Annotated in this window: 52 protein-coding genes (1 of these 52 running past the window's edge); 31 read left to right on the forward strand and 21 right to left on the reverse strand. The window is 46.2% G+C overall.

The window, feature by feature from the left end; all coding sequences use genetic code 11:
- Nucleotides 1–317: hypothetical protein (locus tag QUB77_RS07505; protein WP_333170883.1), on the forward strand; the 317-nt coding region annotated here is incomplete at its 5' end.
- A gap of 110 nt (nucleotides 318–427) precedes the next feature.
- Here the strand turns inward: QUB77_RS07505 and QUB77_RS07510 are convergent.
- The gene (locus QUB77_RS07510) at nucleotides 428–4,243 is read right to left on the reverse strand and encodes an alpha-mannosidase (protein ID WP_333170885.1); all 3,816 of its coding nucleotides are present in this window, start codon (nucleotides 4,241–4,243) and stop codon (nucleotides 428–430) included.
- Between the two features lie 182 nt (nucleotides 4,244–4,425).
- On the opposite strand from QUB77_RS07510, the gene QUB77_RS07515 reads away from it, so the two are divergent.
- The 4 genes from QUB77_RS07515 (at nucleotide 4,426) to QUB77_RS07530 (ending at nucleotide 10,232) form a co-directional block, all read left to right on the forward strand.
- Nucleotides 4,426–6,393, forward strand: coding sequence for a hypothetical protein (locus QUB77_RS07515; protein ID WP_333170888.1), 1,968 nt, complete (start codon nucleotides 4,426–4,428; stop codon nucleotides 6,391–6,393).
- A gap of 78 nt (nucleotides 6,394–6,471) precedes the next feature.
- The gene (locus tag QUB77_RS07520) at nucleotides 6,472–6,588 is read left to right on the forward strand and encodes a photosystem II reaction center protein I (protein ID WP_039887172.1); all 117 of its coding nucleotides are present in this window, start codon (nucleotides 6,472–6,474) and stop codon (nucleotides 6,586–6,588) included.
- Nucleotides 6,589–6,889: 301 nt separating this feature from the next.
- Nucleotides 6,890–9,421: a DUF3769 domain-containing protein gene (locus QUB77_RS07525; RefSeq protein WP_333170890.1), complete on the forward strand. Its 2,532-nt coding sequence runs from the start codon at nucleotides 6,890–6,892 to the stop codon at nucleotides 9,419–9,421.
- Between the two features lie 139 nt (nucleotides 9,422–9,560).
- Nucleotides 9,561–10,232 (forward strand): hypothetical protein, encoded by a 672-nt coding sequence (locus tag QUB77_RS07530; protein ID WP_333170893.1) that lies wholly within the window; start codon nucleotides 9,561–9,563, stop codon nucleotides 10,230–10,232.
- 151 nt (nucleotides 10,233–10,383) lie between these two features.
- Here QUB77_RS07530 and QUB77_RS07535 read toward each other — a convergent pair whose 3' ends face one another.
- Entirely contained in the window at nucleotides 10,384–10,896 is a 513-nt protein-coding gene (locus QUB77_RS07535; RefSeq protein ID WP_333170896.1) for a phycobiliprotein lyase, read from the reverse strand.
- Nucleotides 10,897–11,594: 698 nt separating this feature from the next.
- Between QUB77_RS07535 and QUB77_RS07540 the strand changes: the two genes are divergently transcribed.
- Nucleotides 11,595–13,838 carry a beta-propeller domain-containing protein gene (locus QUB77_RS07540; protein ID WP_333171307.1) on the forward strand — a complete coding sequence of 748 codons (2,244 nt, stop codon included), beginning with the start codon at nucleotides 11,595–11,597 and terminating at the stop codon, nucleotides 13,836–13,838.
- A 118-nt stretch (nucleotides 13,839–13,956) separates the two neighbouring features.
- Here the strand turns inward: QUB77_RS07540 and QUB77_RS07545 are convergent, their stop codons facing one another.
- The 3 genes from QUB77_RS07545 to QUB77_RS07555 all read right to left on the reverse strand — a co-directional run bounded on the left by QUB77_RS07545 (nucleotide 13,957) and on the right by QUB77_RS07555 (nucleotide 17,287).
- On the reverse strand, nucleotides 13,957–14,088 hold the full coding sequence (locus QUB77_RS07545; RefSeq protein ID WP_333170898.1) for a hypothetical protein: 132 nt from the start codon (nucleotides 14,086–14,088) through the stop codon (nucleotides 13,957–13,959).
- A gap of 131 nt (nucleotides 14,089–14,219) precedes the next feature.
- The gene (locus tag QUB77_RS07550; protein ID WP_333170901.1) at nucleotides 14,220–15,629 is read right to left on the reverse strand and encodes a heterodisulfide reductase-related iron-sulfur binding cluster; all 1,410 of its coding nucleotides are present in this window, start codon (nucleotides 15,627–15,629) and stop codon (nucleotides 14,220–14,222) included.
- Between the two features lie 278 nt (nucleotides 15,630–15,907).
- A complete protein-coding gene (locus tag QUB77_RS07555) occupies nucleotides 15,908–17,287 on the reverse strand; it encodes an FAD-binding oxidoreductase (protein ID WP_333170904.1) in 1,380 nt (459 codons plus the stop codon).
- Nucleotides 17,288–17,384: 97 nt separating this feature from the next.
- Between QUB77_RS07555 and QUB77_RS07560 the strand changes: the two genes are divergently transcribed.
- From QUB77_RS07560 to QUB77_RS07570, 3 genes are all read left to right on the forward strand, one after another.
- Entirely contained in the window at nucleotides 17,385–18,848 is a 1,464-nt protein-coding gene (locus QUB77_RS07560; protein WP_333170907.1) for an ATPase domain-containing protein, read from the forward strand.
- Between the two features lie 567 nt (nucleotides 18,849–19,415).
- Entirely contained in the window at nucleotides 19,416–19,787 is a 372-nt protein-coding gene (locus QUB77_RS07565; protein WP_333041151.1) for a response regulator, read from the forward strand.
- Nucleotides 19,784–20,941, forward strand: a complete 1,158-nt coding sequence (locus QUB77_RS07570; protein WP_333170911.1) for a HAMP domain-containing sensor histidine kinase — start codon at nucleotides 19,784–19,786, stop codon at nucleotides 20,939–20,941. The genes QUB77_RS07565 and QUB77_RS07570 overlap by 4 nt, the downstream gene beginning before the upstream one ends.
- Nucleotides 20,942–21,060: 119 nt before the next feature.
- Here QUB77_RS07570 and QUB77_RS07575 read toward each other — a convergent pair whose 3' ends face one another.
- Nucleotides 21,061–21,495 carry a hypothetical protein gene (locus QUB77_RS07575; RefSeq protein ID WP_333295785.1) on the reverse strand — a complete coding sequence of 145 codons (435 nt, stop codon included), beginning with the start codon at nucleotides 21,493–21,495 and terminating at the stop codon, nucleotides 21,061–21,063.
- A 101-nt stretch (nucleotides 21,496–21,596) separates the two neighbouring features.
- A complete protein-coding gene (locus QUB77_RS07580) occupies nucleotides 21,597–22,577 on the reverse strand; it encodes a DALR anticodon-binding domain-containing protein (RefSeq protein WP_333170913.1) in 981 nt (326 codons plus the stop codon).
- A 355-nt stretch (nucleotides 22,578–22,932) separates the two neighbouring features.
- On the opposite strand from QUB77_RS07580, the gene QUB77_RS07585 reads away from it, so the two are divergent.
- The 5 genes from QUB77_RS07585 to QUB77_RS07605 all read left to right on the forward strand — a co-directional run bounded on the left by QUB77_RS07585 (nucleotide 22,933) and on the right by QUB77_RS07605 (nucleotide 27,783).
- Nucleotides 22,933–23,754 carry a Crp/Fnr family transcriptional regulator gene (locus QUB77_RS07585; protein WP_333170916.1) on the forward strand — a complete coding sequence of 274 codons (822 nt, stop codon included), beginning with the start codon at nucleotides 22,933–22,935 and terminating at the stop codon, nucleotides 23,752–23,754.
- Nucleotides 23,708–24,547 (forward strand): HAD-IB family phosphatase, encoded by an 840-nt coding sequence (locus tag QUB77_RS07590; RefSeq protein WP_333322895.1) that lies wholly within the window; start codon nucleotides 23,708–23,710, stop codon nucleotides 24,545–24,547. Before QUB77_RS07585 ends, QUB77_RS07590 begins: the two co-directional genes overlap by 47 nt.
- A gap of 449 nt (nucleotides 24,548–24,996) precedes the next feature.
- Nucleotides 24,997–25,617: a methylthioribulose 1-phosphate dehydratase gene (mtnB, locus tag QUB77_RS07595; RefSeq protein WP_333170920.1), complete on the forward strand. Its 621-nt coding sequence runs from the start codon at nucleotides 24,997–24,999 to the stop codon at nucleotides 25,615–25,617.
- Between the two features lie 93 nt (nucleotides 25,618–25,710).
- On the forward strand, nucleotides 25,711–26,745 hold the full coding sequence (locus tag QUB77_RS07600) for a patatin-like phospholipase family protein (protein WP_333170922.1): 1,035 nt from the start codon (nucleotides 25,711–25,713) through the stop codon (nucleotides 26,743–26,745).
- A 225-nt stretch (nucleotides 26,746–26,970) separates the two neighbouring features.
- A complete protein-coding gene (locus tag QUB77_RS07605; RefSeq protein WP_333170924.1) occupies nucleotides 26,971–27,783 on the forward strand; it encodes an MlaE family lipid ABC transporter permease subunit in 813 nt (270 codons plus the stop codon).
- Between the two features lie 308 nt (nucleotides 27,784–28,091).
- Here QUB77_RS07605 and QUB77_RS07610 read toward each other — a convergent pair whose 3' ends face one another.
- Nucleotides 28,092–29,597 carry an SGNH/GDSL hydrolase family protein gene (locus tag QUB77_RS07610; protein WP_333170927.1) on the reverse strand — a complete coding sequence of 502 codons (1,506 nt, stop codon included), beginning with the start codon at nucleotides 29,595–29,597 and terminating at the stop codon, nucleotides 28,092–28,094.
- Between the two features lie 247 nt (nucleotides 29,598–29,844).
- Between QUB77_RS07610 and QUB77_RS07615 the strand changes: the two genes are divergently transcribed.
- On the forward strand, nucleotides 29,845–30,189 hold the full coding sequence (locus QUB77_RS07615; protein WP_333170930.1) for a Dethiobiotin synthetase: 345 nt from the start codon (nucleotides 29,845–29,847) through the stop codon (nucleotides 30,187–30,189).
- A gap of 177 nt (nucleotides 30,190–30,366) precedes the next feature.
- Complete coding sequence (locus tag QUB77_RS07620; protein WP_333159746.1) at nucleotides 30,367–30,615, forward strand: hypothetical protein; 249 nt, start codon at nucleotides 30,367–30,369, stop codon at nucleotides 30,613–30,615.
- 254 nt (nucleotides 30,616–30,869) lie between these two features.
- On the opposite strand, the gene QUB77_RS07625 is transcribed toward QUB77_RS07620, so the two are convergent.
- Complete coding sequence (locus QUB77_RS07625) at nucleotides 30,870–31,070, reverse strand: hypothetical protein (protein ID WP_333170933.1); 201 nt, start codon at nucleotides 31,068–31,070, stop codon at nucleotides 30,870–30,872.
- Nucleotides 31,071–31,339: 269 nt separating this feature from the next.
- On the opposite strand from QUB77_RS07625, the gene QUB77_RS07630 reads away from it, so the two are divergent.
- Entirely contained in the window at nucleotides 31,340–31,732 is a 393-nt protein-coding gene (locus QUB77_RS07630; RefSeq protein WP_333170936.1) for a hypothetical protein, read from the forward strand.
- A 216-nt stretch (nucleotides 31,733–31,948) separates the two neighbouring features.
- On the opposite strand, the gene QUB77_RS07635 is transcribed toward QUB77_RS07630, so the two are convergent.
- Both QUB77_RS07635 and QUB77_RS07640 read right to left on the reverse strand, forming a co-directional pair.
- Entirely contained in the window at nucleotides 31,949–33,235 is a 1,287-nt protein-coding gene (locus QUB77_RS07635) for a glycoside hydrolase family protein (RefSeq protein WP_333170938.1), read from the reverse strand.
- Between the two features lie 288 nt (nucleotides 33,236–33,523).
- Nucleotides 33,524–34,183 (reverse strand): NAD(P)H-binding protein, encoded by a 660-nt coding sequence (locus QUB77_RS07640; RefSeq protein ID WP_333170940.1) that lies wholly within the window; start codon nucleotides 34,181–34,183, stop codon nucleotides 33,524–33,526.
- A gap of 121 nt (nucleotides 34,184–34,304) precedes the next feature.
- Here QUB77_RS07640 and QUB77_RS07645 point away from each other — a divergent pair, with 121 nt between their 5' ends.
- The 3 genes from QUB77_RS07645 (at nucleotide 34,305) to QUB77_RS07655 (ending at nucleotide 39,796) form a co-directional block, all read left to right on the forward strand.
- A complete protein-coding gene (locus tag QUB77_RS07645; RefSeq protein ID WP_333170943.1) occupies nucleotides 34,305–35,018 on the forward strand; it encodes a DUF1997 domain-containing protein in 714 nt (237 codons plus the stop codon).
- An 871-nt stretch (nucleotides 35,019–35,889) separates the two neighbouring features.
- Nucleotides 35,890–38,103, forward strand: a complete 2,214-nt coding sequence (locus QUB77_RS07650; RefSeq protein ID WP_333170946.1) for an ATP-binding protein — start codon at nucleotides 35,890–35,892, stop codon at nucleotides 38,101–38,103.
- A gap of 226 nt (nucleotides 38,104–38,329) precedes the next feature.
- The gene (locus QUB77_RS07655) at nucleotides 38,330–39,796 is read left to right on the forward strand and encodes a response regulator (RefSeq protein WP_333170949.1); all 1,467 of its coding nucleotides are present in this window, start codon (nucleotides 38,330–38,332) and stop codon (nucleotides 39,794–39,796) included.
- Between the two features lie 488 nt (nucleotides 39,797–40,284).
- On the opposite strand, the gene hisG is transcribed toward QUB77_RS07655, so the two are convergent.
- Nucleotides 40,285–40,929 (reverse strand): ATP phosphoribosyltransferase, encoded by a 645-nt coding sequence (hisG, locus tag QUB77_RS07660; RefSeq protein WP_333076539.1) that lies wholly within the window; start codon nucleotides 40,927–40,929, stop codon nucleotides 40,285–40,287.
- A gap of 198 nt (nucleotides 40,930–41,127) precedes the next feature.
- Here hisG and QUB77_RS07665 point away from each other — a divergent pair, with 198 nt between their 5' ends.
- From QUB77_RS07665 to rppA, 3 genes are all read left to right on the forward strand, one after another.
- Nucleotides 41,128–41,397: a hypothetical protein gene (locus QUB77_RS07665; RefSeq protein WP_333170951.1), complete on the forward strand. Its 270-nt coding sequence runs from the start codon at nucleotides 41,128–41,130 to the stop codon at nucleotides 41,395–41,397.
- Nucleotides 41,398–41,521: 124 nt separating this feature from the next.
- The gene (locus tag QUB77_RS07670) at nucleotides 41,522–42,172 is read left to right on the forward strand and encodes a glutathione S-transferase family protein (RefSeq protein WP_333170954.1); all 651 of its coding nucleotides are present in this window, start codon (nucleotides 41,522–41,524) and stop codon (nucleotides 42,170–42,172) included.
- 59 nt (nucleotides 42,173–42,231) lie between these two features.
- Nucleotides 42,232–42,918 (forward strand): two-component system response regulator RppA, encoded by a 687-nt coding sequence (gene rppA, locus QUB77_RS07675; RefSeq protein WP_333170957.1) that lies wholly within the window; start codon nucleotides 42,232–42,234, stop codon nucleotides 42,916–42,918.
- Here the strand turns inward: rppA and QUB77_RS07680 are convergent.
- The 5 genes from QUB77_RS07680 to tmk form a co-directional block, all read right to left on the reverse strand.
- On the reverse strand, nucleotides 42,915–43,136 hold the full coding sequence (locus QUB77_RS07680) for a hypothetical protein (protein WP_333170960.1): 222 nt from the start codon (nucleotides 43,134–43,136) through the stop codon (nucleotides 42,915–42,917). The genes rppA and QUB77_RS07680 overlap by 4 nt on opposite strands.
- Before the next feature lie 13 nt (nucleotides 43,137–43,149).
- Nucleotides 43,150–43,986 (reverse strand): metallophosphoesterase, encoded by an 837-nt coding sequence (locus tag QUB77_RS07685; RefSeq protein WP_333170963.1) that lies wholly within the window; start codon nucleotides 43,984–43,986, stop codon nucleotides 43,150–43,152.
- Nucleotides 43,987–44,092: 106 nt separating this feature from the next.
- Entirely contained in the window at nucleotides 44,093–44,566 is a 474-nt protein-coding gene (msrA, locus tag QUB77_RS07690; RefSeq protein ID WP_333170966.1) for a peptide-methionine (S)-S-oxide reductase MsrA, read from the reverse strand.
- Nucleotides 44,567–44,605: 39 nt separating this feature from the next.
- Nucleotides 44,606–45,568, reverse strand: a complete 963-nt coding sequence (locus QUB77_RS07695; protein ID WP_333170968.1) for a DNA polymerase III subunit delta' — start codon at nucleotides 45,566–45,568, stop codon at nucleotides 44,606–44,608.
- Between the two features lie 250 nt (nucleotides 45,569–45,818).
- Nucleotides 45,819–46,487 (reverse strand): dTMP kinase, encoded by a 669-nt coding sequence (gene tmk / locus QUB77_RS07700; RefSeq protein WP_333170970.1) that lies wholly within the window; start codon nucleotides 46,485–46,487, stop codon nucleotides 45,819–45,821.
- Nucleotides 46,488–46,592: 105 nt separating this feature from the next.
- Here tmk and QUB77_RS07705 point away from each other — a divergent pair, with 105 nt between their 5' ends.
- Nucleotides 46,593–46,940 carry a hypothetical protein gene (locus tag QUB77_RS07705; protein WP_333170972.1) on the forward strand — a complete coding sequence of 116 codons (348 nt, stop codon included), beginning with the start codon at nucleotides 46,593–46,595 and terminating at the stop codon, nucleotides 46,938–46,940.
- 297 nt (nucleotides 46,941–47,237) lie between these two features.
- On the opposite strand, the gene QUB77_RS07710 is transcribed toward QUB77_RS07705, so the two are convergent.
- Nucleotides 47,238–49,724, reverse strand: coding sequence for a heavy metal translocating P-type ATPase (locus tag QUB77_RS07710; RefSeq protein WP_333170974.1), 2,487 nt, complete (start codon nucleotides 49,722–49,724; stop codon nucleotides 47,238–47,240).
- Between the two features lie 301 nt (nucleotides 49,725–50,025).
- Between QUB77_RS07710 and QUB77_RS07715 the strand changes: the two genes are divergently transcribed.
- Nucleotides 50,026–50,223: a DDE transposase family protein gene (locus QUB77_RS07715; protein ID WP_333170977.1), complete on the forward strand. Its 198-nt coding sequence runs from the start codon at nucleotides 50,026–50,028 to the stop codon at nucleotides 50,221–50,223.
- 106 nt (nucleotides 50,224–50,329) lie between these two features.
- On the opposite strand, the gene ctpC is transcribed toward QUB77_RS07715, so the two are convergent.
- Both ctpC and ispG read right to left on the reverse strand, forming a co-directional pair.
- The gene (gene ctpC, locus QUB77_RS07720) at nucleotides 50,330–51,688 is read right to left on the reverse strand and encodes a carboxyl-terminal processing protease CtpC (protein WP_333170980.1); all 1,359 of its coding nucleotides are present in this window, start codon (nucleotides 51,686–51,688) and stop codon (nucleotides 50,330–50,332) included.
- Nucleotides 51,689–52,024: 336 nt separating this feature from the next.
- Nucleotides 52,025–53,245 (reverse strand): (E)-4-hydroxy-3-methylbut-2-enyl-diphosphate synthase, encoded by a 1,221-nt coding sequence (ispG, locus tag QUB77_RS07725; RefSeq protein ID WP_333170983.1) that lies wholly within the window; start codon nucleotides 53,243–53,245, stop codon nucleotides 52,025–52,027.
- A gap of 294 nt (nucleotides 53,246–53,539) precedes the next feature.
- On the opposite strand from ispG, the gene QUB77_RS07730 reads away from it, so the two are divergent.
- The 6 genes from QUB77_RS07730 (at nucleotide 53,540) to QUB77_RS07750 (ending at nucleotide 56,916) form a co-directional block, all read left to right on the forward strand.
- Complete coding sequence (locus QUB77_RS07730) at nucleotides 53,540–54,442, forward strand: serine/threonine-protein kinase (RefSeq protein ID WP_333170986.1); 903 nt, start codon at nucleotides 53,540–53,542, stop codon at nucleotides 54,440–54,442.
- A gap of 400 nt (nucleotides 54,443–54,842) precedes the next feature.
- Nucleotides 54,843–55,067 (forward strand): DUF4258 domain-containing protein, encoded by a 225-nt coding sequence (locus tag QUB77_RS31700; protein ID WP_445251705.1) that lies wholly within the window; start codon nucleotides 54,843–54,845, stop codon nucleotides 55,065–55,067.
- Nucleotides 55,055–55,297, forward strand: a complete 243-nt coding sequence (locus tag QUB77_RS07735) for a YgiT-type zinc finger protein (protein WP_333107999.1) — start codon at nucleotides 55,055–55,057, stop codon at nucleotides 55,295–55,297. Before QUB77_RS31700 ends, QUB77_RS07735 begins: the two co-directional genes overlap by 13 nt.
- Nucleotides 55,298–55,376: 79 nt before the next feature.
- Nucleotides 55,377–55,670 carry a hypothetical protein gene (locus QUB77_RS07740; protein WP_333170988.1) on the forward strand — a complete coding sequence of 98 codons (294 nt, stop codon included), beginning with the start codon at nucleotides 55,377–55,379 and terminating at the stop codon, nucleotides 55,668–55,670.
- On the forward strand, nucleotides 55,660–55,881 hold the full coding sequence (locus QUB77_RS07745; protein ID WP_333170990.1) for a hypothetical protein: 222 nt from the start codon (nucleotides 55,660–55,662) through the stop codon (nucleotides 55,879–55,881). Before QUB77_RS07740 ends, QUB77_RS07745 begins: the two co-directional genes overlap by 11 nt.
- 531 nt (nucleotides 55,882–56,412) lie before the next feature.
- Entirely contained in the window at nucleotides 56,413–56,916 is a 504-nt protein-coding gene (locus tag QUB77_RS07750) for a DUF2243 domain-containing protein (RefSeq protein WP_333170993.1), read from the forward strand.
- A gap of 222 nt (nucleotides 56,917–57,138) precedes the next feature.
- Here the strand turns inward: QUB77_RS07750 and QUB77_RS07755 are convergent, their stop codons facing one another.
- Nucleotides 57,139–57,671, reverse strand: the 3' portion of a protein-coding gene (locus QUB77_RS07755) for an Rpn family recombination-promoting nuclease/putative transposase (RefSeq protein ID WP_333170996.1). 442 nt of this gene lie beyond the right edge of the window; only the last 533 of its 975 coding nucleotides appear in the window; its start codon lies off the right edge, out of view — the gene reads right to left on this strand; the stop codon is at nucleotides 57,139–57,141.

Below are 57,671 nucleotides of genomic sequence, written 5' to 3' on the forward strand. Positions count from 1 at the left end.
ACTGGGAAATTGAGGAAAAAGAAAAAATTTGCAGGGATGCAGAAGAGTCTCACTTTTGTATTTGTCAAGAAGCTGAAGACATACAAAAACAAATAAAAAATGAGGTAGAGTATGCTCGCGATGCTATAGACTACTGGGAAATTGAGGAAAAAGAAAAAATTTGCAGGGATGCAGAAGAGTCTCACTTTTGTATTTGTCAAGAAGCTGAACACCTACGAAAACAAATAAAAGATGAGGTAGAGTATGCTCGCGATCAAATACAAAGAGGTGCACATTATAGTCACCTCGAATTATGTTTTATACTAAATCCGGGTTAGATATCCCTGTTATGACTCGGCGGTTGAAACCGCGTCCACACGAACAAAATCTGCAGTAAGGGCGACTAAGAGATAAAGGGGGTAAGAAACCCGGATTTGGTATAAAGTCTTTAGGTGTCTGTTTGGCGCACAACTGCAAAACTCGCGATTTTCCAAGGCTCTATCTTAAATCCTCGCCCTTCGGGCAGCTTTTGAGACAAATTGGCACGCCTTTCTAACAAATCTACTGGCTCTACAATTTCTAATCCCAAATCACTGTTGAATTCTAGCACAGCCTCCTTACCCTCGGATTCGCAACACCGCAAAATCCACACGTTAGAATCGTCTTCCGACTGTTTAAACGCCATCAAAACTAAATTGTCTGCAGACAAATCCAAGAATTTACCAACTGCGGGTAAACTCTTGTTTCGATTTTCTCCCAACTGCGGCAACACCTTTACTAGCAGCGGTAAATTCAACTCGTAGCCCTGTCGAACTGTGCCGGCTTCTTGCCAATTTCCAGCATGGGGATAGACTGCACAAGTAAATTCGGAAACTCCTACATCTGCTTGTTCATCCGGCCAAGTCGAACCCCGAAGCAAAGTCAGCCGAATGCGACTTGGTTGAAGGTCGCAACCGTATTTGCAATCATTGAGCAAACTGACTCCAAAACCGTCATTGCTGATATCAGTCCAGCGCAAAATCGGCACTTCCCATTTGGCTTTTTCGGCTGGTGTTTGCGGCTTAGTTGTGCGATCGATCGCACCGCCGGGAATTTCGCAAGTTGCGAAATCTGCTTCTACATTTAACCCAAAGGCTGCTTTTACTAAAACGTGCTTTTCTTGCCAATCTGCAACTGTCTTGATTTTCAGCAGCGGCGAACCTATTTCTACTATATAATCTTGGCAAAAGTCCGATTGACCAATTTGTCGGACTACGCGCAAACTCTGCCGTATTTCTCCCTGTGCTATCCAGGAAATATCTTTGAGTGTCGGCGCGGGTAGTGGATGTTGTTCATAATTTGGGTCTATGTTCCAAGCATCCCAATATTGGTCGCTGTCTTGAAATGCTTGCAGTTGATTTCCGCCTGCTGCATTCAGGACTTCTCGGTTATTTACTTTATCCCAAATGCTGGATAAATCCCCGGTTTGTCCGTCTATTGTTGCCCGAATAAATTCATTTTCTAAAACCATTTGTGCGGGGGCAAAAGGCGTTTCTTGACTAAGTGTGTTTTTTTGTGCTATACCGTATGTAAGTTTTGATAACTCTGTCTTTTTTTCCGTTTCTGGACTCGCGGACGTATTATCCACAGTTTGAGCGTCTTCGCGACACAGCCAAAACACCTGGTAGCCAACGGCGGGGAGATTATTTGCCCAGAATAATAGTTTAGATTGCGATTCGGGTCGATCGCCCCTGAAAATCTGCGAAGCCAATCGCAGTCGGGAAAAATCGTATATTTGCCAAGCTGAATCAGCGGCATCGGGAAGCGGTACGGCGACAACCTCAGAGCGCGACCAATTGAGAGTATTGAAAATCAAAATCGGTTGAGCGTCGGGCTGCGGAGGATGCGGCAGAGCAATTTTAGCCGAGATTGCATCCAAAGATTTTAACAGGATTTCGCGACAAGTGCGATCGACCTCAGCAAAGGCTAGATTAGCATCCGCGTAGACTGGGGCGATCGCAGAACCGGGCAAAATATCGTGAAACTGGTTAAACAAAATCTGTTTCCAAGCAGATTCTAACTCGGATTTCGGATAAACCGCACCAGTACAAATCGTTGCCAGCGAAGACAGCAACTCCGCTTGGTAGAGCAATTCTTCGCAGCGGCGGTTTTGGCGTTTTTGGTCGGCGCGAGTCGTGTAGCAACCCCGGTGGAATTCTAAATAAAGTTCGTCTTTCCAAATGGGAAGAGTTTTGAGTTGTGAGATGGGATGATTTGCATCCGAAATTGCCGAGAAGTTTGACAATTCTCGCGCCCGCAAATTCCCGACGGTTTCGACAACGAGCAAATTTTCCTGATTGTCCGATTCTGAAACATCGCTTTCGGACTTAGTTGCGGAAATTGCCGACAAGTTTGAAAATTCTCGCGCCCGCAAAATCTCCTGATTATCCAGTTTTGCAACATCGCTTTCCTGCGAACTTTCCGCAACTTCAGGCAAAAACTGACTCTCAATCAAAGACAAATAATCAACCGCTTTCGCAAACTCCAACTTCGGGAAAAAAGGCGACATTTTCCAGCGTTTCGCTACCTCCAACATATCACGAGTCGGGCCGCCGCCGTGGTCGCCAACTCCAGGCAACCAAAGAGCATCTAGCAAACCAGTCTTAACTTGCCAGTCAAAAGCATAACTTGCCATTTTCACAGATTCTATACTTTCGCCAATTGGAGCAGACATCATGCTAAATATTTTCGTACCGTCCAACCCTTCCCACCAAAACGCACCGTGGAGAAATTCCGTTGTATCGTTCCAACGCAACTTTTGCGTCACAAAATAGTCAACTCCGCCTTGCCGCAAAATCTGAGGTAATTGCCAACCAAAACCGAAAGTATCCGGTAGCCAAGCTACCCGCATCAATTCACCAAATTTTTCTTTTGCGTAACGCTGTCCGTAAAAAACTTGCCGCACCATTGATTCAGCAGAAATCAAGTTTAAATCCGGTTCTACCCACATCCCGCCGACAACTTCCCAGCAACCCGCCGCCACCTGTTTTTTAATCGCAGCAAATAAGTCCGGCCGATGTTCTTCCATCCAAGCATAAAGGGCAGGAGTTGAATGGCAGAAAATCAAATCGGGAAACTCCGATTGCAATTTCAATACCGACTCAAAAGTTCGCTGTGCCGCTTGCCAAGTTTCCGGGACAGGCCACAGCCAAGCTAAGTCTAAATGAGCGTGACCCACCAAATAGATTTTACCTGTATATATAGATGTCCGATCGCCAATTTCTCCTATATATATAGATGTAGCCTTGCCGTTTTCTCCAACCTCCGAAACTTCCTCTCTTCTTCCTCCCTCTGCGCCCTCTGCGCCCTCTGCGGTTCCCTCATCTAAATCCCCAGAAAAAGATGTCTGTTCACCACTTTCTCCTATATATATAGATGTAGAATTGCTATTTTCTCCAACATCCGAAACTTCCTCTCTTCTTCCTCCCTCTGCGCCCTCTGTGTCCTCTGCGGTTCCCTCATCTACATCCCCAGAAAAAGCCCGCAGATATCCCAGTAAATTGTGCCGCAAAACCGACAACGAGCGATCGAACTTTTCGCGATCGCCCACCGCCGACCAATCAATCAAATCCATCGCCAAATCAATCTCAGATTTCAGCGTTTTTCCCTTGACAAACCTGGGGCGACTTGCTATTGTTTCAGTGGAGAGGTATTGGGAATTTACATTTTCTAAATTTCGACTTAGCGAATTTTGCAAAATCTCTAATTCGGCAGCCACAAAACCCGGATCGAAACAAGAAGAGTCAGCAGCTTCGTACAAACAAATCGATCGCACTAAAGCACCTTTATCGTGACCCGGACTTACCAACCGCAAAATAACTAAAAATTCATCTCCGGGATTTGCCGACGAACTCAACAAAACTCGATCGGCAAAATCAAATAAATCTCCCTGTCCGACTAACTCGCCGTTGACAAAAATTTGAGCATCTTCTGCCCACCAAGTCAAACCCAGCAGCAACCGCAAACCAACCACAGGATAGCCGTGCAAATTGTCAGGAACTACAATTTTCTGCCCCAAATACAAAACTTGCTTCCCAGACGGCCAAGCAATATGTCCTTTGCCGTTAAGTTCAGCAACAGGGCTGTTACAAATATTTACCGAAGAGACAGCCGAGTCAGAATCGCAGTACCTCCAACCAGACTGAACCTCCACTTGGCTGAGGCGGCGCAACTTCTCGACAGTGGCAGAAATATTGTTGCTAGCAGGTGACACAGAAGCGCTCATATTTCGCTAAAATAGAATTTGTGTATTAATCAAAAATCGGATTGAACCGCCCCGACGCAAAAGACGCGAAGAAATAAAGGTTTCAGAGGGTTTGAAGCTGCGATTAAGATCTCGCTTTGATTTTACAGCAATATTCAGCAATTCCGGCGCGAATCAAAAATCTGAATTCAATAATTAAACTTATGTCCAACGGTTACTACGGCCCCTACCAAAGCCGACTATTAAATTTTATATCGAAACAGTCCCGCCAAGTCGCCGACAATTGCGATCGAACTTGGCGTCAAATTAAAGAAGCAACTCTCACCGCAACCCAAATTATGCTTTATCCAGCTTATTTGCTGGTGCAAAGTTCCCGACTGCTGGGCCGACAGTTGCGGGAATCAAGTCAAAAAGTAGATTTACCGGAACTGCAAGAATTTGGCGGGGCCGAAAATGCCGATGAGCAACAAAATTGGTATCAGGGGGGAACTTCCGACGAAAGTTCGATCGCCGAAATTTTACACCTAGCCGAAAATTTACTAAACTCGTCGCAAACTGCGAAAACTGTAGCCAGCTTCCCGCTGTTAATTAATCAGGGAAATAGTGCTAGCGATTTACATCCGGCAATCAATTTTAGCGGACAAATCACAAAGCATCAAACAACTTCCGTCTTAGAACACCCGCTGGCTAAAACTGAATTAAAACCCCAACCGAAAGTTGAGGGAATTGCCAGTTTTATCCCAGCCCGCACTTTAGTATTGGTCGGAAAAGAAAATCAGATATTAGATATTTTGACACCCCAACAGCAGGAACTGCTCGAAGGTCGCATAACTTGGGAAGTAGCAAACTGCGGGCCCGAACGGCGGGAAATTACCCAAAAAGAATTAAAATTTAATCTCGGTTTGGAGTCGGCGGCCAAAAAAGCGAAGTCGCCACCGATGCGTCGTTTTTGGGAATTGATGGCATGGCTTCAGACGAGCCCGGTTGCTCTGAAGAGAAATCAGTTTGGAGAATCAATCCTCGCAGTTAAAAAATCGATCGACCGCAATGCCATCCTAGTTCAAAAAGCCCGCGCCCAGATTGAAGCAAAAACCGCACAGCAGTCAATTGCGGCATCAAATTCGATCGACCACCATACCCCAAAATTAGAAACTAATTTTAACAGCAAGTTCGATCGACCCCCTAGTCCTCTCTCCTTTGTTACATTACTCGATCGCGCCGCCGTCAACATCGAGGAATTAACCCTACCGCCCTCGGCAAAAACAACCCCCGCACCCACAGAAAACATCGGAGTAAAAATTGATACATCCAGCACCGAAACCAATTTAGATTTTTCCGCCCGCGACATCCTCGAAAAATACGCTCGCAACATCGAACAAATGATTTGGTCGTCAGTAGACCACCTGTTGGGAAAAGAAACGGCCGCAAGTGATAATACGGAGAAATCAGTTGCAATTCAGTATTATTTAAAACAGCGACAAGAACAAGAAAACACCGAAAGAAGCCCAGAAGTCGATCGACCGTGGCTGAACTGGCAAGACTTATTCGGCGAAGCAGCACCTCCGCATTTAATCGACGACAGTTCCGAACCCCAGGCAGCAGCACAAAGCAGCGCCAAAGTCAAGGATAAAATAGCAGAATTAGGAGAAGTGGCAGAAGGTCGATCGACCGCAGTCTCAATATCCCCTTACCCCGAAGCACTTCACAGCCTGCTGGGGCAGCTAAAACAGAGCTTGCTGACAAAAAGCTCAAAAAGTCAACCCCAAGCATCTGATTTATCTGATTTAGCCGTTACTCAAAAAAATAGCCCTGCACTCGCAGCAGAATCAACCCCAGGGCGCGCGCCGGAAACCCAAGTGCCAAAAAACACAAACCCGAACACCGCACAAAACAACCAATCCCCAGCAGCAATCACCGCGCAAACTAGCAGATACACCGCCGCAACCCGCGCTGCTGCTGAACCAAAAAATCACAGCGCAGGCGTCCAACCCGAGGGCGAATACTTAGAAACAAAAGCAGAATCGATGGGATACATTAAGCACCCGCTAGAACAAGTGCTCGAATGGCTCGATCGAGTTATGCTGCGGCTAGAAAACATCGCCGAGCAACTATGGAATTGGGCAAAAATCAACTTGCCAAAAATCCTCAAAAGCAAAGATAAAATTGACTAATCTTTAGCTTATGATAAAAAAGTTGCTGCAACAGCAGTAAATCAGCTCAGTATTATGCCATCTTTGGAGACTCCCACAGTGCTAACCCTCAAAATCGTAGTTAATGTAGTTGTTTTATTTTTTGTTTCCCTGTTCATATTTGGATTTTTGTCCAATGACCCAGCCCGGAACCCCAACCGCAGAGACATGGAATAAACAAGTTATCCCGCCCGCTGGCTGGGGGGTACGCTACCGCAGCCCCGCAGCCAGCCCGCAAACTCGCAAAAATTAGTCAAACAAAACTTGACCTCGCACCAGCAGCGAGGTTATCTTGTGGCGAAAGCAAGTTCTGAAAGCAGCCATATTTCGGCCCGCCAAAGCCAGTGCAAATTTTAGATATCAGATTAATGTCTAAACAGTTGCCTTTTAGATGCAAAAATTTTCAATAATTTGCACCCTATAAAATCTAAAATCTAAAATCTAAAATCTAAAATCGGATGACTTACCTGTTGTAACTATGCCCTATCCGGTACCGCCGCCAGAACCCCCTGGCATCATCTACATCGCAAAGCCAAAAAAAGTCGCCCTCACTGTCGCGGCCGGCGATGGAGACACCCGCAGCAACCCCGCAGAAATACCGGAACCAAGCCCAGATATCGTTCAGCCACAACCCACACCAGCCCCAGCAGAAGCCGCAGCCACACTCCTCGGCACTACCCCAGCCACCGACCAGCCTCCACCAATCGCCGACCCCCTAGCAGCAGTGGAAAGCGGCGAGGCAGTGGTGGGATTTCAGCGTCGGCCTCCTGTGGGAGAACCCGAAACTGTGGAAACTCCGAAAGATTCCTCGTTTACTGCTTACCAATTGGGCTCGGTAGAAAATGCCATTGCGATTCGGAATCGAAAACGAACCGCAGAGGCGCAGAAACAACAGGAGAGGAATGTTGTCGGAAAGCAGGAAAGTTGGTATCAGGCCCAAGGCCGGCAGTTAGAAGATAACCCTCCCGAACCTGCGGAGATTCCCGTTCCAGAACCCGCCCCGGAACCAGCACCCAGCGGGCAACAGCAGTTCGACATTCCCACACCCGGAACTGCCCCCGCACCCAGAACACCCGCTGCGCCGACACAGAAGCCTAAACCAGCCGCGCCGCCGGGAGTCCGCACCGCACCTTCTGGGCGGACGGTGCCTTTTCCGGTGACTCCGGCCGATACTATTGAAGTTAAGGCCGATAGCCAAGAATTCGACGACAAGCAGCAAATTGTGACGGCGGTTGGTAATGTCGTTGTGCGGTTCCGGCAAACTGTGATTGATGCCGATCGAGCGATCGTCAACTTAGTCACCCGCCAAGTGGTAGCATCCGGCAATGTCGCCTATACCCGCGGCCAACAAGTAGTGCGCGGTCAGCGGATGGAGTTCAATCTCGGCCTCAACGCCGGCGCAGTCGAACAAGCCAGCGGCGAAATATTCCTGCCCGCAGCAGGTAGCGAATTGACCCCCACACTGCCGACAGATATCAGTGCCGGGACGATTCTCGAACAGCCGCTGAGCGATCGAATTACCAGCCAGCAGCCCGTGCGCGGAGTCAAATCCCCCGGCGCTGCTACAGTGACTATCGGTGGCGGCGGACAGCTAGCAGCCCCCCAAGTGGTCGGTGCGGTCAACCGCATCCGCTTTGAAGCAGAACGCATCGAACTGCTGCCAGACGGCGCGAGAGTAGCAACCAACATTCGTCTTACTAACGACCCGTTTTCCCCGCCGGAATTTGAATACAGGGCCCGGAGGGCGACGATTAGAAGGATTTCGCCCACGGCAGAGGAATTGGTCACAACTCAGCCCCGCTTGGTGTTCGACAACCGGGTGAAAATACCCGTGTATCCCCGCAGGCAAGTGTTTGACAGCCGGCAGCAAAACGGCCCGTGTTTGACCTTTGGTTACGACGGGGGCGAAAGAGGCGGTTTGTATGCCGAGTGCGGTTTTGAGGTGTTGCAAAACGGGCCGGTGCGGCTGACTCTGACTCCCCAAATTTACCTTCAGCAGATTGTGGCAGAGAACGGCGGCAATCCGTTTTCTCCCGATAGCTACGGGCTCAAAGCAAGGTTAGGCGCTACTCTGGGCCCGCGCACCAGGCTGGACGGATCGGCCATATTTCTGAGTTTTGAGAATTTCCCGAATTTGCCGGAAGACAGCTTTCGGGGCAATTTGCGCCTGCGACAGTTGATCGGCACTCACACTCTGGCAGCAGAATACAGTTATCGCGATCGGCTGTTCAACGGTTCTCTCGGCTATCAAACCGTGCAGAGCAGTCTCGGGGCAGTCCTCACTTCTCCAGTCATCCAACTCGGAAGCACGGGCATCAATCTCAGCTACCAAGCTGGGTATCAATTTATCAATGCTGACACCGATCGAGCAGACTTGCTCGAAGCAGTGCGGGAAAACAACCGCATCGATCTGAGCCGTTCCCAACTCAGCTTCGCCTTAAGCCGCGGCTTCAACCTGTGGGAGGGCGAACCGCTGCCCCGCACTCCCACCCAGGGTTTGAGGTATACGCGGACGCCGGTGGTTCCTTTCTTGCAACTAGCCTTGGGACTCCGGGGAGTTGGCACTTATTACAGCAGTGGCGACAGACAAAATTCCCTCGCCCCCAGCGTCGGCATTCAAGGACAGTTCGGTCATTTCTCCCGCCCTTTCCTCGATTACACTGGGTTTAACGTGACTTATACCCAGGTGGGACGGGACGGTATATCGCCGTTTTTATTCGATCGCTTAGTAGATTTGAGAGTCCTGTCTTTTGGGCTTGTCCAGCAAGTTTACGGAGGCTTTCGAGTTGGATTTCAAAGTGCTATTAATTTAGAAAGCGGGGAAACAATCAGTACGAATTACACTTTAGAATACAGTCGCCGCAGCTACGCAATCATTTTGCGTTTTAATCCTGAGCGTCAAGTCGGCAGCCTGACTTTTAGAGTTAGCGACTTCAATTGGAATGGGACTCCCGAACCTTTTTCCGGGGACGCGCGAACTGTAGAAGGAGGCGTGCGTTTATCCGATTAATTCAATTGACTAATGGGGAATTGGTAATAGGTAATGGGGAATTGGTAATAGGTAATGGGGAATTGGTAATTGGGTAATTGGAACCAAAAGATAACAGTCAACAGTCAACAGATAACAGTCAACAGTCAACAGACAACAAATGACAGAAGTGACGGCAATATCTGCACAAGCAGCGGCTCTGCTGGTTCACTACGGTTTTGACCTAGGTGGCAAAAAAGCCGAGAAATTGGCGGGTGAATGGCTGACCAAGTATCCCGGATATTGGCTGCGTTTAGCAGTGGTTGAAGCGCTTTATCAAGGCCGCTACAAGGCTGTTTCTGTGGGACAGCTATTGAGTATGTGGCATCGGATAGGTCAACCTCTCTATCATTTCAATCGCGAGTTTGAACGCTTGGTATGCAATAATTTTCCTCAAAATTTAACCGGGGAAAGTGCCGATCAACTGTCACCGGAAGATATACTTTTATCAAACCAGGAATCGGAAGTAACTGCCGCAGAGTTAGAGTGGCGTGGGCCCTCAGAGGCGCCACTTGATGTGGCGCTTCATGCAGAAGTCCCAAACACAGAGGCAGAGGAAACAGGAAAATTACCTGCAGCCGACGATCGCACAAAAGAAAATACAGAATTTGTAGTATATGAAGATGTGGCTGTTACCGCCCTCGCCGATCGAGCCGAAGCTGAACACAAATTAGCGGACAAACCTGTGGCAAAATCATTCCCAGTTGTCAAACACACTGATTTTCATACCAAGTTAAAAGCGATTGCCCGAGAAGGCAGAAGAAAGAAGGGAGAAAGCAGAAATAGGGTGTAATACCATTTTCGATTTTCGATTTTCGATTTTCGATTTGGGATTAAAGAATTGGGATTAATTATTGATGAACTTCCTGGTTGGGATCGCGGGTGTACAGTTGCCTTTTTTTGGGAACTGGTGTAATTTTTGGGAACTAGATAGTTATTTGTCACTATTCACTTTTGGGACTTCCTCCCATCCGAATTTCCGAACAAAAAGAAGCTTGTTCAGTACCGTTAGCTTGCTTAACAACGCTAGTCCGCAGCCGCAGGTTGGGCATGAGATACCACAGCCGTTCTTCGGCATGGAGGGTGTCTGATTCTGTAATCAATGTCAGTACGTCGTCGCCCATCACGTAGCGGCTGTTACCCTTGTCTTGCAACACTTTGCCAACGCTTGGATTGTCGGGATTTGGTACGATCGCTAGTATTGTAGAACCGATTTGTTTAGGTTTATCGCGATCGGGAATACCGTCCCAACTAATCCGAACCCCCTTTAGCCCAGTTGAAGACGGGTTAATCGAGTGTTGTTGGCAAAGTTTGACAACTGCTGCATCGCTAGCTGTCAGTATTTCTATTTTTAGGTCGGATTTACCCGCCTGCAATTCTCCAGAATTGAGATTGTGTACGGTACGCTGAGAAAACCATTTACCTGCACTTAACTCGAAAAACTCGATAACATCCATGAAATTTGTCTCTAAACTCAATACTGCTTTATTTGCGATCGTGACTTGCGCGCTATGGAGTCAGAAACCCGGTTTCTTCCTGCGTACCTAGCGGTCAAACCAATGATTTTCTCTAGAAACCCGGTTTAAGAGTGCAAGTCCTTTTTTATATTTTAGAGGAACGGGGCGCACCTGGAAAGCTTTCTGAGAGCTTTGGGTGAAACAGATTGCAGATGCCGTTGAGGTACCAAACCCAACCAGGGGGACATCTGCCTCGCTGATGCGGCCGACTTGACAGAAAATTAGAACATCCGCCATCATATTTCGTTATAAAAAGTCTTTTTCGCACTTTAAATAGGATTGCGATACCTGAAATTTTTTAGCTTTGACAGTGTTGATCGATCGACCATCATCGCCCAAATACCAGCTATGTTAAGAAAAACAACGCTCTATCTGAGCTTTTGTCGATCGATCTGTAAATTGGGCGTTGCTGAGTTTAATTATATTGGCGGCGATTTATTCTCATCGCACTGCTTGAAAATTCTCTTTCGCAGACTCCGACTAAAAAACAAGCAATTCATCGAACCATCACCAAACCGAGGACAGCAAGCCCATAGCACAGAGCATTCAAATATGTCATGCTAAGTGAAGAGAAAAGATTCTCGATCGGCTTTTCGGTAGGGTGCAGCTAGCGATCGCATACATTTAATAAAAAACACATCCGTAAATTTATGAGCGAGTTTACACAAGGGCTGGATAAAATGCAGCCTGCAGAACAGACCGACTACCTGGGAATCCTGCCAAGTCAGCTAGCAGCGACTTCAGACTCCGAAAAATTATACAGCTTACTAACAGATTACAATTTTATTAAAGCCAAGCTGTCAGCATCGGGAGTACAGGCGCTAATAGAAGATTACGATTTAGCAACAAGTCCCGATATTATTATATCAGACCCAAAAGGCGACCAACTCAAATTAATCCAAGAAGCAATTCGGCTGTCTGCCCACATTTTAGCCAAAGACCAAACCCAACTACCCACCCAACTAATAGCCCGCTTGATGTGCTTTGAAAGTCCAGAAATTCAAGCCCTGCTAGCACAAGCAAAACACCAAAAAACCCCCTGGCTGCGACCGCTAACGCCCAGCTTTACTCCTCCCGGCGGGAGATTGCTGCGTACCCTCACCGGACATACAGACTGGGTACAAGCTGTAGCAATCACCCCCGACGGCAAGCGGGCAATTTCTGCGTCCTCCGACCACAATCTCAAAATTTGGCACTTAGAAACAGGAGAAGAACTTTCCACCCTCAAAGGTCATCTTACCTACGTCAATGCTGTAGCTGTCACCCCCGACGGCACTAAAGTAATTTCCGGTTCTTGGGACAATACGATTAAAATTTGGGAGTTAGAAACTGGGAGAGAAATATTTACCTTTGCAGGCGATACTTTTGCGGTAGAAGCAGTAGCAGTAACTCCCGACGGCAAGCGAGTAATTTCAGGTTCTTGGGATGGCAGTATTAAAGTTTGGGAGTTGACAAGCAGGGAAGTAATTTTTAACTTCAAAGGTCATACCAGTTTTGTCCAGTCAGTAGCAGTAACTCCTGATAGCAAACGGTTGATTTCCGGGTCGGGAGACAACAGCATGAAAGTCTGGAACCTAGAAACGGGAAAAGAACTTTTTACTCTTACGGGTCATGAAGACTGGGTAAAAAGTGTAGCACTTACTTCCGACGGCGAACAAATAATTTCCGGCAGTTACGACGGAACAGTTAAAGTCTGGAGTTTGTCAGAAAGAAAGCAACTTTTCACTTTAGGAAAACACAGCAGTTTCGTTCAAGCTGTGGCAGTCAGTCCCGACGGCAAACGGGTAATTTCGGCTTCCGGCGACAAAACGGTGAAAGTTTGGAATCTGGAAACAAAAGAAGAACTTTTCACTTTTACCAATCACATCGCCCCAGTAAATGCTGTGGCTGTTACCCCCGACGGCAAGCGGATAGTTTCTGGTTCCTCTGACAAAACTCTCAAAGTTTGGCACTTAGAAAGAGGCAAAGAAAATTTATCATTTGCAGGTCACGATGACTGGGTAAATGCTGTAGCAGTGACTGCGGATGGTACGAAAGCGATTTCCGGTTCAGGAGACAACAGCATTAAAGTCTGGAATCTCCAAAACGGACAAGAAATTTTTACTATTTCGGGACATCAAGATTGGGTAAAAGCGATCGCAATAACACCGGATAGCAAGCGAGTAGTTTCGGGTTCCGGCGACAAAAGTGTGAAAGTTTGGAATCTAGAAACCGGAAAAGAAATCTTTACTTTCACTGGTCATGCAGACTGGGTAAATTCTGTGGCAGTGACTGCGGACGGAACGATGGCGATTTCCGGTTCGGGAGACAAAACTATTAAAGTTTGGAGTTTAGGAACAGGAGAGGAACTTTTTACTTTTTCAGGTCATGAGGACGGGATAAAAGCTGTGGCAGTTACTCCCGACAGCAAGCGGGTTATTTCGGGTTCCGGCGACCAAACTCTGAAAGTTTGGAGTTTGGGGAAAGAAAAGAATATTTTGGCAAATTTATGGAATTTAGCAGTCAAACATCTACTTTTTACTCTCAAAGGTCATGAGAGTTTTGTGAATGCTGTGGCAGTGACGGCGGATGGCAAATGGGCGATTTCAGGAGGGCGGGAACACAATTTGAAAGTTTGGGATTTGTCAAGTAGAAAAGAAGTTTTTACTTTGGCAGGTCATGCTGATGCGGTAACATCTGTGGCGACTATGGGAACAAAGGCAATTTCTGTTTCGGACGATAATACTCTCAAAGTTTGGGATTTGTTAAGTCGAGAAGTAATTGCTAGTTTCAGCGGAGATAGTGCTTTGAAAGCTTGCGCTATTGCACCTGATGGGGTGACAATCGTAGTGGCGGAAGCTTCGGGACAGGTGCATTTTTTGAGGTTAGAAGAGGGGAAATAGTCAGTCGATTTTAGATTTTAGATTTTAGATTTTAGATTGACTCCACAGTTATTAGTAGGGTGCGCACTGCGCACCTTACGGCTTAATGTACCCCGATCGGTCTTTATCCCCGTCTAGTTTACAATTGTTCCGGGTCAATTCCCATCCATCGCAGTCTTTCTGCCAGTAAAGCAGCCCGCTGTTCGGCTTGTTCCAAGCTGCCAAAAACCTCCTCATAACTTGCAAACGGTTCGCCATCAGGGCGATACATTTGGAACCCTTCACCCCAGACTCCTCTGTGGAACAGGCGGGACGCCTGTGAATTCCTGCAGTTCGTTAAAAAAAATCTCATTCACAAAAGAGCGCGTCAACAGCAGGGCGGACACCGCCCGCCCTACAAAACTACTTCTTCAGCAACTTCACCCCGCGAATCGAATAATCCAAAAGCTCAATTGGGTGCATCAAAGTAACTTCCTTTCCCTGCAAATCCAAATGCTTCTTAATTTGCAAAGAACAACCCGGATTAGAAGAAGCAATCAACTCTGCCCCAGTATTCAGCAAATTCTCCACCTTTTGCACTCCTAATTCATCAGCAACCTCCGGCTGAAGCATATTGTAAACCCCCGCACTCCCGCAGCACAAAGCTGCATCCACAGGCTCTTTTAACTTCACCCCCGGAATTTGTTGCAGCAACTGACGCGGCTGCAAACTAATCTTTTGCCCGTGCAACAAATGACAAGCATCCTGATACACAATTGTCAAATCTCCCTCAATCAAAGGATTGAGTTTCGCCGTAATTCCCGCACTTGCCAAAAACTCTTGCACGTCCTTAACATTAGCAGCAAATTTCTCAGCTTTCTCGCGATATTGCGGGTCATCTGCTAAAATGTGACCGTATTCTTTCAAAGTATGGCCGCACCCAGCAGCGTTGATAATCACAAAATCAACGCCAGTATTTTCAAAGCTATCAATCATTTGCCTCGCCAAAGCTTTCGCCTGTTCCGCTTGGCCTTGGTGTTCCGGCAAAGCAGCACAGCATCCCTGACTTTTAGGAACCACAACCTCGCAACCGTTAGCCGTCAAAACTCGCACAGTAGCCTCATTAACTGGCGAAAATAACAGCCGCTGCACGCAGCCTAAAATCACGCCGACTCGATAGCGTTTTTCGCCTTGTGCCGGAATTACCTCTGGTAAATGATCCCGGAAAGAATCGACAGTAACTTTGGGCAAAATTGATTCCATCGCGGCCAAGCGGGGAAAGACTTTTTTCAGCAAACCTGTTTTGCGAATTAGTTTTGGCAGTCCTAATTTTTGATAGATAAACAGGGGTACAAGCAAAGGCCGCAATCTGTGAGGATAAGGGAAGAGATTAAAAATCAGAGTGCGAATTACATTGTCGGAAAAAGTGCGTTCCTGATTTCTGGTAACTTGGTGGCGAGTTGCGGAAATTAATTTGTCGTATTGTACTCCAGAAGGGCAAGTTGTAACGCAGGCCAAACAGCCCAAACAAGTATCGAAATGCTGTGAGGTTGCTTCGTTTAAAGGTGCGTCACCTTCGTTAATTGCATCCATTAAATAAATGCGGCCTCTGGGCGAATCCATTTCTTTGCCAAGTACGCGATAACTCGGACAAGTTGACAAACAAAAGCCGCAGTGTACGCAAGTATCGATTAATTTCGGGTCTGGCGGGTTCTTGGCATCGAAACCGGGGATTTCCAGGGTTTCTAAGTGGGGATTTTGTGCTAGGAAATTGCTTTCTTTGGCAGGTCTTAAATCGTCGCTGGGAACTTGAGATTTTTCTGAAGTTTGCATAATAATATATTACCTAATTGTTTTGGTTCGTAGTAAGGACTTTAGTTTTTTCAAATTGCCAGCCTAAATCCATCAAGCAAACAAAAACTTCTCTTCTCTTCCTTCGCGCTCTTCGCGCCTTCGCGGTTCGTTAAAAACAAATCTAATTCACAAATAGACATCTCCCTAAAAGCCAGTATTGAACAGGCAGGATGCCTGTTCCACAAGAATTATTCCAGAGGTCTAATGATTTAGGCCGGGATTCAATAAAAACTGAACTCCTTACTATAAACTTTAAACTAAATACCGCTTATAAAACGATGGGGGTTCAAAATATTTTCCGGGTCAAACTGCTGTTTAATCCGGCGCATTAAATCGATCGCACTTCCAGTATAGCCCCAAACATCTAACTGTTGCTTGATCTCGGTCGGCGCCGCTAAAACAGTCAGAAAACCGCCTTTCGCTTCGCACCCCCTGCGTATCTGCAAAAGCGTTGCCGCAGTCGCAGTCTCAAACCGCAAAACCCCCAAACCGCTGCCTGCATGAATCAAAGCGTCCTGTACTGGCAATGTGTTAATGGCCGTTACAGCTTCCGACGGTCTGATTCCTATTTTGCAAATAATTGCCGACTTTGTGCTAGAATCCCACATTGTTTCTGGCAATCTTTGCCATAACTGATGCTCATCATTCTCGCAGCAGCTAGTGCCTTGCAAACCCAACTTTTCGCCAACTTCCAGCAAGCGGGCTGATTGTTGTTTAACGCTCTCTGCGATACTTTGAAATCTTACGATTAATCCCGTCCCCTTTCCTAAACCTAATTGTGCTACTAATTTAGGTGACACCAAATCAACGGCTGTCGGAGTCAAAGCAGAAGACAATAAGATTTGAGTTGCTTGAGCTAAAGCATTAATTTCCCCTGTCAGCACTACGGTTCCCGATGATTCAGGTAGCGGATAAACTCGGAAAGTTACTTGAGAAATGACCCCCAATGTGCCGTAAGCACCAGTAAACAGTTTCATCAAGTCGTAACCGGCGACATTTTTAACAACTCGACCTCCGGCTACCGCAATTTTACCGTCCGATCGCACAAAGGTAATTCCCAATAGCAAATCTCTCACCCCCCGATAGCGATGCCGCCAGGAACCGGCATCAGCAGTAGCGACAATGCCGCCCAAAGTTGCCTGTTGTGGATATGCTGGATCGATCGGCAAAAATTGACCTGCTGCAGCTAAAATTTGCTGCAAATCCGCAAACTTTATTCCCGCTTCCGCAGTCACGGTTAAATCGCCCACAGCGTGTTCTACAAGCCGATTGAAGCGCGAAGTGCTGACGGCCACGATCCCCCCTGCCCCCCTTAAAAACGGGGGTTCTGAAAGCCCCCCTTGGTAAGGGGGGTTGGGGGGGTCTAATTTTACCAAACCGCCCCAATCAAGTTTGCTGCCGCTACCACAAGGCAAGAGTGCACAGCGATTTTGCCCGGCCCAAGCAATGACAGCCGCCAGTTCTTCCTGAGTATTCGGGTAAACGATACAATCTATTTTCGTCTCTGGGGCAACTGCTTTTTCTACCCGTTTTTGCCAAAATAGCTCTGTATCTTGCCAGCGACAGATGCCAGCAGCCCCGACAATACTTTCTAATTCTTGTATGCTTACGTAATTTTCGGTAGAAAAAGATTTCATGAAGGTTATCAGACGCCCGGTAAAAAAAATTCTCAAAACACTGCCTAAAACCATTAAATATTAATACGGGCCCGATATTCAAAACATGAAGAAACAAATGTCTCAAAACCGAATTTCTCTGGGAATTACCGGTCTCAACGAAGTGATTGGCGGCGGCCTGATTCCTCAACGCTCTTATCTCGTGCGCGGCGGCCCGGGTACTGGCAAGACTACACTGGGCTTTCACTTTTTGACAGCAGGTGTGGCTCTGGGAGAAACACCCCTGTTTATTACTTTAGGAGAACCGGAAGCGCAATTACGCGCCAATGCCCAATGGCTTGGTTTTGATATTGAAGCGATGGCGTTCCTCGATTTGAGCCCCTCCTCAGAATTCTTTACCGAAGTTCAGACTTATGATATTTTCTCCCCCTCCGAGGTTGAGCGAGAACCGACTACACAAAAGATTATCGAGCGAGTGCAAGCTGTCAAGCCACAACGGGTGTTTTTGGACGCAATCACTCAATTTCGCTACTTAGCTGCGGATGAGTTTCAGTTTCGCAAGCAAGTTTTGTCTTTTCTGCGGTTTTTGGTGGAAGGGGGGGCGACGGTGGTGTTCACCTCAGAAGGCACTTCAAGTGCTCCCGACGATGATTTGCAGTTCATCAGCGACGGAGTAATTTACTTAGAACTGCGCCCTGAAGGACGCGCCCTGTCTGTCACCAAGCTGCGAGGCTCCAATTTCCGCAACGGCCGCCATTCGCTGCGCCTGACTCAGGCTGGTATGGAGGTATTTCCGCGACTGCTTCCGGACAACTTTCAACAGGATTTTGTTGCTGAAACGATTTCTGCTGGGGTTCCTGAAATTGACGAACTACTGCACGGGGGACTGGAACGGGGGACTGTGACGGTGATTAGCGGGCCTAGCGGCGTGGGTAAAACGACGGTGGGGATTCAGTTTATGAAGGAAGCCGCAGGAAGGGGGGAGCGATCGGTAGTTTACATTTTTGAGGAGGCAAGTTCTACTCTGCAGCAGCGCTGCCAATCAGTTAACATCCCGGTTGACGCGATGATTGCTAAAGGAAGTCTTTCGGTGATACCGGTGGAACCTTTGCTGTACTCGCCGGATCAGTTTGCCTGTATGGTACGTCAGGAGGTGGAACAGGAAAAGACGCGGATTGTGATGATTGACAGTATTTCTGGCTATCAGCTTTCGATGCAGGGGCAAGATTTGGTGAACAATTTGCACGCTTTGTGTAAGTATCTGAAGAATATGGGAGTCACCGTTATCTTGATTAATGAGGTAGAAGCCATTAGCGGAGATTTTCGGTTGACCGAGATCGGAATTAGCTATTTGGCGGATAATCTTCTGTTTATACGCTATCTGGAACGCCAACTGCATAATAGGACAGAAATCCGCAAGGCGATCGGAGTAATTAAAAAGCGAGTCAGCAATTTCGAGAGAACTCTGCGAGAACTCGAGATTACTCGCTACGGTATCAAAGTCAGCAAACCGATACGGGGGCTGCGTGGCATTTTGAGTTCGGCGCCGGTGTGGATTGAGGAGGAAGCCGATGAAGATTGAATCGGGATTTGTCCTGCTGTTTTGGGGCAATTGCAGTTAATTTTGCAGTCGTGAATCTACTAATCAGTAGGGGCGCACCGCGCACCTCACAACTAGCTGTAGTGCGCGCAGCGCGCACCTCACCACTAGCCTAAGTCCTGGAAAACTTAAATATATTGGTAAATTTGTGTATTTTTCGACTTTTATAGCCGTTTTCACTTCTATGAAATACACTAGGTGCACAGGGCACGAGGCCGTGTCCTGTGTCAGATCATCTGTACTTCACTCAACTGAAAACCAATGTAATCCCTCGCCGAAAAGTAAGCTAACACCCGATAAAAAAAGAATCCAACTTTAGACAACCTCCCAACCCATATATAATCAGTCGGGAGCATCTCAATGAAAGCAACCAATCTAGAAATTGGAGTCAGGAGTCAGGAGGAAAGAGTCAGAAGGAAGCAGGAAGAAGTGTTTTTACAAATATGAGATGCTCCCTTTATCATAATCAGTCACTCCCCCTTCTAAAATCTAAAATCTAAAATCTAAAATCTAAAATGGTGATAACCCGTATTCACAGGAAGCTGATAAATGACTGGCACTTCAATAATTTTAGCCGTAGACCGCAATCAGCGCAACTTAGAACTATTAGCACAATTTCTCAATAAAGAAGGATACCAGATGATCGCGGCTTATAACTTTGAAGATGTTGCACAAGCTATCAGTCAGCCTGCTAGGATCGGGATGGCTTTAGTAGATATTTCTGGTTTCGATCGCCGGATTTGGGAGTGCTGCGAACAACTGCGAAATCACCAAATCCCTTTTCTGATACTCTCGCCCAAACAAAGCGCTGCGATTCAGCACGAAAGTCTGTGCCACGGTGCTCGGAATATGTTAGTAAAACCTTTGATTGTTAGAGATTTGCTGGGCATTGTGCACAGCTTGCTAGGAGAACCTGCGTGAGTCAAATTTTATTGCTTGTCGAACAGAAAGAAAATCGCCGCCTATTATTAGAATGGCTAGCAGTTTACTATGAGGTATTGCTGCCAAACTCAACAGATAGTGAGGATTTTTTACCATTTAATCAATCTTTTGACCTGGGGATAATAGACGGTCTTGCCCTGAAACGCCATTGGCAATGGGTGGCCGCCCAAAAACAGGCAGAACACCCGGTATGCTTGCCTTTTCTTTTGATTACATCCCGCTCGGATGTAGGGATGGCAACGCAATTTATTTGGCAAAGTATTGATGATTTGATTATCGCTCCGATCGAGAAGATAGAATTGCAAGCGCGGGTGGAGATTTTGCTGCGATCGCGCCAGTTGTCTTTAACTCTCAAATTGTCTCACGACCAACTCGATCGCACTCTGCAAACAGCCCAAGAACTCAACGAGATGAAAACATCTTTGCTGTACATGATTGCCCATGACGTTCGCAATCCTTTGAATTTCATCATCGGCACTACACAACTTCTTAAAAAGTACAAGTTGACATTAACAGAGGAGAAAACAGAAGAACTTCTAGACAAAACTCAAGCGGCCGCAAAAGGCATCGATCTGTTATTAGACGATGTTCTGTTGCTGGGGCGTGTTGAGTCAGGAAAAAGCGGGTTTTCGTTGCTACCGATAGACTTAGCAAAGTTTTGTAATGAGTTGGTAGGGGAATTTCAGAGCAGCCTGAAGTTGAAACCTCCAACTGATCGGGTGACGCTGAGTTTTGTGAATCACAGTCAATCGACGATGGCGTGTTTGGAGGTAAGCTTGCTGCGGCGCATTCTCGGAAATTTGCTGTCAAATGCTATTAAGTATTCTCCCCCAAATACCGAAGTAATCTTTGAATTAAAACTGACTGAAACCGAGGCGATTTTTTCGGTACAGGATGCAGGAATTGGCATACCTGTCGCCGACAAAGAACGGTTGTTTAATTCATTTTACCGGGCTAAAAATGTCGGTCGAATTCCCGGTACTGGACTGGGGCTGAGCATTGTTAAAAAATGCGTGGACTTGCACGGTGGCGAAATTACTTTGATCAGTGAAGAAGGCGTTGGCAGTACATTTACAGTAACGCTGCCGATCGCACAATCTAGAAAAACGCAAATCTCGCCTGCAACGCCTTAAACTAGATGCAGGCATTATATTGGGATTTAAAGACGGGATTTTTGGCAGGGATGATAAAGGGAGCATCTCAATGAAAGCAGGTAAGGCCAAAATAGGAGTTAGGAGTCAGGAGTCAGGAGTCAGGAGGAAAGAGGAAGAAGGAAGAAAGAAAGAGCCAGAAGAAGTGTTTTTACAAATATGAGATGCTCCCGATGGTAAATAGCTGGTTTTTCATTTTTATTACGGCATTGATGGGAGGCTTTTGATGGTTTTTTCGTGGCCAATTGCAGGGTAAAATTATCATGCTCGATCGCACCGCTGGCGGAAAATTCACACTGTTTTAAACTGCATCGCGCTGATGGTATCTCTCTGCTAAAGAGTAATATCATGTCGGATCGATTGACCATAATATCCCGGCAGGGGCGGGTTTTTGAGATTGGAGATTGTTGGCAGATATTGGCAGGTTTACCCGCCCCTACCTGATTTTGGGCGAAGCGGAGGGAATCGACCGGACATAATATAACGGGTTTTCGCAATTTGTGGGAAATTCCTTTAAGCTGGCAAATATAACTCATTTCTCACTGCGATTTCAAAACCTAAACTTGTCCGAAACTAGGGCTAAAATACAGTAAAATAAAGAGTTTTATGTTGGTTATTACTTTTTACACATACTAATTCAAAGTTCTAAAGGAGCAAGAGCGTTAAACAAATTTTCTAGGATAAATCGCAACAAAGATTGAGTTGCTAATATTAAACCTAATCGAGCTTGGGCGAGTTTTGGGTGGTCTATTTTAACTTCTCCCCAAATTCGGCACTGGCTGTAAAAAGTCTGAAAGGCTTCGCTCAAACTATTGGCTAATTTGAAATAATTGATAGGTTTTTCGCCGTTTTTTACCTCAAAAATAGGATATAAATTGTCTAGCACTGTTAACAGTTGCGATATTAAATTGCGTTCTGCTGGATGCACTAACCGCAGTCGATCGCCCTCGTCAATCCAAGGGATAGGATTTGGACTCGCCAGCGACCAAATTTCCGGCGCTGTAGTGACATCGGGCTGGGCGATCGCAATTATCCGATCGCGGTGGGCCATTCGCAGCAGGGAACAGCAGCGCGCGTGGCTGTACTGAATGGGAAACAGTCGATCGACACACACAACAGGAGATAATATTCGAGATTCTGGAAGTGGCAGGTTCGTTTGAGCTAAACGCTGCAACCAGACGGCTAAACCTGCATCAGTCAACTCCAACTCAATAATTCCCGCCGGCGCTACTTTAACGGCGAAATCTGGGTAGCACAGCGGTTCGAGTGTTTCGGCCAACTCGGCCGCGATTGTCTGCGGTGTCTGCTGCCAAGTTTTCGCCAATTTCAGGGCGATCGCAGACACGTACAGCACCCGCGCGGAATCTTTACTTCGATTTAACGGAATTATTGCACCATTCTCAATAAGCTTGTTATGGGCGGGCAGGATGCCCACCCCACAATCAAATTCACTTTTTGTGGAACAGGCATCTTGCCTGTTCTTGAGAATGGTGCCACCTATGAGATTTAACGAAATTTGGGCCTGTGTTCCCTGCTGGGCGATCGCGCTTTGGAACCTTGAAAGCAAGAAACACTTCACTGTAACTTCCGGGCACTGCTCCATATTTCTTGTATCCATATCGGCTGATCCTACCGTAACAGCGACGCTCCAGTGTTACCGCTTGCATTGTTGTTGTACGTTAAACTGCTGATGTCAGAGATGCTCGATCGGCTCCCCCGGACGGGGCTACATCGAATTAATAGGCTTTCTAGCGATTTTGGGGCTAACTATACAATAATTTACGACAAATTTTTTGCTGAACTATACCATTTTGATGTATTTTTTGCTACATTAAATCTTTCGGTAAAACACAGAAAAGTCAGCATAGTTAAGAAGCGTGCAAGCTCGATCGGGGGTTGGTTGTCTCACTTTGTATCGCACTGCTGGCAGAAGCTGTTTTTCTCACTATTAAATATATCCCAGAGCCTCACTTATGCAATCAACTTCCACACCTCTAGATACTATCGATCGACCTTTTATCACTTGGCAGCGAATTATCGACTGGGCCCAGGAACACTACCGCTGCCGGACTTTTAGCAAAGATGAGCGGATTCCCGCAAGGCCCGGACTGCTGTATTTAGTCCAGAAAGGTTCCGTGCGGCTCGTAGGTAGTGCTCAAGTTAGCGCTGCGGGGGCGAAGTCAAAATCCGTTGACAAAACTACAGAAGAAGCTTTTTTGGGCTTCGTCGGCGCAGGTCAGCCCTTTGAACTGGTTGCTCAGTCTCCGTTTACTCTCCAAGCTTACGCCCACGCCGATCAAACTCACGTAGTGTGGATGTACTGGCACGACTTGGATAATTGGCCTCACTTTCGCAGGGAAATTTTGGATGCGTTTCGCTACCAGCACCAGCGGAAACTTCTCTGGCTGAGCACTTTGGGACAGCGCCGGACTATCGACAGACTGTTAGGATTTCTCACTTTGTTGATCGAGGAGTTCGGCGAACCTTACGTAGGTGACGGCGAACCGGATGTAGTTCGGGGCTACCGGCTGCCTTGGGCCTTGACTCACGCTCAAATTGGCAGCGCGATAGGGTCAACACGGGTGACTGTGACGCGCCTGATGGGTAAGTTGCGATCGAAAGGTTTGATTAATACTGAGGATGATAATTTAATCTGTTTGCCGGCTAAGTCTAACCCCCAAAAGACAAAAAACCAACAGCAGGACTTAGAAGATTCCCTGGAAGATTCTCTGGAAGATTCCCTGGAAGATGAAGATTCCCTGGAAGATGAAGATTCTCTCGAAGAATCTGCATAAAATCCTGCGGGAAATTGCCAACAAACAGCGCGTCACTATTAGTTTCGGGGCGTCGCGCTCGATCGCTCGACAGTGTACGATGAATTGTGTAAACTTTTCCCGTTCTCCAAAGGTGCGACTGACAATGACCGATGACAAGCAAAAATCTTCAATCCCGAACAATCAGCAACGGGTGGTATTCTGCGACTTTGACGGCACGATAACTGTTGAAGAAACTTTTGTGGCAATGCTCAAGCATTTCGCACCGGAATTGTCGTCTCAACTAATGCCTGAAATATACGCTAGAAGGCTGAGTTTGCGATCGGGAGTGCGGCAGTTACTAGAGTCTATTCCCTCTGAATGTTACGGGGAAATTGTGGAATTTTCTAGGGGAAGGCTGATGCGGCCGGGATTGTTGGAATTGCTGGATTTTTTGGACGAGAAAAAGGTAGATTTTGCGATCGTGTCCGGCGGTCTTCGGGTCATGGTAGAGACGGTAATGGGCGATTTGGTACACCGGGCGAGCGTTATTTACGCTGTGGATGTGGACGCTAGCGGCCCTCGGTTGCAAGTCAATTCTGAGTTGGAAGGAGATGAGGAATTGGTGTCTAAGGTGCGGGTGATGGCGCAGCACCCGGCCGAAGAACAGGTGGCTATCGGAGATTCGCTGACGGATTTTAATATGGCTTTGCAGGCTTCGTCGGTGTTTGCGCGCGATCGGCTTGCCGAGTATCTAGACGAACAGCAAAAGCCTTATACTAAATGGGATAATTTTTTTGATGTGTTGGAAAGTTTGTCCCAGAAATGGAATTGAAACTATAGCCTTTCTCAGGTAATATAAATTCCGTTTCCATCGGTATTGTATGATGTTAAATTTTGTAGGGGCGGGTTCACCAACAATAATTGCCTATAAGAGACAATATAATAAACCCGCCCTCGTGCATATAAGTCCGATGCTACCGGATGGGATAATTTTTTTGATGTGTTGGAAAGTTTGTCCCAGAAATGGAATTGAAACTATAGCCTTTCTCAGGTAATATAAATTCCGTTTCCATCGGTATTGTATGATGTTAAATTTTGTAGGGGCGGGTTCACCAACAATAATTGCCTATAAGAGACAATATAATAAACCCGCCCTCGTGCATATAAGTCCGATGCTACCGGATTTGATATAAGGTGCGCAGTGCGCACCCTACGTTTAGATAGGCCAGCGCAATTTCTATTAACGTAAAAAGTAGATCAAAAACTGAGGATTTATAAAAAATGAGTGGCGATTTGAGATCGGATTTAATTGCAGCAGCCAAACATTTTTACGATCGCGGTTGGATGGTTGGGACTGCTGGCAATCTTTCAGCCCGCTTGCCAGATGGCAGTTTTTGGATTACTGCTAGCGGCCGCGCGAAAGGGCAATTAACCGAACAAGATTTTATCAGAATAAACTCAGACGGCGCAATTGTCGAGCAACCTGTTCCCGACAGCCGCCCTTCGGCCGAAACCAGCATTCATTTAGCCGTTTACAATTGTTTTCCAAACGCCAAAGCTTGCTATCACGTCCACTCCATCGAGGCAAATTTAGTTTCTCGGCTAACAGCAGGAGATGCAGTGCCTTTACCCGCGATCGAAATTCTGAAAGGTTTGGGGGTGTGGGAGGAAAACCCGCAAGTGTCGATACCCCTCTTTACAAATTATTTAGAAGTCCCTAAGATAGCCAAGGAAATTGGCGAATTCTTTGCCACTTGTACGCCCTCTGTACCCGCTTTGTTAATTCGCGATCACGGCATCACAGTCTGGGCAGACTCGCCAGCCGCCGCCTACAATTACGTAGAAATTGTAGAATACATTTTTCGCTATACGATCGCAGCCCGCCAATTAAATTTAGATTGAAGATTTGGGATTTGAGATTGGGCGGTGCATGAATTCCGAGGCTTAAGGATTTGAAATTAGGAAACGAGCAAACGTCGGGAATAGACAACAGTTATGGCTAAATATACCAGGGTTTTATCCATAGATGGAGGCGGAATTAGAGGAATTATTCCCGCGCAAATTTTAGTTAGCGTTGAGTCAAAGCTGCAACAAAAAAGTGGCAACCCAGATGCGAGAATAGCTGACTATTTTGATTTAATCGCTGGCACGAGTGCGGGAGGAATTTTAACTTGCATCTATTTGTGTCCCGATGCCGAAAATCCCAGCAGGCCTCGGTGGGCAGCCCAAGACGCTGTTAATTTTTCCATTAAGAGTGGCCGCGACGTTTTTCAGACTTCATTTTGGCAAAAAGTCAGATCTCTAGATGGTTTGAGAGATGAGAAATATCCCAGCGATCCCTTAGAAAAATTATTTTGGGAACATTTTAGAGATTGCAAACTCAGCGAACTGCTAAAACCTTGTTTAATTTCTAGTTACGACATTGAAAGGAGAAAAGCTCACTTCTTCGATCAAATAGATGCTCAAAAATGTGCAGCAGAAGACTATTTTATTAGAGATATCGCCAGAGCAACATCGGCAGCTCCCTCTTATTTTGAGGTTTCTAAACTCTACTCTTTTAGCAATGAATGCTATGCTTTAATTGACGGGGGAGTATTCGCAAACAATCCCGCACTTTGTGCCTATGCTGAAGTTAGAAATAAATTAAGAATTCCTGACAATAGCCAAGAAAAAAGCCCTACAGCCAAAGATATGGTAATTTTATCCTTGGGAACTGGAGAAGCTCAGAAAAAATTTCCCTACGAAAATGTAAAAAATTGGGGTCAAATTGAGTGGGTTGAGCCTTTAATTAATATCATGATGACGGGAGTTGCGGAAACTGTAAATTATCAACTCATCCAAATTTATGATGCGGTTGAAAGACCGAATCAATATTTAAGAATTACTCCCGATTTGAGCCACGAACAACCGCTGCCCATTGATGATGCCTCGGAAGAGAAAATATCAGACCTGCTGAGAATTGGCAAGGATCAAGCCGACAAGAATAATGAAGAGTTGGATAAGTTTATCGACTTATTACTTGCTGAGTAGTCCTAGGGTTTTAGATTTTAGATTTTAGATTGGGAAATGAGTGATGATTACCACAGAATCAATCACTGCCAATCTAAAATCTAAAAAGGTAGAGCACACCAACCGGAGGGGAGGCAGACTGAAAATATAGGTTGACAAATCGTGCAATAATTGCTGTAGGATTGCCGAAAATCAGTAGGTGGCAGTGCTTAGCCCTGTTTGCAATTAATCGCGAGCCCTCAATCATTGGCTAAAAAATACCAAGAAAAGTACGATCGACATTTAGATGAAACCTTCAATAACAGGTGGTTTCAGCGGTTTCTAGTGACACTGTTCTTAGGAGGCCAAGTGCTGCTACGCATACTCCAAGGCAAAATTGACCACCGCAAAATCATGGAACATTTAGTAACAGTAGGCCTGGATTCTTTCCGATCCGTGCTGCTAATAGCCTTGTTTGGGGGCATGATTTTTACCTTTCAATCCGCCCGAGAATTAGTTCGCTTTGGGGCGGTTGAGGCGGTGGGAGGTCCTTTTGCTGTGGCATTTTGTGGGGAATTAGCACCGCTTTTAACGGGGGGCGTGGTGGCGGGACAAGTAGGTTCGGCCTTTGCGGCGGAGATAGGAGAAATGCAGGTGACGGAACAAATAGACGCCCTGTATATGTTAAGAACAAATCCGGTTGATTATTTAGTAGTGCCGAGGGTGATAGCTTGCTGCATCATGCTGCCGATTTTAACAATTTTTGCGGTAGCGGTGGGGATTTTGGGCGGGCTATTGGTAGCGGTTAATTTTTATAATTTGGAACCGTCGGTATTTTTGGAATCAGTGCGGACTTTTTTGGCGCCTTGGGATTTAGTAACTGTGGCGATTAAAAGTTTTATTTTTGGGTTGATAATTGCCCTTGTCGGTTGCGGTTGGGGATTGACGACGGTGGGCGGAGGGAAAGGAGTAGGCCAAGCTGCCACGGCGGCGGTGGTAACTTCTTGGGTGTTGATTTTTATGGCGGATTTATGTTTATCGCTGTTGATGTCTCAGGAGTTGGGGATTCCTAGAACTTGATAATCTTGGCGATTATAGCAGGAGTCAGGAGTCATTCGATTTTAGATTTTAGATTTTAGATTTTAGATTTTGGAGGCGACCCCACGGATAAATGCGGGGACTTGAGTATTTTAGATTTGAGATTTTGGATTGATTCCACGGATAAATCACGTGGCGGGTACCACCTTTGAAATTCTTGGTCAAGATGGTTAAATATTAAGGGTTTGAAAAAGCATCAACGCCCTACGCCGCCAAGGCGATGGCTATAAAATAAACAAGAAGATTGTTTTAACCGCAGATGAACGCAAATAAACGCTGATGCAATTTTATCAGCGTTCATCCGCTGATATCTGCGGTTTAAAACTCTCAACTTGAGATTTTAGATTGGAGAAAGGAGGGCGATACACTCGAATTGCCTCGATTGGAACTTTCCCATCTGTTTCGGGGACGATTTCGAGGGTGTGTTTGGAGTTGCTCAAATTCTGAGCCAATGTTGTAGAATACTCGCGGCTTGAATCTGCAATTTGTGGGGGAACGTATGAATCAACAAACATTGGTCGCACCTGCCAGGAAATCTCAAAGCCTTTAGGCGTCGGTTTTTTAGAGTATTCATAAGCATTTTTCAGCCACCAGTTTCTCGGTTCAATCACAATGCGGCCGGAGTTTGAGACAAACATTTCGTCGTTTGTACCGCTGCCGTCGTAACCTGTTTTAGAACCTACAACGTCAAATTTAAACTTGCTGGCGTCGCTGTTAATCTCAGTAATTACGGCTTTCCAATCTTCGACGATTAGCGGTTTTTGGCTAGATACTTGGATGATTGCCGGCCAAGGAACGCCAGGACTAGCGCTAGGTCTGGTGATGCTGTAAAGTTCAGGAAATTCTGAGGGTTTTTTGCCGTCGATCGCAATTTTAGCAGAAATTGCCTTGCCGTTGAAGGTTTTATCGGCGATCGCATCTATTCTATTTCCTTCAAATTCTAAAACCAACTTACCATCTTGCCACTTAACATCCCTGCCAACCGTATAGGTTTTCACTAAATCCTGCGGCGGTTGAGGATAATTTGGCTTGTATCGCAGGTGCGGTTTTATCAGAGCAGCTAGGAGAAAATTTCCCCAATGGTTGAGGTGAACGCTGTCGCTCAATAGCTGTTTTGGCTGCAAGCGATTGTCTTCCAAATACCTGCGCCAAGGTTCACGAATTTCGGCGATTTCGCAGCCGTATTTATCGGCTAACTCAGGCAGCCATTTAGTAGAATGAGTGTTATGCCATTCGTATCTTTTGACTTCTTCGGGATCGTCGCTGTTGCCTGTCGGCAGCCACTGGATGTGGTCTGAATGCAAGAGTATTTCGCTAGCAGTGCGGCTGCGGACATTGGCAATTATGCCTTCGTAATCTTCACCGCCTCCGTAGACGTGAAAAATTAGCAAGTCTGGATAAAAAGGATACAAATCGTGTTCGCTGGGACGGATTAAAATCGGGGCGGCAAATCCTCCGATTGCCCGATTTTCCACAATCAAATCTGCATTGGGAAATCGCTGTTTCAAATCCTTCACTACATCTTTCCACCAATCTTGCTGAGTGATGGATTGACCGTAGAATAGGATGCGTACTTGGCGGCGGTCTGTTGGAGTGCTAGCCGCAAGTAGCCCCATCGTCCTTTGAATCCTCGCTCCAAAAGTAGCACTATTTTGCATAGGAGCGGGTGGGGGGAATGGCGTATCGGCAGCTATTTTTTTGATGAGCGGAACTAACAGAAAGCTCAGACACAAAAAAAGCAGCCACAAGTAGCGATAAATCTTGGATTTTCTGCTATTTCTTTGGTGTTTTGCCATTGTTTTATTTTTCAGTTATGTAAAACCCACCTATAACTACCAAGAGTAGTTGTAGGGTGCGCATTGCGCACCTTACGAGAGGTTTCGGGTGCAGGACGCGACCTCACGAGTAGCTTTCGGGTACAGGGCTGGCACGCCTCACGAGTAGCTGTAGTGTAGGCTGTATGGAAATATATTACCAAATTGAGGGCGACAAAAAGTGATATAATGCCTGCTAATTAATTGCAGGAGATCGATCGCACCTCAAATGGATTACAAAACAGCCCGCAGTTTTCTGATCGACCAAGGAACCGCCCTGGAAACCAAGAAAAACCCCGACGCCTTCCTGATGCGTCTCAAACAAGGTCAACCGCCCGTACCCGGACAGGTGACATCGATTTTATTAGCTTTAAAAATATTGTTTGAGAGTCTGCAAGAATCTCCAATGCTCGATCGACAATTAATCTCGGCACTGCATTTACTGTCAGTAGAAGGTTTACAGCAATTTGAAGCTGGACTCCGCAGAGGAGTTTCTTGGCCTCCGCTGCTGAAAGAAGACTTAAATCGAATTGCGATCGCAGTCAAGAATATCTTTTCCGGCGTCTGGCAATAATTAACTCGGCAACCAGCGATCCCGATACCCACCGCCAGCAAACTAAAATTTTTTTCTCCATTTTTTTTCTAGAATTATTTGTAAAATTTTATGTTAATCTTGCTACATTTACCCTCAAATTGTGGCATCTTAATATAAGTAAGAATCGATTCTAACAAGCAATTGGAGAAACTCCTCATGAACGCCGAAGAAAAAGCTAGACAACTAATTGCACGAGAAAGGCAGCATAGCGAACACTTGCACGAATCTATGCTCAACCGTTCCTCCCACGAGCTAGAAACACATGGCGAGGGAATTGCTGAAGAAAAAGCCAGAGAATTAATGGCTCAAGAAAGGCAGCACAACGAACACCTGCACGACTCTATGTTAAGCCGTTCCTCCCAAGAGGTAGAGGCATCGATCGCACCCGATGATACTGAAAAATAAATTTTGTTAACACAAAACTTACGGACAAAAACCAAGAAGCCTGGTTTTTATACCATTTTTCATACCCTAACAAAGGGCTGTAAAAATGTTTTTGTATAAACAACCAGGTTTCTCCATCCCGGAATAGTTCAGTACAGCAAAACTATACTCAAATCGAGGAGGATTTTAGGTGCAATCAAAACCGCCCCTGCTTGGTTGACAGCCGCTATCACCAACATCCAACCGCCAAATATAGCAAGAGAAAATGCCAGGTTCTACTCGTCGCGAAAGCTTTCGAGAGATGCCAAAAGAGCTGGCAGTCCCGCTAGCGCAGCCGACACCAGAGCCTCATCTTTGTAAACTCGCGATCGCAGAATACGGGTACTTTTAGACGCAGAGGTGAAAGAGCCTCGCCGTTGGGAATTTTCGGTTTCAACCCGCCCTAAATTTTTTGTTTCTCGCGTCACGCAAAACATAGCAGTATCCTCGCAGTATCGTCAATTAATCCCTAAATATGCGCCCGTAAAATTTCTCACGGCTTGCTGTATGTTTCTATTATTACTCAGATAGGTAATAGAGATGAAACCATGAAATAATTATTCACGATAGCTAGGGATCAACTTAAACTGTTTAACAGCTTTTATTAATTTGTTACACGGGGCGCGTTTGTTTAAGCCGCCCGCAGCGACACAGACACCAGGCAGCCAAAGCAAAATCACCGATTTCACAACAGGAACCCGGATCAATGATGCTAACTCTTAGTGCAGCAACAGTTATAAGTCAAATCAGGCCGACTGTCGAAAGCTTGCGCGACGGAGACTACCGCTACCGAGACTCCTTTGCGATCGATCGACCTTTCAGAGAAATCCAATTTCGCAAACAAGACAGATACATCACCGGCAGCGATTCAGACAAACGCACGGGCAAAAGTTACTGCTTCCGGGGCATCCCCCAGCACAACAACATTATTAACATCACGGTAGCGATCGAAATTTCCCCGAAAACAGCACAGAAAACCGAGTGGAAATTAGCACCGGGAAACCCGATTAATTTCGACAACCTTTATCCGCTGCAAGCTGGGCCTGGATTAGAATTGTACAAATGTTTGACAGCTTTTTTACCCAAATTGAAGGAGTAATTACTCCTTACTTGTTAGTAGTGGTTTCTTAATTGCTTTGGCTTGTTTATCACCAATAACATTCGTTAAGCTGTGGTGCATTTAAGTTGTATTTGTGGGGCGGGCGAGACGCCCACCCCACAATAATTGCATCAAATTTGACTGTAAAATTTAGATGCACCTCAGATTAACAGTTAACAGTTATCACTCAACTGTTAACAGCCAACATTTAACTCCCTAAGAACCAGCATTTTCCAATTCTTCCCGCAGCATTTCCCGGTAGACTTTCGGCAAACGAGAACTCATAGAATTGTTTTCAATTCCATATCCCAAACTCGTCCAAGTTCCTGAAAGCATCCGCAATACGTCGGTTAATCTTTCCTGCCGCAACATCTCAGGAATATCAGCTTTCCAAAACTTGCGATCGCTCAACCAAGCATAAACCACAGCATCCTGATCTTCGGGTTCAAAACTGTAATCTTCCCAGAATAAAAAATTAGCACGACGCGCCTGATAGCGCTTAGCCTTTTCCTTCCAAGTCGTAGTCAGAAATTGATACCTGCCCGCAGCGGTAGTACACTTGCCTCGATTCGGGCCATTAACAATCTTCACGCACCAGTCAGGATGGCGGCTCAAATCTAATATATATTTGCCACCGTAAACAACGTGATAAGGGCGAGAAACATTCGACTCGCTAGCAGAAATAGTACGCATCAGAGCTCGAATGTAAGGATCTCCGGTTTTCATAGCCAGCGGCGGAAATTTTCCCACCCCGCTTGCCGACTGCGACAACTGCTGATTTCCCCGCAAACTGTCAACCACAAAAACACCGCCACCAATCACAGCGCCGATTAAAAGTATAAATCCGAGGATTTGAATCTCCGATCGCCTCAGCAAACCTCTTTTTCGACGGCCAAATTTCTCAGCTTCCAGCAAAGTCATTTCCATTTCCGAAATTTCGGCCCATTTTCGCGCCACCCGCATCCGGCGCACCCGAAAATCGTATTGATATAGGGGGGCCGCTAACAGCGTTAAACTCGATAAAGCCCCCGCCAATTTAATCAGCCAGAAATCTAATTCACCGGCTATGGCAACATTTGTTAGAGTAGATATTCCTGTTAGTAACTGGGCCGGATCGATCGATCGCGCTGGCCAATAAAAAATTGCAAGTTGCACCAATAGCGACAGATTAAATGCAAAAAAAATCACTACAACAGCATTCAAGCCTTCTCGCAAGTGCGATCGAATACCAGTGTGCCTGCGCTTGAACTTGCGCGCAACGCGAAAGCGCCCCGGCAGCATAATTAGTAAGGGATTTAAGATTTTGACTGCGAACAAGTGACAAACAAAAAACACAGGCAACTGAATCAGCCAAGCCGCCAGCAGTAGAGTCAGAAAGCCGATATCGTCGCTGACAAAAGGAATGCCCCGGCGAAGGACAAAACTAAAACTCTGAGCGAGAGCAAATGCCCTTAACCACGAAATCGGATAGGGGAACCAAGCTGGCCACTTGAGAGTTTTCATGCTGGGAGAGAGAAATTTCAACGGCGAATCGTAAAACTATTAAGATTTTGCCAGATTTGGCGATCGGAAAATTGTTGTAGGGTGCGTCAGCTCAAATCTTTGACCCAAATCACATCTTGCACCATTCTCGATAAGCCTTTTTTGGGCGGGCAGGATGCCCACCCCACAAGAAAATGCACTTTTTGTGGAACAGGCCGGAAAGCCTGTTCTTGACAATGGTGCAACATCTCAGATCTAAATCAAAGTGTTTTTTGTCTGACGCACCGAACCCAAGCGAGGCTAATTCAATCAAATCACACTGGCAAACAACTCCTCAAAACTCTTTTGCGGAGCCTCCGGCTTCGCCACAATTTCGACAACTTTGTTGCGAGAAGTCGGCTGAAACAGCGCCTCCACGCACACTTGGGCTACCTTAGTGCGGGGAATGCTGCTCTCAAACATTTTGTCGGCACCAGTCATGACGATCGCATCTGAATTATCCTCATTTTTGAGACCGCCCGGACGGACGATCGTATAAGTTAGGCCGCTTTTTTGCAAATACTCCTCAGCTTGTTTCTTCCAAACGAGAATCAGCCAGAACAAATTTAGCGGGTGAAAAAACTGAGAGACGCACAGAGAAGTCACCAGCACAAAATGGTCAATGCCCTTAGCCTTAGCTGCATCCACCAAATTTTTAGTACCTTCAAAATCCACCTTGTAAGGCGCTGTCGGGTCAAAACCAGGGGCCGCCCCCGTCGCACACAGCAATACCGTACTATCGCCGATGGCATTGCCCAGGGAAGTCGCATTTAATACATCTCCCGTCACTAACTCAGCCTCCGGTGGTAAAATTTGTCTAGCTGCCTCTAGATTTCGGACTAAGGCGCGCACGGGAATACCTCGCTTGACCAATTCTGCGACGATGCGGCGGCCAGTCTGACCTGTGGCTCCTGCTACAAATGCTTTCATAAGTCGAGTTATGCTGAACTAGGGTAAGTTTTGTTACTATCAATTTCTCAATTGTAGGGAGGAAACTCCCTTAACACATCCCCAACCGGATCGATTGGCGTGTATAACAGGAGAGCATACGATGAAGCAGGATTCCGCTGAATATCAAACTGTTGAAGCTTCTGACGAAAATTACTACCCAGATGGGAGTTTCCAACAGCCCGAAAGTGGAAGCGCGGATGCAGCAGAGGAAGTTGAGCCGATTTGGTTTCACACGCATTTTGAAGACAGCATGGAGATGTACGCCGATGCGGAGACGGTGGCAAAGCATTTGAACAACCACAAGACTTGGTTTTGCCAGTGCGCTTCGCCGATGAAGGCCCAGCCACTCGGAGAAAACGGCTACGATTTATTAATCGGGCGTTTTGGGGCTTTCGGCTACCGTGTTGAAGCGAGAATTGGTTTAGAGTTGCTGCCGCCTGACGCTGAAGGCTGCTATTTAATTAAGACTATTCCGGTTCCGAATTATACCTCGCCTGGGTATGAAGTGGATTTTTGCTCGGCAATGAAGCTAGTGGAGATACCCTCTCAGGAGTTTGCCGCCGATTGGCCGAGCTCGGAACGTGCTAAGCTGCCGCCTGCGATTACCAGCGCTACCTGGAAGCTGGATTTGGCTGTGGGAGTTTGCTTTCCCAAGTTTATTCGATCGATGTCTCAACCTTTAATAGAAAAAACCGGCGATGCGCTTTTGGAAAAAATCATCAAACAAGTTAACCGGCGCTTGACTTATAAAACTCAGCTTGTTTTTCACGAAAGTTTGGGCATTCCTTTTCCGAAAAATCCTAAGAAACATTAAGAATACTTACGCTCTAACCTGTACTGCATTTAAATTGTATGTTAAGTGCGGGATATCCTCCCCACCCCACAAGAGTAAAGATTTATTTTACTCTGCAATTTAAATGCGGATTAGCTTAACTCGCATTTGTAGGGTGTGCACTGCACACCTTACTCATAAGTGCGACACTCATAAGTGCGATCGTAATAACTCCTACCCTTGTAGATTTTCGACTTTGGCGTGAGCGCTCCGCCGCACAATTTTAGATTAAATTATTGGGAATAACTAATTGTTGATGGGTTGGGATAACGAGCCTAAAGTTGCTTTTTTGAAACGGATATCACTGTCTCCGTGCGCGCCTTATGCCTATGTCTTTGAATCCAACACTTGCTTGAGCACTTAATCCCAATAACCAAGTTATTGCTAATCAAAATTAAGGGTAATGTCATGATTGCATTTTACATATAGCAATCCTTGCAGTAGTCGTATTTTTTTTACCTCACCCCAACCCTACCCGAACCTGCGGGGAGTCCGTAAGAAATTCACAAATTATTTAGGATTGCTATATGCTGATTTATTATCGCCGGAATTAGTTTTTATTATGAGTCAATTTAGCACAGGGGTGGACACAATAGTTTCAAGTCAGATGCCATCAACTTCGACAGCACTATTATTAAAAAAATCGGCTTCTGTTATAAGGATTTCCCTCCTTATTGCCTCATGATTAACCACTGTAGCGATGCAGTTCAAAGCAGGTTCCGATCGCCCTCAGAAACCAGCAAGTGTCTTAGATCACAAGGCTTATCGATCCCCCTCACTGCCCAAAAACCTAAAATTATGTCACATTAAGTAAGGGGTTATAAAATAACTCTTGCCATATCCCTAGAAAGTTATGACAACGAAACTAAGAGCTACACACACAGAGAAAATGGAGAGAGACTTGCACCAGTTGAGGGCAGACCAAGAACTGATTCTCAACCAAGTAGACAATGCGATCGCTCTGTTCGACTCGTCTGACTGCTTAGTTTTGTTTAACAAAAAATTGGCCGGAATGTGGGAACTGTCCCCCGAATGGCTGGAAACAAAGCCGAAGTGTCACTTGCTGTTTGCGGAAATTGTCGATCGGGGTTACTTGTCTGTTCAGCAGTGGCAAGAGTTTCAGCAAGCACTCGAAACATCTAAGCAGGAAAGTTTATCATTTTATTTCGAGCAATCCAATGCGGTTTGTTTGGAAGTTGGCGCCACGATTACCAACAGTGGCGGACGGCTGTTAACCTTTCGAGACGTTACGGTATATCAAAACTCCCAAGCTAGTTTGAACGCAGAAGTCAGGCGGCTGAGCTTTCTTTTAGGTTTAACCGAACGCCTGCAAAAGTCTGACAGTTTGCAAGAAATAGGTCAGTTTGCCCTCACCTATCTAGTAGAGGCAATGAATGCTGCTTTCGGAGATGTCAAGGTGATTAGCGGCAAGGGAAACTATCGCCAAGCGTCGGGGATTTGCAACCAAGTTTCTAGTCAATTTTTGGCTACTTACGGGGAACCCGTAGTCGCAGGAATGCAAGAATTGCTCGACCAAGGCATTCCCTACGGCATCGGTTTGCTGTGGGAAGTAGTGAAAACTGGTAAACCTGTGTTTGTCGAGGATTATGCCCAACATCCCAATGCCGTGCCGGAATTTCGGCATCCGGGAATTGGACAACTGGGCATTTTTCCGATCGCAGCTACCGACGGCGCGATCATCGGAGTCCTGACGCTGGAGTCTCGCAACATCAAAAAACTGCAAGCCGCCGTCCACCAAGAAGTGCTGGAGGCTGCTTGCCGGACTTTGGGGGCCGCGATCGAGCGGGCTCAGACACAAGAAAACCTGCGCCAAGTTAACGAACAATTAGAGTATTCTTCTCAGTTGAAATCCGAGTTTTTAGCCTCAATGTCCCACGAATTGCGGACGCCTCTCAACAGCATTCTCGGCTTTTCTGACTTGCTGCTGCGGCAAACAGCCGGACAGTTGAGCGATCGACAAATCAACTATGTAGAACTGATCGAAAAAAGCGGCCAGCACTTGTTGCAGCTAATCAACGATATTCTCGATCTTTCTAAAATAGAAGCCGGGAAAGTAGAACTAAATTTACAGCCTGTTCGCGTTCAAGAACTCGCGAGCGACTGTCTGAAAATGATGCAGCCACGGGCCGACAAAAAGCGAATCGGTTTGTCTTTAGAACTCGACTACCGTATTACTAAAGTTTGGCTCGACGAACGGCGAGTGCGACAAATTGTGATTAATTTACTTTCCAATGCCATCAAATTTACCCCCGAACAGGGACAAGTTAAACTCAGCGGGCGTCTGGTCTACGGCAGTGAAATAGACGGCGACTATCGGCCGGATTGTTCTCCTGTAAATGCCAGCACTCCTTATTTTTGTTTTGAGGTGCAAGACTCCGGCATCGGTATTCCTCAAGACCGCTGGCACTTGCTATTTCGACCTTTTCAACAGGTCGATTCTTCCCTGACTAGGCGGCACGAAGGTACAGGTTTGGGTTTGGCTTTGACTAAGCGTCTGGCAGAATTGCACGGGGGAACTGTTTCTTTTCAATCTGTTTGCGATCGGGGAAGTATTTTCCGCGTTTGGCTGCCTTTGACGGAGATGCGTCAACAGTTGGGAAACTTTGCTTCTTGTGCTTTGGATACAAAGTTAGTGCCTGGTTCTGCGATTGCTTTACCCATTGCCAGGAAGCGGATTTTGGTTGTCGAAGACCAGCCTTTTAACCAAATGTTAATTTCTGAGGTGATGGAATTGGAGGGGTACGGGGTAGAGATACTCGCGGATGGGAAGGCGATGGCCGATCGTATTCTCGCCGCCTCTGCTGCCCCGGACTTGCTGCCGGATTTGATTTTGATGGACATTCAGTTGCCGGATGTTGACGGCTTTGAGTTGATGCGCCGAGTTAAAGCAGATCCTGTCTGGGACTCGGTACCGATGATTGCGGTGACGGCGATGGCTATGCCCGGTGACAGCGAGCGATGTTTGGAAGCTGGCGCTTCTGCTTATTTGAGCAAGCCACTGGATTTAAATTTGACGATCGCTACTGTCCGTTCTTTTCTGGGCTAACAATAATTATTTGCAGTTCCAGCACTGCCATTTATGATAATTGATAACAACAAAGGTTAAACTCAAGAGTAGATAAATATGTATATGACTTGCCCGCACTTGCCTCCGAAAGCCGGTTCCTACGAAAAATATCGAGTTTAGTAACGAGAAATATACGCATCAACCAGTTTTCGAGCTTTCCCACGCGCAACTCCCGAGCTAAATTCCATATATTAGATCATATTCCATGTCAAACAAGTCGCCCTGCATCATGTTGGTTGATGACGAGCCAGCTAATCTGACTTTACTGGAAGAGTTATTACACCTGAAAGGATACGCTACAGTATCAGCGCTATCTGGCCATGAAGCACTCTCCCTCGCCCGCGCCTCTCGACCCGATTTAATTTTATTAGATATTATGATGCCGGAGATGAACGGTTTTGATGTGTGCGATATCCTGCGGAAGGATACGGCATTGCAAACTGTACCGGTGATTTTTTTAACTGCCCTCGCTGACGATATGTCTCGGATCAAAGGGTTAGAAATGATGGCAGATGATTATTTAACAAAGCCTTTTAACAGTCGTTTGTTGCTGGCGAAAGTGGAAAATATTTTGCATTTGAGTCAAATGCGATCGCAAGCTGTATCTTCCCAACTCCACCAGCAAGTCAAAGAGCAAAGCAAACGCCAAATCGCCGCAGCTTGGGAAGCCAACGAATATCTTTCAGAAAAATTTCAGCTATTTGTGCCAGAGCAACTTCTCGGACGAATTGCGCCGAAAGGAATAGAATCTATTCAGTTGGGAAATGTCACAGAAGAAGAGCTGACTGTTTTATTTTGCGACATTCGCGGGTTTACTACGATCGCCGAATCTCAACCAGCTCGCGAGACTTTTGAATGGTTGAACGCTTTTTTTACTCAAATGAACGATTGCATAACGTCTCATGGCGGGTTTATTGATAAATACCTAGGCGATGCAATCATGGCAGTATTTGACAAGCCGAATTCTCACGCTATGGATGCGATCGAAGCCGCAGTAGCAATGCAAGAAACTTTGCAAGAATTTAATGCCAGCCGCCACAAATACAATTTAGAATCTCCCGTCAATATTGGTACGGGAATTAACACAGGTATCGGCATGATTGGGACTTTAGGTTCCGATCGCCGCATGGACTCAACAGTCATCGGCGATGTGGTAAATACAGCTTCTCGGTTAGAAAATTTAACTAAAATATACGGTTGCCAAATTATTGTTAGCGAAAATGCGATCGTTCATGCGAGAGAATTTCTAAATGGCATCAGTTCCCACTCCCACTCAAAAGAAAGTCTATTATTAAAGTGCGACTTAGAAGTGGAAACACAGGAGAGTATTATTTCTACTTCTGAGGCGACTGCTGCTGACAGCCATTTGCCCAGCAACAATTATTACTATCGCTGGATCGATCGAGTAACCCCGCGCGGCAAGCAGCAAGCTATTGAAATCTACGAAATCTGGGCAGCCTCCTGTCCCGACTCGGAGGCAAAGCAGCTTACCCAGGGTTTATTTGACAAAGGAATTCAAGGATGGCAATCCGAAAGATTTGTCGCAGCCTTGGGATATTTTCAGCAACTAATCGAACAAAACCCTGCTGATACAGTCGTCCGTTTTTATATAAATCGCTGCCAGGAAAAACTAGGTTTTATACCTGTAAGTAACCGCTCAGAAATCAACTAAATAGAACCAGTTCGTACAGATAATTTCAGTCCTCTTTCTTACCGCAAATACCAGCTAAGCTAAAAAAATCCCGTTCTTAGTGAGGACTTCAGTCCTCTTTTTTAGCGCAAATAAGGACTCAAGTCCTGGGTACGAACCTATACCAATTCTGAAAAGTAGGCTAGCATCTGTAGGGGCACGGCAATGCCGTGTCCGGCGCAGGGAGTAGGACACGACATTGCTGTTTAGTGTCAACTTAACGTACAACTAATAGTCTGGCTCTTGTTGAAACCCGTGCCTCAAAGCTAAAGTCCTCTTGCATAGGACTAATGAGTTCTTAAGTCCTTTTGGAGAGGACTTTAGCTATAAGCCCCGTGGAATTCATTCCCGCTTAGGACTGAGCGGCGGACGGAAGGACTGAGCGGACTGACAGCTTAAGTTGACGCCAATGGGCAATGCCGTTTCCCTACTTATCTACGAACCAATCAAAGCACTCTAATTTTAGACCCTCAAACAGTAGTCAAAACTTGCTCTCTCAACTTCCCGATCAACTCATTCACCCCCCCCGCATTCAAACGGTAACTCAGAGGATGACCGATTAAATAAGCTGAACTTTCAAACAAAACATCAATTTCCACCAAACCATTTTCTCGCAAAGTTTTGCCAGTCGAAACCAAATCCACAATTGCCTCCGACATACCCGTAATCGGCCCTAACTCCACAGAACCGTAAAGCGGCACAATTTCCACCGGCAAATTCAAATTGTGAAAATATTCTCTTGCACAGTGTACGAACTTAGAAGCCACTCTACCGTGAGGAGGCAAATCTACAGTTCGTCGATAAGAACTAGATTCCTTGACAGCCACCGACAGCCGACACTTGCCAAATTTTAAATCAATTAAATTGGCAACTTTCGGCTTTTTTTCCCGCAAAACATCATAGCCAGCAATCCCCAAATCTGCTTGACCGTATTCCACATAAACCGGCACGTCATGCGTCCTTACTAGCAAAGCTTTTGCAGTGCCTGTAGGGTCATAAATTTGAAGTTGTCGGTTAGAGGAATCGAGAAAAGCACTGAAGTCTAATCCAACCGATTTAAACAGCCGAATGCTATCTCCTAACAGTCCGCCTTTGGGAAGTGCAACAGTAATCATGTCAATTTTTAGAGTGTAAATTTATCAATTTGGGAAGGGGGCGATCGCGGTATAAGCAGAAACAGCTTTTACCAAACTCAGAATAACACATAGAGTTCATAGCGAAAAATAAATTTCGGGTATTGCTTGATCCTTTGTTTGAGGATATATTATATTTAGTAATTTTTTATTGAGTCAATTTTTTAAACGGCGGTCGGTATGGAAAACGCTCAAGAATTTGACGAAAATTTTCCCGAAAATTTTCACAGTGTAGACCCGGATTCCGTGAAAAAGATTACAGTAGATGAAATCCTCTCAGGCGGTGGTGTAGAGAGGGAGGAAATGGACTATACAGTAGCTGTACCTAGCGCTAACCAGGCTAGGGTTCCCAGGGACAGAGGCTTCTCATCTCAGGTGCAATCAAGCGTGTTCGATCGCGCCCCCCGATCGAAGTTTGCAGAAAAACGCGGAACGCTGGGAGGCTGTTAATGTAAAATGCTTGCAGAGGCTGGTGCACAGAACCCGACGATCGCCATTGTGTGTCACGCCTTTGTGTATTCAACTCTAAAACTTAAACTTTAATGGGCGATCGCCAATAGCTGACAGCTAAACTATGACCGAATTGACACTTGTTATTGGCAACAAAAATTATTCTTCTTGGTCGCTGCGCGCTTGGCTGGCGATGAAACAAGCTGGACTGGAATTTGCCGAGGTGAGAATCCCCTTAGACTGGCCGACAACGCATGAAGAAATTCGGCGCTATTCTCCATCGGGAAAAGTGCCAGTTTTAATCGACGGCGACTTAAAAGTGTGGGAATCTTTAGCAATTTGCGAATATGTTGCCGATCGCTTTGCAAATGATTTGTGGCCGACAGATGTAGCGGAACGCGCGATCGCCCGTTCCATTGCTGCCGAAATGCACGCGGGGTTCCAAAATTTGCGCGACAATATGCCGATGGACTGCCGCAACCGCTATCCGGGAGAAGGGATGACCCCCGGTGTAGAAGCAGAGATCGATCGCATCTTTGCCATTTGGCGCGAATGCAGGCAAAAATTCGGAACAGGTGGCAATATGCTGTTCGGAAAATTCACAGTTGTTGACGCTATGTTTGCCCCTGTTGTGATGCGTTTTGTCACCTACGGAGTCAAATTAGATTCAGTAGCAAAAGCTTATGCGGATGCAATTTGGGCACTACCTGCCATCCAGGAATGGGTAGCAGCAGCTTGCAGCGAATCGGAAAGTATTCCACACATTAAAATCTAGGAAAAATCAGTTTACTTAACTTAAAATCTCAAATTTTAAGTCTCAAATATGAAATCAGGATGCGGATTCTTTTAGTTGATGATGAAGTTGAGTTAACTGACCCTTTGAGTCGAGTCTTAACGCGCGAAGGTTATACAGTTGATGTGGCATTTGACGGAGCAAGTGGCAGCAATTTAGCAATACAGGGCAATTACGATTTACTAATTTTGGATTGGATGCTGCCGAGACAAACCGGACTAGCAATTTGCCAGAATTTGCGATCGCAAGGACGGAATACGCCAGTGCTATTTCTCACCGCCAAAGATACCGTAGACGATCGCGTACAAGGACTCGACGCCGGTGCAGACGACTATTTAGTCAAACCTTTTGAACTGCGAGAACTCCTAGCCAGAGTCCGCGCATTACTGCGGCGGCCTCCTACTTTTGATGCCGAGGTGGCTGTCGGGCGGCTGCAAGTGGCAGATTTACAGCTAGACTACGACAATCAATTAGCTTATCGGGGCGATCGTACAATTGACTTATCAGAAAAAGAATGTCAGTTATTAGAATACTTAATGCGCCATCCCGGTCAATTGCTAACACACGAACAAATCCACCAATATTTGTGGAGTGAAGCCGAAAAACCCAGCAGCAATGTATTAGCCGCTCAAATCCGCCTGCTGCGCCGCAAAATAGAAGCACCGGGCGAATCTGTGCTAATCCACACAGTCTACGGCAGAGGCTATCGCTTTGGAGAAGCCAATTAAAAATAATAGCAATTGTACAAAAATCCCTCTTCCCTCTTCCTTCTTTCCTCTTCCTTCTTCCTTCTTCCGACGGACATCGGACTGACATCCGTTGCATCCGTTACATCCGTGGAGCGAATCCGTTGCCGAACTTCCTTCTTTCTGACATCCGTTACATCCGTGGAGCGAATCCGTTGCCGAACTTCCCTCTTCCTGTCTATTATCGGGAAAGTGTGCACCCTCAACCCGCCCTTACCGATGTTGACAAACCAAAGTAATTACTGTCACCTCCGGGGGACAAAATAGCCTTCCCGGCGAATAAGTTCCCAAACCCCGATTCACGTACAGCAAATTACTCCCCACCTGATGCAAACCGCTAGCCCATTCCCAGTGAGTAACTACTCTATCGCAACCCGACAGCAAAGGAATGAACTTTCGGATTCGTTTAGGAATCAAATAGCCAATTTTTCTGACCCAAGCGTACAAAGGGCCGATACCAGGAATAACGATTTGACCGCCGTGAGTGTGCCCAGACAACTGTAAATCAATTCGCCAATTTTGCAGCTTTTCAGCAGTATCAGGATTGTGAGACAAGACAATCCGAGAAATGGCGGGATTTATTGATGCCATTACAGGTTTAGGCGCGAAATCGCCCGACCAAAAATCTGCCAGCCCAACTAAAGCCAATTCTGGCCCCAAAGGATAGATTGCTTCGTTGTACAAAACCCTAATCCCCACGCTATTTAAAGCATTAGCAACCTCTGTTTTTGCCCCCGGCCAATAGTGGTCGTGATTGCCCAAAACCGCGTAAATTCCCACTCGACTTTGCAAGTTTTTCAATCGCTGCACTAAGCCGTAAATAGGTGCGGGATCGTAGGTAATAAAGTCACCGGTTAAAAAAATCAAGTCGGGTTCGGCTTCATTGGCCGCAGCAATCGCCTCTTCTAGCAACCCTTCCGATAGTCGCACCCCGTCATAGTGAAAGTCAGTAAGCTGTACAATTTTAGTACCCGATAGATTTGCTGGAAGATTGGCGATGGGTATTGTTAAATACTCTACTCGAAGTTTTCCAGTTAATAACCTGTGCATAAATCTAAGGTTTATTGATGACAAAGCGCCACCTCTAGCTTAGCAAATAAACACGCAAGACTGCCAAACTAGATATTCTTCCCTTTTCCTTCTGTCATCTGACTTGTTAACTAATAACTTTTGACGAATGTCGCTTCTTCTCAATATATTGTTGGTGGTAATCCTCTGCCATATAAAATTCAGCAGCAGGTTTGATTTCGGTGGCAATGTCTTTGTCGTATTTACCGGAAGTTTGCAATTTTTGTTTGGAGAGGCGAGCGGCTTTTTCTTGTTCGGAATTATGATAAAAAATCACCGACCTGTACTGTTCGCCTCTATCGGGGCCTTGGCGATTGATTTGGGTGGGATCGTGACAGTTCCAGAATACCTCTAGCAGTGCTTCGTAACTCACCTGCGATCGATCGTACTCTACGAGCACGGCTTCAGCGTGACCGGTGACTCTAGCGCAAACATCGAGGTAGCACGGGTTCGGCCAGTGACCTCCTGTGTAGCCCGCAGCAGTCGAGACGACACCCGCAACGGCGCGAAACTTGTGTTCAACTCCCCAAAAACAACCGGCGGCAAATGTGGCTTTTTCCATCGTGTTACTCATCGTATTGAGATAAAACTTGGCACTAAATTATGCTTGACATATTCCCATTAGTGTGCATTCCCAAACTAATCGCGGTTGTACGTAGTTTAGCAAATATTGTCGTGCTTTTTCCAAGGGCTCTAAGGGCGATCGACTAATTCTCCCTGCCAAAAATTGCTGCCAGTAACAGTGTTGTAAATAATCGATTAACCACAACTGAGATTCAGTATCTAAAGTTTTATCAATTTCCTTGGCCAATTCCAAAGCAGACCGCAGATTTTGAGGCAACTGCTTCACCTTTTGCAGCAAATCTTCGGGTATTGATTGCAGTTGCTGCCAGATAGAAATTGCCTCCCCAGGACTTCCCTGAGCCATCCCCATTACCTCGGGATGATCTAAAATCTCTGCGAATCCGGTTTGCTGCAAAACTTGTGCCATTGCTTCGGGATTCATCCGAGAAAACTGGATTTTTTGGCAACGGGAAATCAAAGTTGGCAACAAAAGTTCCACTGTCGGAGCAATTAAAATTAGCGCTGCTTTTCCAGGTTCTTCTAATGTCTTCAACAAGCCGTTAGCGGCTCCCTCACCCATTGTTTCTGCTTGTTCCAAAACTACCACAGAACGCCCCGCTTCTAGTGGCGGTCGGCTGAGAAAATCACCGATTTCTCGAACTTGTTCTAAACGAATTTGTGGCGGTGCTTTCCGCTTTAAACCCGCTTCCTCTGCTTCCTTTGGTGTAAGCCGTTTACCTTGGTTCATGTAAGTTGGTTCTACCCAAAGTAAGTCTGGATGATTGCGCTGCCGCACGCGATTTTGTACCGAGGCTATGAGTCTGGTTTCGGAAAGATTGGCTGAGAATAAAAGCTCGATGAAACACTGAGCAGCTAAACTTTTGCCGATGCCGTTAGAGCCGACAAATAAATAACCAGGAGCAATTCGGTTTCGCTCGACTGCTTGTGTTAGCAATTCTACTGGTCGCTCTTGTCCGATTAATGATGTGAAATAATTCATGTTTGCGGAAGAAGGAAGAAGGAAGAAGGAAGAAGGAAGAAGGAAGAAGGAAGAAGGAAGAAGGAAGAAGGAAGAAAATCTCGGATTTCAGCAATTCAGAACATTCTAACCGTCGGGTGCCGCTGCTATAATACCAAAAGGTTATTGTGGTTTAACGGACTTCAAAATAATTGTTTTGAGTTAAAAATGTTAAATTGTAAGTTGCCCGATCCGGACAGGGCATTGCCGTTTCCCTACAGATTATGTAGCGCTATTTTTCAGAATTGGTATTATTTAAATATCCCCAAGCTTCTAACCGGCGAGTTACAATAGCTTGAATTTCCTGGGCGACTTCATATTCAGGGCGATCGGCATTTATGCGGACAATCCGAGATTTATTGTCCTGGGCTAAGTCCGCAAAACCTTGCTGTACAAGGCGGTGAAACTTCAAATCAGCTTGCTCGATCCGATCGCACCCTCCCCGGGCCCTTACCCTCGCCAAACCCGCTTCCACATTAATATCCAGCCACAAAGTCAGATCGCTTTCCAAGCCGCCGGTGGCAATGTCATTCAACTGCTTAATTAAATTTAAGTTAAGACCGCGGCCGTAGCCCTGATAAGCAATCGTAGAGTCAGTAAAGCGATCGCATAAAACAATCGTTCCCTTCGATAACTCGGGTTTGAGAAAAGTTTCGACGTGTTGAGCGCGATCGGCAGCATACATAAGTAATTCTGCTCGATCGGATACAGATTCGCCCCCATCTTGTTTCAGCAACAAATGTCGCAGTCCCCTTCCCAGCTCAGTACCCCCCGGTTCGCGAGTAGCCACCAAGTGGACTCTCAGACAGCAACTTGCTTGCAGGAACTGTATCAAGCGCTGCATTTGCGTAGTTTTACCCGCACCTTCAACCCCCTCAAACACGATAAGTTTGCCCTTCATTGCCCTAACTTCCCATCTCAATAAAATAAATCTATATTGTTCTGTGCATCTGTTCTAGGTTCGGTATGATAATAAAGTCTAAATGCCTCACGGCTGGAGTTGTCTATGGCTCGCTATACTGGTTTTTTTATCGTTGCCGTTCCGATCGACCGTCTCCGTCAATCCCTGATTGAAATTTTAGAGTCATGCAATCTTGATATTATCTACAATGCAGGAGATTCCGTCATGGCTCGCGAGCTCCCAGGTCAAGTTTCGATTGCCAAACTTGTCACCGCAGAAGTCCTAATTGAGAAAAACACGGCCAGCGACTCAGAGGTTCGCATGAACTTCGTGATTAAAAACGAAGAACTGCCCCTGCAAACCAACAACCACTGCCGTCAAATGTTCGAGCTAGTGAGTCGTTCAATTATGAACAACAATAACTGGCGACTTTTGGAAAGTATGGCACTGTAGCCATCAGTCAGTCGATTTTAGATTTTAGATTTTAGATTTTAGATTGACTCTACAGATGAATCAGGGGGTTCTAACTAACGTGGAAACTTCTTGGCTATCGACTCCTGGTGTGGGGGGTTTGTATCCCTCTTGGGAGGAGGTCATTAGTCATTAGTTTCTAGCTAATGACTAATGACCGAAAGCATCCAGGATACAAGCCCCCGAATTTATCAGTGGGGTCAATTCTTCAATTCTTTAATCTAAAATCTAAAATCTAAAATCGATTGACCTCCGACTTTGAATCTACAAGCCCTCAATTTAAGCTCGAAATCCCCGGCGCAAAAACAAAGAATTTGTAACAACGCTAACAGAACTAAACGCCATAAATGCTCCGGCCGCCGCAGGACTGAGTAGAATTCCGGTTGCAGGCAGCAAGATACCCGCTGCAACCGGAATTCCCAGAGTATTGTAACCAAAAGCCCAAAATAAATTTTGGCGAATCTTATTAAAAGTAGCGCGCCCCAGCTCGATCGACTCAACAACATCCATCAAAGCATTTCGCATCAGCACAATTTGAGCAGTCTCAACTGCGACATCAGTGCCGCAGTGCAAACCGATACCGACATCAGCTTGAGCCAAAGCCGGCGCGTCATTGATACCATCCCCCACCACAGCCACTTTACAGCCTTGGGCTTGCAAAGTCGCGATCGCCCTCGCCTTGCCCTCCGGCCGCACTTCGGCCAAAACATGAGCCGCCCCCAAACCTAGCTGCTGCGCCGTCGCCGCCGCCGCAGACGCCGTATCCCCCGTCAGCATCATCACCCGCAATCCCATGCCCCGCAAACGTTCCACCGCTGCCTTAGCATCGGGCCTCAGAGTATCTTTTAGCCCGATTACCCCCAGCAAAACGCCCCCAGAAGCCACGTAAACCGCCGTTTTGCCTTGCAAAGACCCCGACAATTCCGTCGCCACAGCGACCCCCTGCTCCTTCATCCACTCAGCATTCCCCGCGAACACCCGGCGGCCCTCCACCAAAGCAGAAACGCCGAAGCCCGGTTCCGTGCAGAAATCCTCAGCAGCTAGCAGCGGCAAACCTTGTTGTTGAGCTTCCTGCAAAATCGCTGCAGCGATGGGATGACAAGCGCCCCTTTCCACCGCCGCCGCAATTTGCAGCAGTTTTGAGTCAATTGTGGAACAGGCATCTTGCCTGTTGCCAACATTAATATCTGAGTTCAAATCCCACTCCGAATTCTGGAAAATCGGCAAATAATCGGTGAGTGTGAGATTTCCGGTTGTCAGAGTGCCAGTCTTGTCAAAAATCACCGTATCTAATTGATGCACCCGTTCTAAAACATCACCACCGCGAATTAAAAGCCCGCGCTCCGCCCCGATGCCAGAACCGACTAAAATTGCTGTTGGGGTAGCCAGTCCCAAAGCGCAAGGACAAGCAATCACTAAAACGGCGATCGCCAATTTCAAACTTAAGAGCAAAGGCGATTGATAATGGATAATAGGCAATTCATTTCCCATATTCATTGCCCCGTGTCCCATATCCATTACCCCCTGTCCTAAAAGCACAGAAGGCCAAATATGAGTCCCGGCAAAATACCAAAATAAGAAAGTTAAAACAGATATCGCCATTACCCCATAGACAAAATATCCCGCGACAGTATCAGCTAAATTTTGAATCGGCGCTTTGCGAGTTTGGGCTGCCTGCACCAAAGCCACCATTTGAGCTACAGTTGTTTCCTTACCGGTGCGAGTAGCCCGCATCACAACTGCCCCGGATTTATTGATAGTTCCGGCGGCAACTGTATCTCCTGGCTGCTTCAAAACCGGCAGCGATTCACCAGTCAGCATCGACTCATCTATGGTTGTTTTGCCTTCGCAAATTTCGCCGTCTACCGGAATTTTTTCCCCTGGTAAAACTTGCAGCCATTCTCCGACTCGGACGCGATCGGCTGGAATTTCAATGTATTGTGGATCGTAGACCTCTGATATCGAGTTTAAAGGCAATTCTTGCGATCGCAAATCTAAACTCGAAAGTTTAAAATCAACTAAGCGGGCTTTCGCCGGTTGCAATGCGATTAAAGCTTGCAAAGCTGATGCAGCGCGGCGTCTGGCTTGCTGTTCGAGAGTTTTGCCCAACAAAATAAAGCCCAGCAGCATCACCGGTTCGTCAAAAAAGCACTCCCATCCCATGCGTGGAAACAGCAGCGCCGCGTTGCTAGCCGTGTAAGCTGTGACAGCGCCTAAAGCTACCAAAGTATTCATGTTGGGTGCATTTCGCCACAAACTGCGGCACCCGTCAACGATAATCGGGCGGCCCGGTAGCAGCAAAGCTAGGGTGGCGAGTCCCCAGTGAAACCAAATATTGCTGAGAATTGGGGCTTTTGTGCCGAGTACGTGACCTAAACCGGATAAAATAATTAGGATAAGGGCGATCGTCAATTGCTTGATTTGCTGTCGAATTTCTTGCTGTCGCCGTTCAATTGTTGCCGCTTCTGCTTCCCGCTGATTTTCACCTAAACGAGACTGAGAGGGAAATCCGTTATCAGTCAACTTTTTCGCTAAAGCCTCTGCATCGACAGCCCCCGGTTGACACTCAACCGTCGCGACTTCTACGGCCAAGTTAACGCAAGCTGAAATTACGCCTGAATATTGCATGAGTTGGCGTTCCACAGCTTTCGCGCAGCCGGCACATTTCATCCCGCCGACATCGAAAGTAACAAGTTCAGGCGGTGATTCTTTAACTGGTAGGATTTCTGGTTGAATTTCTGGAATTGTTTTGGGCAAAAATTGCATGGTTTTGGTTGGTATAGATTAGAATATTTGCGTAGTTCTGAAAGGATTTAATGCACTGTTTAGACAAATGTCTATATTTTTATCATAGATAAATATTGTGGCATCTTCCGAAAGTGTTAGTTTTTTTTAATTCTTATTAGTTGCAGGCGGTTAAATCGGCAGTCCGGGAGGGGTTTCAACTACTGTCGGACTGCGAGTTTAATGCTAAGACACACTTGGAACACGGCATTGCCGTTTCCCTATTTGATATAATGAGCCAATTGCCTAGTTAGTATCCAGCTTTTATGTGACGAATTTAGCTATGACAGAAACACCCAAATTTTATATTATCAAACGTCCTGCCGGTAATTGCGAGATTTTGCCGTTGGCGCAACTTGAAGAACAAAATCCCACTATTATTGAAAAGTGGGGCCCTTACGATTCTGCCGAAGATGCCATTGCCCGCCGCATCGGATTAATTCGCGCCGGCAAATGCCAGCCAACCAATTTTAGATTTTAGATTTTAGATTTTAGATTGAAGAGAAGAAGGACTAAAGTCCTCACTACGAACCAGGTTTGTAGTGAGGACTTTAGTCCTTTTTCACTGGAGTTTTTGTGACTAAAAACTACTTAGATTTAGAAGGTGCCGCACTCGGTTTTGCCTGCGCCGCAGTCGGCTTAGATGGCGCTGCATTATTCGGTTTCGACTCCGCCTTATTGTTCCCGGTTTTACCAGTAACTTGCTGTGTCAAAACTTCCATAGCTTTCGCGTACTGCGGATCGGCCGTCGTAGCTATTTTATCGCGATCGCGCCTCAATTCCTGTTTTTGAGCCTCGCTGAGTTCTACCTTGAAATCCGGTTCAATCCCGGCGTGGTTGATATCAGTGCCGTTGGGAGTAAAATACTTGGCAATTGTCACCGCCAAACCGGCACCATTTCCCACGCCGCGTACTGACTGAACTAAACCTTTACCAAATGTCTTTGTTCCCACTAAAACCGCGCGTTTGTTGTCTTGCAAAGCACCGGATAGAATCTCGCTAGCACTTGCTGAACCGCCGTCTACCAGTACAACTAACGGTTTGTCTGTGAGCTCTCCCTTATTTGCCGTTTGTTTATCGGCCTCACCGACTCGATCGACCGTCGAGACGATCGTACCTTCTTTGAGCCACATCCGAGCAATTTCAATACTTCCGTACAGCAACCCGCCGGGATTGGAACGCAAGTCTAAAATATAGCCCGTCACCTTTTTCTGTTCCAAATCCTTAATTGCCGATCGCATTTCCGATGCAGCATTCGCACTGAACTGATTTAAGCGAATATAGCCAACTTCTCCGATCGGAGTTTTCTGCACCGACTTCCGCACAGGATGAATTTCAATTTTAGCGCGTTTCAGCTTAAAGTCTAATTCCTTGTTGTCCCGCAAAATAGTCAGCGTCACCTCAGTATCCACCTGGCCGCGAATCAAATTTACCGCTTGATTCGTATCCATGCCTTCTGTGCTCTTGCCGTCAATCTTAATAATGATATCTTTTGCCAGAATACCAGCACTAAAAGCAGGGGTATCTTCGATCGGCGAAATCACCACCAACTTTTTGGTTTCCTCATCTTGAGTCAACTGAATCCCAACTCCTGTCAGTTCCCCAGAAGTGTCAACCTGCATATTTTTGAACTCTTGAGGGTCCATAAACCGCGTATAAGGATCGTCCAGCTTCTTCAGCATTTCCCGAATTGCTTTGTAAGCTTCCTCGTCGCTGGTATAAGTGCGGTTCAAATAATCATTCCGCACCGCTTTCCAGTCAACCTGGTTAAAAGTGCCATCAACATAACTTTTGTCAATAATTTGCCAAACTTCATCAACCAACTCTTTAGGGCTTCCCCGAAAAGAAGCCAGAGATTTAGAACTGCAACCAGCGTTCGCAAGAGTTACAGCAGTGAGTACCACCGCTGCTGCACTTAGAACAAGCCCTCGTTTTGTTATAACCATTTGTCTGACGCGCGGGAGGAAAAGAGTTCAGAATAATTACGCTCAATCTAACACAGGCAAGGCCGGCTCGCGTTTGGCCTACAGATATTATTCCACTTTGCCGAGTTCTGCGGTATCAACTTCAGAGTGAAACCCTCTGTCTTTCTCGTTTGTATCGAAGCCTAGATCCCCCTAAATCCCCCTTAAGAAGGGGGACTTTAACCTCACCTGTCCCCCCCTTAACAAAGACTTAGATCGCTCTTGTCCCCCCCTTACTAAGGGGGGTTAGGGGGGCTCTCCGGGTTTAAAACACGCATTAGGGGCGATCCTCTCCGAGGGCTGCGCTAACGAAAGCAATTAAGGATCGACCCAGCGATCGTCCGATTTAATCAAATCAATCAATTCTTGTACACCTCGGTCTTCCGGCACTTTCTTAATTTCTTCCCGGCCCCGGTACAGCGAAATATAACCCGGCTGCTTCCCGACGTAGCCGTAGTCAGCATCAGCCATTTCTCCAGGCCCATTGACAATACAGCCCATTACTGCTATGTCCAAACCGGTGAGATGCTTCGTCGCCTCTCTCACTTGGTGTAACACTTCCTCTAAATTAAACAAAGTGCGGCCGCAGGAAGGACAAGCGACATACTCAACCATCGTTTTCCGCAGTCCCAAGGCTTGCAGAATGCTGTAGCAGACGGGAATCTCCTTTTCTGGGGCCTCTGTCAGCGAGACGCGGATGGTGTCGCCGATACCGTCAGCTAACAAAGGTGCGAGGCCTGCGGTGGATTTGATGCGGCCGTATTCGCCGTCTCCTGCTTCCGTGACGCCCAAATGCAGCGGGTAATCCATGCCGAGTTCGTCCATCCGGTGCACCATCAAGCGGTAAGCAGCCACCATCACCGGCGCGCGGGAGGCTTTCAGGGAAATTACGATATTTCGGAAGTCGAGGGATTCGCAAATTTTGATGAATTCCAGGGCCGATTCCACCATGCCTTCGGGCGTGTCGCCGTAGGTAAAAAGCATCCTTTCGGCGAGGGAACCGTGATTAACGCCGATTCGCAAAGCTTTGCCTTGGTCGCGCAGGGAAACCACCAGAGGTTCCAGGGTTTCGCGGATTTTTTCGCCAATTTCGGCGAATTCGCTGTCGGTGTATTCGCTTCTGTCGGCTTTCGGCTTCTCGAACACGTAAAGTCCGGGATTGATTCTCACTTTGTCTACGTGTTTGGCGACTTCCAGGGCAATTTTCATGCCGTTGTGGTGGACATCGGCGACGAGGGGGACTGGTTGGTAGGTGGCGTGCAGTTTTTGCTTGATTTCGGCTAAGGCTTTGGCGTGGGCCATGCTGGGCACGGTGACGCGGACGATTTCGCAGCCAATCTCGTGCAAGCGCCGAATTCCGGCGACTGAACCGTCGATGTCGAGGGTGTCTTCGTTAATCATCGATTGTACGACGACGGGGTTGCCGCCGCCGATCGTGACGCTACCGACTTTGACGGGTCGGGTTTTGCGGCGTTTGATGGTGGTGTCGAAGATGGGTTGGCTAGATGCGCTTTTAGTTGGATTTGGTAGAGTTTGCATAAGTGATTGCTAGTGTTCTGTTACCAAGCTCTATAAAATTCTGTTTCCTATTTTTCAGGTTGCCATAGAAATGCTCTGTTTGGACAAAGAGGTTTTGCGATTTAGGATTCTTAATGAGATTGCTGCGAATTTGTCGATCGAATTATGTCGGAAAAGGGCGATCGAACTAAAAGCCAACCATCACCGGGAAGGCGAACTGAAGTTGGACCCGTGGAACTAAACCCAACCTAAAAAATACAGTTAAAATACAGGCTAGGCCGAGATAAAAATTAATATTGGTTGGCGGTGAGGGGAATGGTTTGGACGCGGGGGCAGGGGTTAAATGGCGATCGGTATATTATTGAAGGCAAGTTAGGTGAGGGCGGCTTTGGGGTCACGTACCTAGCACAGAAGGCCCAAAACAGGCAGCGGGTTGTCATCAAAACGCTGAAAGACGACTTATTGAGAGATCCAAATTTTGCCTGGTTTCGGGACAAATTCCGGGATGAGGCGCTACTGCTATCTTTGTGCAGGCATCCCAATATTGTGCAAATAGACAACTACTTCACTCATGGTAATTTGCCTTGTATTGCGATGGAATATGTGGCAGGAGAAGATTTGTGGAAATGGGTGGAAAAGCGCGGTTTTATGTCAGAAACCGAAGCTTTGAACTACATCCGCAAAGTGGGAGAAGCCGTAATAGTAGTTCACGAAAAAGGTTTACTACATCGGGATATCAAGCCACAAAACATTATGGTACGCGACAATCAAGATGCTGTTTTGATTGATTTTGGTTTGGCGCGGGGTTTTATTCCAGATCGCACTCAGCAAATGACTTTTGGATTAACACATGGTTTTGCGCCTCCCGAACAGTACGGGGAAATGGGCAGATTTGCTGAGTACACAGATGTTTATGCTCTGGCGGCAACGCTATACTATATGGTAACGAGAACACCACCAACTGCTGCATTTATGAGGGCTTTAAATCATCCTTTGAAGCCACCATTTCAAATTAATCCTCATATTAGCGATGCGGTGCATCGGGCAATTATGAAAGGGATGGAAATGAATGAGACAAAGCGCCCTCAGTCGGTTCAAAAATGGTTGGCTATGCTTCCACAAGCTACCCTTGGTAATTGGGGACAAAGAGGGGGTGTTTCACCAACGATTCCTAGCCCGCAGCCCGCGCCACGTAGAAGAATACCCTTGGATTTTTGAGGCGTGGGGTGGAGGGGAAGATGAGAGGGCGATCCCGTCGAGACTTGTAGCGAGTCGAGACTTGTAGACTCTAACATCTAAGCGTTTCAGGTTTTCATAAAGATTTATTAAAAAGGCAAAAACCACGAAACCACGCCAGTTATACGTTTCCGATACCTGGCACTGACCGGACTGGGCTAAAATGCTACCAGCAACTTGTGGGTTGTAACAATTAGCGAAGATAAATTTTTCTGCCACCGCTAAAATTTCTGGGTCTTCCGCCTCCCACTCTCCCCAAGGCCAACTCATCTTTCAACGAATGAATCTCAACGATATCAGAGAAGCAATATTAGAAAATAGGATGCGAATTACAGACCATGCTGATGAAGAAGTAGAGGATGATAATCTCTCATTTGATTAAATCTACTTTTCCGTCCTTTATAGTGAAATAATCGAAAATTATCCCAAAGAAAAACCCTATCCCCGATACTTAATCTATGGTGAAAGCTTTAGAGGCGATCCGATTCACAGTGTTTGGTATTATGTCCCTAGCAATAAACTAGCCATCCTAATCACAGTTTATCGTCCAGATGCGAATCGATGGATTAATTGGATACAAAGGAGAAATCAACAATGCTATCTGTAGAAAAATGCCCAATTTGCGGCGGTGAAATAGTTATCAAAGAAGTCGATAAACTTTTACGGGGCGGCAAGCATACTGCTATCTTAAAAGTATCCGCTGAAGTTTGCCTAAGCTGTGGAGAACGGTTGTACTCTGTGGAAACAGTTAGGAAATTTGCCAAAATTAGACAGCAATTGCAGCGAGAAGAGACTCAAGAATTTCAAGCGATGGGGCAATCTTTTCGCGTAGGGTAAGTTATAGGAGAAAAATTCTGCTTTGAGTGATTTGCAAACCTGGAAGCACAAAACCCAGTTTCGTAACAGTTTCTCTACAATGCCAAACTTAACTCAATTAACTCAGCTTGAATTAGTGCTCCTTGCATTGGTAGCGAGAGGTCAAGGAAAGTGCAATTGGTACCAACTCGCAAAGCAACTTTCTTATCGAGATGTACCGCGATCGCCCGATATGATGGTTGTCTTAAAAAAACTGGCTGCTGATGGCTTGGTTAAACGATATATCGAAACAGATTCGTGGCGCGACAGATGGGAATTGACGGCAGAAGGGTCGATTTTGATGACAGACGCAACCGTTTATGAACTGACTACTTTATCCGAATATGAAGTTTAACTTAGAAACCCGCTTTGTAGTTTGCATTAACAATCAAGACTATCAAGCATCCTTGGAAGTGCGAAAAATTTATCGAATCATACCCGATACTCGCGCTGCGGAACATCAATTTATCCGAGTTATTGATGAATCAGGCGAAGATTATTTGTATCCAGTCGCATATTTCGTGCCGATAGAATTGCCGAAAGCCGTAGAAGCAGTATTTGCATAGACAAAGGTTCTGTAGGGGCGGGTTCACCAACATCTCTGTCGCTCAATAACAATCTAAATAAACCCGCCCCCGCCCAATGAATTACTCGAATTCATTGGCGGATTTAATCTAAACTCGATGGGGAAATTCACGGAGAATCCGGTGGGTGGCGGCGGGTTTACAATATTTTTTGTTGTGTCTGATAAATTAGGGTGAACCCGCCCCTACAGGGGTAATAAATCATCCGAATTAATTCACGAAAATTATCTCAAATCCTCAACCGATTTAATTGTAGTGGGGCGGGTTTACAATATTTTTTGTTGTGTCTGATAAATTAGGGTGAACCCGCCCCTAGAGGCGTAATAAATCATCCGAATTAATTCACGAAAATTATCTCAAATCCTCAACCGATTTAATTGTAGCCCCCATCAATTCCAGAAATCTCTCTCGCGGATGATGCGATCGCCCCTCCTCCCCAGCAAAACTACAAAATGTACTGGCAAATCCCTTCACAGACCCAGGCTCAGCATTTAAAGCATCGGAGGTTTTCCATTGGACGATCGCACAAACTCACCAGCCACCGCAGTTAACAACCGCCGACCTCTAATTATCGCAGGAATTCTCCTCGGTATCGGTCAAGCCGGATTTTTTGACGGCATTGTGCTGCACCAACTCCTGCAGTGGCATCATATGTTTAGCAGCGTTAAAACCGATAGTACCGTTGCCGGTTTAGAATTAAATACCCTCGGAGATGGATTGTTTCACGCTGCGGATTGGTTAGTAACAGTGGCGGGAATCTTCTGTTTGTGGAGTGCTGTGAAGCGCAAAGATGTTCCTTTGTCAACTCAAACTTTTTGGGGTTCCATATTAATTGGTGCTGGATTGTTTGACTTTGTTGAAGGCATTGTTGACCATCAAATTTTGGGAATCCACCACGTCAAACCCGGTATTAACGAGTTAGCGTGGGATTTAGGATTTCTCGCTCTTGGAGTTAGTTTAGCGCTGTTAGGTTGGATGCTGGTACAGAGGGCAGTTCCCGCAGATACTAAAGTTTAAATGAATGCAGAGATTGGGAATTATACCAAATCCGCGTTAAAAATCCCTCAGCGAAAGCGTCCAGGATACAAGCCCCCGGATTCATCCGTCCAGAAATAAAAAACCTGTATCCGATGAAACTTGCCCCCCGAATTTATCCGTGGGGTCAATGCTTCAATTCTTTAATCTAAAATCTAAAATCTAAAATCTAAAATCGATTGATTCTCTGTTTAACTCATCAGTTCATCCCGCCGCAGACTCCAACCACGCAATCAAATCCTCTGGACTCCTAAAATCCAACAAAGCTTCTCCCAAATCATCTAACTTTTCCGCAGATAATCCCTGGATACGAGTTTGAACTTCCAGTGTAACCTCACCCACCCGCCTCACCAGTAGACGCATAATTAATCCTATTTCCCCCTCAATTTTACCCCTTTCAATTCCTTGTTCGATTCCTTGTTCGATTCCCTGTTGTATTCCCTGTTCAATCCCCTGTTGTAGACCAATTTCTATCCCTTTCATCACAGACCCGATTTGGTCTTGGATAAACATTTCTCGCTTGTCTACATCATTCAATTCGTCTAGTGTCAAATTTGCTCGGTTGGCAATTCTCAGCGCGGTATTAATCTCTTCAATAGACCCCAATGTCTCTGGTACTGCTTCCAAAGAGGGCGCATTTTTCATAAAGTAAATCCATTTTTCCGGCAGATTTTCGAGTTCATTCAATTCTTTTTTGAATTTCGGTAACTCGACAAACACTAATTTTAACTCGCAGT

The sequence above is a fragment of the Microcoleus sp. AT9b-C3 genome (genome assembly GCF_036705485.1).
Taxonomy (GTDB): domain Bacteria; phylum Cyanobacteriota; class Cyanobacteriia; order Cyanobacteriales; family Microcoleaceae; genus Microcoleus.

Coding starts and splice junctions, on each gene's coding strand:
- QUB77_RS07535 (WP_333170896.1), bottom strand. CDS start 10,896: ATGGATGTTATCGAGTTTTTCGAGTTAAGTGCAGGTAAATGGTTTTCT.
- QUB77_RS07665 (WP_333170951.1), top strand. CDS start 41,128: ATGGAAAACGCTCAAGAATTTGACGAAAATTTTCCCGAAAATTTTCAC.
- QUB77_RS07685 (WP_333170963.1), bottom strand. CDS start 43,986: ATGCACAGGTTATTAACTGGAAAACTTCGAGTAGAGTATTTAACAATA.
- QUB77_RS07620 (WP_333159746.1), top strand. CDS start 30,367: ATGAACGCCGAAGAAAAAGCTAGACAACTAATTGCACGAGAAAGGCAG.
- QUB77_RS07650 (WP_333170946.1), top strand. CDS start 35,890: ATGACAACGAAACTAAGAGCTACACACACAGAGAAAATGGAGAGAGAC.
- QUB77_RS07640 (WP_333170940.1), bottom strand. CDS start 34,183: ATGAAAGCATTTGTAGCAGGAGCCACAGGTCAGACTGGCCGCCGCATC.
- QUB77_RS07580 (WP_333170913.1), bottom strand. CDS start 22,577: ATGGATACAAGAAATATGGAGCAGTGCCCGGAAGTTACAGTGAAGTGT.
- rppA (WP_333170957.1), top strand. CDS start 42,232: ATGCGGATTCTTTTAGTTGATGATGAAGTTGAGTTAACTGACCCTTTG.
- tmk (WP_333170970.1), bottom strand. CDS start 46,487: ATGAAGGGCAAACTTATCGTGTTTGAGGGGGTTGAAGGTGCGGGTAAA.
- QUB77_RS07560 (WP_333170907.1), top strand. CDS start 17,385: ATGTCTCAAAACCGAATTTCTCTGGGAATTACCGGTCTCAACGAAGTG.
- QUB77_RS07565 (WP_333041151.1), top strand. CDS start 19,416: ATGACTGGCACTTCAATAATTTTAGCCGTAGACCGCAATCAGCGCAAC.
- QUB77_RS07695 (WP_333170968.1), bottom strand. CDS start 45,568: ATGAATTATTTCACATCATTAATCGGACAAGAGCGACCAGTAGAATTG.
- QUB77_RS07710 (WP_333170974.1), bottom strand. CDS start 49,724: ATGCAATTTTTGCCCAAAACAATTCCAGAAATTCAACCAGAAATCCTA.
- QUB77_RS07745 (WP_333170990.1), top strand. CDS start 55,660: ATGAAGTTTAACTTAGAAACCCGCTTTGTAGTTTGCATTAACAATCAA.
- QUB77_RS07550 (WP_333170901.1), bottom strand. CDS start 15,629: ATGCAAACTTCAGAAAAATCTCAAGTTCCCAGCGACGATTTAAGACCT.
- QUB77_RS07615 (WP_333170930.1), top strand. CDS start 29,845: ATGGATTACAAAACAGCCCGCAGTTTTCTGATCGACCAAGGAACCGCC.
- QUB77_RS07545 (WP_333170898.1), bottom strand. CDS start 14,088: ATGTATCGCCCTGATGGCGAACCGTTTGCAAGTTATGAGGAGGTTTTT.
- QUB77_RS07510 (WP_333170885.1), bottom strand. CDS start 4,243: ATGAGCGCTTCTGTGTCACCTGCTAGCAACAATATTTCTGCCACTGTC.
- mtnB (WP_333170920.1), top strand. CDS start 24,997: ATGAGTGGCGATTTGAGATCGGATTTAATTGCAGCAGCCAAACATTTT.
- QUB77_RS07625 (WP_333170933.1), bottom strand. CDS start 31,070: ATGTTTTGCGTGACGCGAGAAACAAAAAATTTAGGGCGGGTTGAAACC.
- QUB77_RS07590 (WP_333322895.1), top strand. CDS start 23,708: ATGAAGATTCCCTGGAAGATGAAGATTCTCTCGAAGAATCTGCATAAA.
- QUB77_RS07645 (WP_333170943.1), top strand. CDS start 34,305: ATGAAGCAGGATTCCGCTGAATATCAAACTGTTGAAGCTTCTGACGAA.
- QUB77_RS07585 (WP_333170916.1), top strand. CDS start 22,933: ATGCAATCAACTTCCACACCTCTAGATACTATCGATCGACCTTTTATC.
- QUB77_RS07730 (WP_333170986.1), top strand. CDS start 53,540: ATGGTTTGGACGCGGGGGCAGGGGTTAAATGGCGATCGGTATATTATT.
- QUB77_RS07610 (WP_333170927.1), bottom strand. CDS start 29,597: ATGGCAAAACACCAAAGAAATAGCAGAAAATCCAAGATTTATCGCTAC.
- QUB77_RS07740 (WP_333170988.1), top strand. CDS start 55,377: ATGCCAAACTTAACTCAATTAACTCAGCTTGAATTAGTGCTCCTTGCA.
- ispG (WP_333170983.1), bottom strand. CDS start 53,245: ATGCAAACTCTACCAAATCCAACTAAAAGCGCATCTAGCCAACCCATC.
- QUB77_RS07515 (WP_333170888.1), top strand. CDS start 4,426: ATGTCCAACGGTTACTACGGCCCCTACCAAAGCCGACTATTAAATTTT.
- QUB77_RS07670 (WP_333170954.1), top strand. CDS start 41,522: ATGACCGAATTGACACTTGTTATTGGCAACAAAAATTATTCTTCTTGG.
- QUB77_RS07600 (WP_333170922.1), top strand. CDS start 25,711: ATGGCTAAATATACCAGGGTTTTATCCATAGATGGAGGCGGAATTAGA.
- QUB77_RS07630 (WP_333170936.1), top strand. CDS start 31,340: ATGATGCTAACTCTTAGTGCAGCAACAGTTATAAGTCAAATCAGGCCG.
- ctpC (WP_333170980.1), bottom strand. CDS start 51,688: ATGGTTATAACAAAACGAGGGCTTGTTCTAAGTGCAGCAGCGGTGGTA.
- msrA (WP_333170966.1), bottom strand. CDS start 44,566: ATGGAAAAAGCCACATTTGCCGCCGGTTGTTTTTGGGGAGTTGAACAC.
- QUB77_RS07525 (WP_333170890.1), top strand. CDS start 6,890: ATGCCCTATCCGGTACCGCCGCCAGAACCCCCTGGCATCATCTACATC.
- QUB77_RS07735 (WP_333107999.1), top strand. CDS start 55,055: ATGCTATCTGTAGAAAAATGCCCAATTTGCGGCGGTGAAATAGTTATC.
- hisG (WP_333076539.1), bottom strand. CDS start 40,929: ATGATTACTGTTGCACTTCCCAAAGGCGGACTGTTAGGAGATAGCATT.
- QUB77_RS07715 (WP_333170977.1), top strand. CDS start 50,026: ATGACAGAAACACCCAAATTTTATATTATCAAACGTCCTGCCGGTAAT.
- QUB77_RS07555 (WP_333170904.1), bottom strand. CDS start 17,287: ATGAAATCTTTTTCTACCGAAAATTACGTAAGCATACAAGAATTAGAA.
- QUB77_RS07530 (WP_333170893.1), top strand. CDS start 9,561: ATGACAGAAGTGACGGCAATATCTGCACAAGCAGCGGCTCTGCTGGTT.
- QUB77_RS07655 (WP_333170949.1), top strand. CDS start 38,330: ATGTCAAACAAGTCGCCCTGCATCATGTTGGTTGATGACGAGCCAGCT.
- QUB77_RS07575 (WP_333295785.1), bottom strand. CDS start 21,495: ATGAGTTATATTTGCCAGCTTAAAGGAATTTCCCACAAATTGCGAAAA.
- QUB77_RS07705 (WP_333170972.1), top strand. CDS start 46,593: ATGGCTCGCTATACTGGTTTTTTTATCGTTGCCGTTCCGATCGACCGT.
- QUB77_RS07635 (WP_333170938.1), bottom strand. CDS start 33,235: ATGAAAACTCTCAAGTGGCCAGCTTGGTTCCCCTATCCGATTTCGTGG.